This window comes from Longimicrobium sp., assembly GCA_036389795.1.
Classification (GTDB): Bacteria; Gemmatimonadota; Gemmatimonadetes; order Longimicrobiales; family Longimicrobiaceae; genus Longimicrobium.
This window is the reverse complement of record DASVWD010000053.1, coordinates 56342-110658: the sequence shown is the minus strand read 5'-3', so window position 1 is coordinate 110658 and position 54317 is coordinate 56342. Positions and strand designations below refer to the sequence as shown.

Annotated in this window: 58 protein-coding genes and 1 tRNA gene (2 of these 59 running past the window's edge); 33 read left to right on the top strand and 26 right to left on the bottom strand. The window is 72.0% G+C overall.

Annotation, left to right across the window (positions count from 1 at the left end; all coding sequences use genetic code 11):
* The 6 genes from VF746_06490 to VF746_06465 all read right to left on the bottom strand — a co-directional run.
* Positions 1 to 433, bottom strand: the 5' portion of a protein-coding gene (locus VF746_06490) for an isoprenylcysteine carboxylmethyltransferase family protein (GenBank protein HEX8692046.1). The gene continues 248 nt to the left of window position 1, outside the view; 433 of the gene's 681 nt are visible here — the first part of the coding sequence; its start codon is at positions 431 to 433; its stop codon lies off the left edge, out of view.
* A 91-nt stretch (positions 434 to 524) separates the two neighbouring features.
* Positions 525 to 1688 (bottom strand): N-acetyl-alpha-D-glucosaminyl L-malate synthase BshA, encoded by a 1164-nt coding sequence (gene bshA / locus VF746_06485; GenBank protein HEX8692045.1) that lies wholly within the window; start codon positions 1686 to 1688, stop codon positions 525 to 527.
* Between the two features lie 318 nt (positions 1689 to 2006).
* The gene (gene miaA / locus VF746_06480) at positions 2007 to 2960 is read right to left on the bottom strand and encodes a tRNA (adenosine(37)-N6)-dimethylallyltransferase MiaA (GenBank protein ID HEX8692044.1); all 954 of its coding nucleotides are present in this window, start codon (positions 2958 to 2960) and stop codon (positions 2007 to 2009) included.
* A gap of 321 nt (positions 2961 to 3281) precedes the next feature.
* Positions 3282 to 5132, bottom strand: a complete 1851-nt coding sequence (mutL, locus tag VF746_06475) for a DNA mismatch repair endonuclease MutL (GenBank protein ID HEX8692043.1) — start codon at positions 5130 to 5132, stop codon at positions 3282 to 3284.
* Between the two features lie 229 nt (positions 5133 to 5361).
* Positions 5362 to 6177, bottom strand: a complete 816-nt coding sequence (murI, locus tag VF746_06470) for a glutamate racemase (GenBank protein HEX8692042.1) — start codon at positions 6175 to 6177, stop codon at positions 5362 to 5364.
* Complete coding sequence (locus VF746_06465) at positions 6170 to 6733, bottom strand: DUF5683 domain-containing protein (GenBank protein ID HEX8692041.1); 564 nt, start codon at positions 6731 to 6733, stop codon at positions 6170 to 6172. Before VF746_06465 ends, murI begins: the two co-directional genes overlap by 8 nt.
* 484 nt (positions 6734 to 7217) lie before the next feature.
* Here VF746_06465 and VF746_06460 point away from each other — a divergent pair, with 484 nt between their 5' ends.
* The gene (locus VF746_06460) at positions 7218 to 8666 is read left to right on the top strand and encodes a hypothetical protein (protein HEX8692040.1); all 1449 of its coding nucleotides are present in this window, start codon (positions 7218 to 7220) and stop codon (positions 8664 to 8666) included.
* 126 nt (positions 8667 to 8792) lie between these two features.
* Here the strand turns inward: VF746_06460 and VF746_06455 are convergent, their stop codons facing one another.
* The 3 genes from VF746_06455 to VF746_06445 all read right to left on the bottom strand — a co-directional run bounded on the left by VF746_06455 (position 8793) and on the right by VF746_06445 (position 13403).
* On the bottom strand, positions 8793 to 10517 hold the full coding sequence (locus VF746_06455; GenBank protein ID HEX8692039.1) for a carboxypeptidase regulatory-like domain-containing protein: 1725 nt from the start codon (positions 10515 to 10517) through the stop codon (positions 8793 to 8795).
* Positions 10518 to 10689: 172 nt separating this feature from the next.
* Positions 10690 to 12417, bottom strand: a complete 1728-nt coding sequence (locus tag VF746_06450; GenBank protein HEX8692038.1) for a carboxypeptidase regulatory-like domain-containing protein — start codon at positions 12415 to 12417, stop codon at positions 10690 to 10692.
* A 329-nt stretch (positions 12418 to 12746) separates the two neighbouring features.
* A complete protein-coding gene (locus VF746_06445; GenBank protein ID HEX8692037.1) occupies positions 12747 to 13403 on the bottom strand; it encodes a TetR/AcrR family transcriptional regulator in 657 nt (218 codons plus the stop codon).
* Positions 13404 to 13538: 135 nt separating this feature from the next.
* Between VF746_06445 and VF746_06440 the strand changes: the two genes are divergently transcribed.
* The 10 genes from VF746_06440 to VF746_06395 all read left to right on the top strand — a co-directional run bounded on the left by VF746_06440 (position 13539) and on the right by VF746_06395 (position 22093).
* A complete protein-coding gene (locus tag VF746_06440) occupies positions 13539 to 14525 on the top strand; it encodes an ABC transporter ATP-binding protein (protein ID HEX8692036.1) in 987 nt (328 codons plus the stop codon).
* A complete protein-coding gene (locus VF746_06435; protein HEX8692035.1) occupies positions 14522 to 15343 on the top strand; it encodes a hypothetical protein in 822 nt (273 codons plus the stop codon). The genes VF746_06440 and VF746_06435 overlap by 4 nt, the downstream gene beginning before the upstream one ends.
* Before the next feature lie 137 nt (positions 15344 to 15480).
* Positions 15481 to 15969, top strand: a complete 489-nt coding sequence (locus tag VF746_06430; GenBank protein HEX8692034.1) for a tRNA (cytidine(34)-2'-O)-methyltransferase — start codon at positions 15481 to 15483, stop codon at positions 15967 to 15969.
* A 310-nt stretch (positions 15970 to 16279) separates the two neighbouring features.
* On the top strand, positions 16280 to 17203 hold the full coding sequence (mdh, locus tag VF746_06425) for a malate dehydrogenase (protein HEX8692033.1): 924 nt from the start codon (positions 16280 to 16282) through the stop codon (positions 17201 to 17203).
* Between the two features lie 95 nt (positions 17204 to 17298).
* The gene (gene sdhC / locus VF746_06420; GenBank protein ID HEX8692032.1) at positions 17299 to 17817 is read left to right on the top strand and encodes a succinate dehydrogenase, cytochrome b556 subunit; all 519 of its coding nucleotides are present in this window, start codon (positions 17299 to 17301) and stop codon (positions 17815 to 17817) included.
* Positions 17814 to 18260 carry a hypothetical protein gene (locus tag VF746_06415; GenBank protein HEX8692031.1) on the top strand — a complete coding sequence of 149 codons (447 nt, stop codon included), beginning with the start codon at positions 17814 to 17816 and terminating at the stop codon, positions 18258 to 18260. The genes sdhC and VF746_06415 overlap by 4 nt, the downstream gene beginning before the upstream one ends.
* Positions 18257 to 19996 carry a succinate dehydrogenase flavoprotein subunit gene (gene sdhA / locus VF746_06410; protein ID HEX8692030.1) on the top strand — a complete coding sequence of 580 codons (1740 nt, stop codon included), beginning with the start codon at positions 18257 to 18259 and terminating at the stop codon, positions 19994 to 19996. Before VF746_06415 ends, sdhA begins: the two co-directional genes overlap by 4 nt.
* Positions 19996 to 20703 carry a succinate dehydrogenase iron-sulfur subunit gene (locus tag VF746_06405; protein HEX8692029.1) on the top strand — a complete coding sequence of 236 codons (708 nt, stop codon included), beginning with the start codon at positions 19996 to 19998 and terminating at the stop codon, positions 20701 to 20703. Before sdhA ends, VF746_06405 begins: the two co-directional genes overlap by 1 nt.
* 134 nt (positions 20704 to 20837) lie before the next feature.
* Positions 20838 to 21728, top strand: a complete 891-nt coding sequence (locus tag VF746_06400; GenBank protein ID HEX8692028.1) for a hypothetical protein — start codon at positions 20838 to 20840, stop codon at positions 21726 to 21728.
* Between the two features lie 140 nt (positions 21729 to 21868).
* A complete protein-coding gene (locus VF746_06395) occupies positions 21869 to 22093 on the top strand; it encodes a hypothetical protein (protein HEX8692027.1) in 225 nt (74 codons plus the stop codon).
* Between the two features lie 35 nt (positions 22094 to 22128).
* Here VF746_06395 and VF746_06390 read toward each other — a convergent pair whose 3' ends face one another.
* Positions 22129 to 22734 (bottom strand): TMEM175 family protein, encoded by a 606-nt coding sequence (locus tag VF746_06390; protein ID HEX8692026.1) that lies wholly within the window; start codon positions 22732 to 22734, stop codon positions 22129 to 22131.
* 160 nt (positions 22735 to 22894) lie between these two features.
* A complete protein-coding gene (locus VF746_06385) occupies positions 22895 to 23047 on the bottom strand; it encodes a hypothetical protein (GenBank protein ID HEX8692025.1) in 153 nt (50 codons plus the stop codon).
* 119 nt (positions 23048 to 23166) lie between these two features.
* Here VF746_06385 and VF746_06380 point away from each other — a divergent pair, with 119 nt between their 5' ends.
* Positions 23167 to 23346 (top strand): hypothetical protein, encoded by a 180-nt coding sequence (locus VF746_06380; protein ID HEX8692024.1) that lies wholly within the window; start codon positions 23167 to 23169, stop codon positions 23344 to 23346.
* A 198-nt stretch (positions 23347 to 23544) separates the two neighbouring features.
* Here the strand turns inward: VF746_06380 and VF746_06375 are convergent, their stop codons facing one another.
* Positions 23545 to 26034 carry a TonB-dependent receptor gene (locus VF746_06375; protein ID HEX8692023.1) on the bottom strand — a complete coding sequence of 830 codons (2490 nt, stop codon included), beginning with the start codon at positions 26032 to 26034 and terminating at the stop codon, positions 23545 to 23547.
* Between the two features lie 281 nt (positions 26035 to 26315).
* Here VF746_06375 and VF746_06370 point away from each other — a divergent pair, with 281 nt between their 5' ends.
* The 3 genes from VF746_06370 (at position 26316) to VF746_06360 (ending at position 28451) form a co-directional block, all read left to right on the top strand.
* The gene (locus VF746_06370; protein ID HEX8692022.1) at positions 26316 to 27407 is read left to right on the top strand and encodes an alpha/beta fold hydrolase; all 1092 of its coding nucleotides are present in this window, start codon (positions 26316 to 26318) and stop codon (positions 27405 to 27407) included.
* 199 nt (positions 27408 to 27606) lie between these two features.
* Positions 27607 to 27747, top strand: a complete 141-nt coding sequence (locus VF746_06365; GenBank protein HEX8692021.1) for a hypothetical protein — start codon at positions 27607 to 27609, stop codon at positions 27745 to 27747.
* 2 nt (positions 27748 to 27749) lie between these two features.
* Positions 27750 to 28451, top strand: coding sequence for a GNAT family N-acetyltransferase (locus tag VF746_06360; GenBank protein HEX8692020.1), 702 nt, complete (start codon positions 27750 to 27752; stop codon positions 28449 to 28451).
* A 75-nt stretch (positions 28452 to 28526) separates the two neighbouring features.
* Here the strand turns inward: VF746_06360 and VF746_06355 are convergent.
* Positions 28527 to 28600: transfer RNA gene (locus tag VF746_06355), tRNA-Met, on the bottom strand.
* 324 nt (positions 28601 to 28924) lie between these two features.
* On the opposite strand from VF746_06355, the gene VF746_06350 reads away from it, so the two are divergent.
* Positions 28925 to 30043 carry a N(4)-(beta-N-acetylglucosaminyl)-L-asparaginase gene (locus VF746_06350; GenBank protein ID HEX8692019.1) on the top strand — a complete coding sequence of 373 codons (1119 nt, stop codon included), beginning with the start codon at positions 28925 to 28927 and terminating at the stop codon, positions 30041 to 30043.
* A 90-nt stretch (positions 30044 to 30133) separates the two neighbouring features.
* Here VF746_06350 and VF746_06345 read toward each other — a convergent pair whose 3' ends face one another.
* Positions 30134 to 30460 carry a hypothetical protein gene (locus tag VF746_06345; GenBank protein HEX8692018.1) on the bottom strand — a complete coding sequence of 109 codons (327 nt, stop codon included), beginning with the start codon at positions 30458 to 30460 and terminating at the stop codon, positions 30134 to 30136.
* Between the two features lie 210 nt (positions 30461 to 30670).
* On the opposite strand from VF746_06345, the gene VF746_06340 reads away from it, so the two are divergent.
* The 13 genes from VF746_06340 to VF746_06280 all read left to right on the top strand — a co-directional run bounded on the left by VF746_06340 (position 30671) and on the right by VF746_06280 (position 41246).
* Positions 30671 to 31345 carry a hypothetical protein gene (locus VF746_06340; protein ID HEX8692017.1) on the top strand — a complete coding sequence of 225 codons (675 nt, stop codon included), beginning with the start codon at positions 30671 to 30673 and terminating at the stop codon, positions 31343 to 31345.
* 435 nt (positions 31346 to 31780) lie between these two features.
* On the top strand, positions 31781 to 32911 hold the full coding sequence (locus VF746_06335; GenBank protein HEX8692016.1) for an endonuclease/exonuclease/phosphatase family protein: 1131 nt from the start codon (positions 31781 to 31783) through the stop codon (positions 32909 to 32911).
* Positions 32908 to 33660, top strand: coding sequence for a hypothetical protein (locus tag VF746_06330; GenBank protein ID HEX8692015.1), 753 nt, complete (start codon positions 32908 to 32910; stop codon positions 33658 to 33660). The genes VF746_06335 and VF746_06330 overlap by 4 nt, the downstream gene beginning before the upstream one ends.
* A gap of 229 nt (positions 33661 to 33889) precedes the next feature.
* Complete coding sequence (locus tag VF746_06325) at positions 33890 to 34531, top strand: hypothetical protein (protein HEX8692014.1); 642 nt, start codon at positions 33890 to 33892, stop codon at positions 34529 to 34531.
* Positions 34532 to 34539: 8 nt separating this feature from the next.
* Positions 34540 to 34992: a nuclear transport factor 2 family protein gene (locus VF746_06320; GenBank protein ID HEX8692013.1), complete on the top strand. Its 453-nt coding sequence runs from the start codon at positions 34540 to 34542 to the stop codon at positions 34990 to 34992.
* The gene (locus VF746_06315) at positions 34986 to 35786 is read left to right on the top strand and encodes a class I SAM-dependent methyltransferase (protein ID HEX8692012.1); all 801 of its coding nucleotides are present in this window, start codon (positions 34986 to 34988) and stop codon (positions 35784 to 35786) included. The genes VF746_06320 and VF746_06315 overlap by 7 nt, the downstream gene beginning before the upstream one ends.
* Before the next feature lie 22 nt (positions 35787 to 35808).
* On the top strand, positions 35809 to 36588 hold the full coding sequence (locus VF746_06310; protein HEX8692011.1) for a carbon-nitrogen hydrolase family protein: 780 nt from the start codon (positions 35809 to 35811) through the stop codon (positions 36586 to 36588).
* Between the two features lie 7 nt (positions 36589 to 36595).
* A complete protein-coding gene (locus VF746_06305; protein HEX8692010.1) occupies positions 36596 to 37150 on the top strand; it encodes a hypothetical protein in 555 nt (184 codons plus the stop codon).
* Between the two features lie 49 nt (positions 37151 to 37199).
* Positions 37200 to 37628: a VOC family protein gene (locus VF746_06300; GenBank protein ID HEX8692009.1), complete on the top strand. Its 429-nt coding sequence runs from the start codon at positions 37200 to 37202 to the stop codon at positions 37626 to 37628.
* 34 nt (positions 37629 to 37662) lie between these two features.
* Positions 37663 to 38808, top strand: coding sequence for an alpha-hydroxy acid oxidase (locus VF746_06295; GenBank protein HEX8692008.1), 1146 nt, complete (start codon positions 37663 to 37665; stop codon positions 38806 to 38808).
* 205 nt (positions 38809 to 39013) lie between these two features.
* The gene (locus VF746_06290; protein HEX8692007.1) at positions 39014 to 39814 is read left to right on the top strand and encodes a diguanylate cyclase; all 801 of its coding nucleotides are present in this window, start codon (positions 39014 to 39016) and stop codon (positions 39812 to 39814) included.
* A gap of 273 nt (positions 39815 to 40087) precedes the next feature.
* Positions 40088 to 40852, top strand: a complete 765-nt coding sequence (locus VF746_06285) for a hypothetical protein (protein HEX8692006.1) — start codon at positions 40088 to 40090, stop codon at positions 40850 to 40852.
* A 100-nt stretch (positions 40853 to 40952) separates the two neighbouring features.
* Positions 40953 to 41246 (top strand): DUF4242 domain-containing protein, encoded by a 294-nt coding sequence (locus VF746_06280; GenBank protein ID HEX8692005.1) that lies wholly within the window; start codon positions 40953 to 40955, stop codon positions 41244 to 41246.
* A gap of 201 nt (positions 41247 to 41447) precedes the next feature.
* On the opposite strand, the gene VF746_06275 is transcribed toward VF746_06280, so the two are convergent.
* The 4 genes from VF746_06275 to VF746_06260 all read right to left on the bottom strand — a co-directional run bounded on the left by VF746_06275 (position 41448) and on the right by VF746_06260 (position 46354).
* On the bottom strand, positions 41448 to 42824 hold the full coding sequence (locus tag VF746_06275) for an aldehyde dehydrogenase family protein (protein HEX8692004.1): 1377 nt from the start codon (positions 42822 to 42824) through the stop codon (positions 41448 to 41450).
* A 253-nt stretch (positions 42825 to 43077) separates the two neighbouring features.
* Entirely contained in the window at positions 43078 to 43878 is an 801-nt protein-coding gene (locus VF746_06270) for a gamma-glutamyl-gamma-aminobutyrate hydrolase family protein (protein ID HEX8692003.1), read from the bottom strand.
* A gap of 9 nt (positions 43879 to 43887) precedes the next feature.
* Complete coding sequence (locus tag VF746_06265) at positions 43888 to 44655, bottom strand: glucose 1-dehydrogenase (GenBank protein ID HEX8692002.1); 768 nt, start codon at positions 44653 to 44655, stop codon at positions 43888 to 43890.
* Positions 44656 to 44947: 292 nt separating this feature from the next.
* Positions 44948 to 46354, bottom strand: a complete 1407-nt coding sequence (locus VF746_06260) for a glutamine synthetase family protein (GenBank protein ID HEX8692001.1) — start codon at positions 46352 to 46354, stop codon at positions 44948 to 44950.
* A gap of 148 nt (positions 46355 to 46502) precedes the next feature.
* On the opposite strand from VF746_06260, the gene VF746_06255 reads away from it, so the two are divergent.
* The 3 genes from VF746_06255 (at position 46503) to VF746_06245 (ending at position 48614) form a co-directional block, all read left to right on the top strand.
* Complete coding sequence (locus VF746_06255; GenBank protein ID HEX8692000.1) at positions 46503 to 47096, top strand: nucleotidyltransferase domain-containing protein; 594 nt, start codon at positions 46503 to 46505, stop codon at positions 47094 to 47096.
* Positions 47093 to 47593: a hypothetical protein gene (locus VF746_06250; GenBank protein HEX8691999.1), complete on the top strand. Its 501-nt coding sequence runs from the start codon at positions 47093 to 47095 to the stop codon at positions 47591 to 47593. The genes VF746_06255 and VF746_06250 overlap by 4 nt, the downstream gene beginning before the upstream one ends.
* 82 nt (positions 47594 to 47675) lie before the next feature.
* Positions 47676 to 48614, top strand: coding sequence for an aminoglycoside phosphotransferase family protein (locus VF746_06245; GenBank protein ID HEX8691998.1), 939 nt, complete (start codon positions 47676 to 47678; stop codon positions 48612 to 48614).
* Positions 48615 to 49108: 494 nt separating this feature from the next.
* Here the strand turns inward: VF746_06245 and VF746_06240 are convergent, their stop codons facing one another.
* The 8 genes from VF746_06240 to carA all read right to left on the bottom strand — a co-directional run bounded on the left by VF746_06240 (position 49109) and on the right by carA (position 53959).
* Positions 49109 to 49351 (bottom strand): AbrB/MazE/SpoVT family DNA-binding domain-containing protein, encoded by a 243-nt coding sequence (locus VF746_06240; protein ID HEX8691997.1) that lies wholly within the window; start codon positions 49349 to 49351, stop codon positions 49109 to 49111.
* A gap of 56 nt (positions 49352 to 49407) precedes the next feature.
* Positions 49408 to 50460 carry a GTP 3',8-cyclase MoaA gene (gene moaA, locus VF746_06235; GenBank protein ID HEX8691996.1) on the bottom strand — a complete coding sequence of 351 codons (1053 nt, stop codon included), beginning with the start codon at positions 50458 to 50460 and terminating at the stop codon, positions 49408 to 49410.
* Positions 50457 to 50918 (bottom strand): molybdenum cofactor biosynthesis protein MoaE, encoded by a 462-nt coding sequence (locus VF746_06230; protein HEX8691995.1) that lies wholly within the window; start codon positions 50916 to 50918, stop codon positions 50457 to 50459. The genes moaA and VF746_06230 overlap by 4 nt, the downstream gene beginning before the upstream one ends.
* A 1-nt stretch (position 50919) precedes the next feature.
* A complete protein-coding gene (locus VF746_06225; protein ID HEX8691994.1) occupies positions 50920 to 51186 on the bottom strand; it encodes a MoaD/ThiS family protein in 267 nt (88 codons plus the stop codon).
* 236 nt (positions 51187 to 51422) lie between these two features.
* Positions 51423 to 51728, bottom strand: a complete 306-nt coding sequence (locus tag VF746_06220; GenBank protein ID HEX8691993.1) for a hypothetical protein — start codon at positions 51726 to 51728, stop codon at positions 51423 to 51425.
* 157 nt (positions 51729 to 51885) lie between these two features.
* A complete protein-coding gene (locus VF746_06215; protein ID HEX8691992.1) occupies positions 51886 to 52083 on the bottom strand; it encodes a hypothetical protein in 198 nt (65 codons plus the stop codon).
* A gap of 112 nt (positions 52084 to 52195) precedes the next feature.
* Complete coding sequence (locus VF746_06210) at positions 52196 to 52489, bottom strand: HU family DNA-binding protein (GenBank protein ID HEX8691991.1); 294 nt, start codon at positions 52487 to 52489, stop codon at positions 52196 to 52198.
* A 315-nt stretch (positions 52490 to 52804) separates the two neighbouring features.
* A complete protein-coding gene (carA, locus tag VF746_06205) occupies positions 52805 to 53959 on the bottom strand; it encodes a glutamine-hydrolyzing carbamoyl-phosphate synthase small subunit (GenBank protein ID HEX8691990.1) in 1155 nt (384 codons plus the stop codon).
* Positions 53960 to 54294: 335 nt separating this feature from the next.
* Between carA and VF746_06200 the strand changes: the two genes are divergently transcribed.
* Positions 54295 to 54317, top strand: the 5' end (the start) of a protein-coding gene (locus VF746_06200) for a ribonuclease H (protein ID HEX8691989.1). 580 nt of this gene lie beyond the right edge of the window; 23 of the gene's 603 nt are visible here — the first part of the coding sequence; the start codon lies at positions 54295 to 54297; its stop codon lies beyond the right edge, outside the window.

Sequence of the window (54317 nt, the reverse complement as noted above, 5' to 3'; positions counted from 1 at the left end):
TTCGCTCACGTTGCAAACGGACCACGGTGGTCGCGAAAGCATTCGCCCGAAGCGCGAGGGCCTTGATTCCCCACCCGAACGTAAACAGGACCAGGCCGAGGTCGGCGAGCAGCGGCGCCGGCCGGGGCAGCACATGCCAGCGGAACACGTCGAAGCCGGCGATGGCCGGCAGTCCCACGAATCCCGTGGTTATCACGGCAAGCAGGAGCAGTCTGTCGGTCCAGGGTTGATCACCGTGGACCGGCAGCCCGGCACGCTCTCGAAGCAGGGCGGGGTTCACACGGTATACGGCGACCGCGCCGACAGTCCTGACGAGCAGCAGCACCGCCAGCAGCACCCAGGCGCGCCACCACGCGAGCGTCCCGGCTGAAACGAAGAGGGGGATCGCGACCAGTGCCGCATCGGCTACGAGCCGGGCAAGGACCCTGAGCATCGGTACCCCCGGAGCATGGTGGAATACGCGGCCGGGTGACGCTCAGGTGCATGGCGGTCGCGATCGGGTCGAAGCGCCCGAAATCCTGCACTCAATCGGCAGGCACCAGCGCGGGCTCTTCCTTCGGCGCGCCGGCCAGGATGCGCTCGTAGTAGCGCTCGTACTGGGGGATGACCCTCTCCACGCCGTAGCGCTCGACGGCGCTCACGCGGGCGGCCTCGCTCATGGCGCGCCAGCGCGCGGGGTCGCGCAGGATCTCGATCGCCCCCTCCGCCATCTCCTCCACGCCGCCGACGGGGCCCAGGTAGCCGGTCTCGCCGCTGTCCACCACCTCGGGGAGGCCGCCGGCCGTGGTCGCCACCACGGGGACGCCGCTGGCCATCGCCTCCAGCGCCACCAGGCCGAACGACTCGTTCTGCGACGGCAGCAGCAGCAGGTCGGCGCACGCCATGATCTCGGCCACGGAGTCCTGCTTCCCCAGGAACACCACGCGGTCGGTGACGCCCTGCAGCCGCGCCTCGTCGGCGGCCTCCGGGCGCTCGGGGCCGTCGCCCACGAACACCAGGCGGCTGGGCACCTCGCGCGTGAGCCGGGCGAAGATCCGCACCACGTCGCGCACGCGCTTGACGGGGCGGAAGTTGGAGACGTGCAGCACCAGCTTCTCGCCGTCGCGCAGGAAGGCGGTCTTCCAGCAGGGGTAGCGCTGGCGGTTGTACGCCTCGGGGTCGACGAAGTTGGGGATCACCTCGATGTCGTCGGCGGAGACCTGGAAGGCGTCGACCGTCTCGCTCTTGAGGTAGTCGGAGACGGAGGTGATGCCGTCGGACTTCTGGATGGAGAAGCGGGTGATCTCCCAGAAGTTGCGCTCCTGGCCGATCAGGGTGATGTCGGTGCCGTGCAGGGTGGTGACGATCTTGAGCGGGTGCCCGGGCCCCAGCATCTCCTTGGCGATCCAGGCGCTGGTGGCGTGCGGGATGGCGTAGTGCACGTGCAGCAGGTCCAGCCCCTGGCGCGCCACGGTCTCGTGCATCACCGCCGCCAGGGTGAGCGAGTAGTTGTTGTGCTCGAAGAGCGGGTAGTGCACCATCTCCACTTCGTGGAAGAAGACGCGCTCCATGAAGTGGGGGAGGCGGAACGGCTGCGCGTACGAGATGAAGTGGATCTCGTGCCCGCGCTCGGCCAGCGCGATCCCCAGCTCGGTGGCGATGGCGCCCGAGCCGCCGTAGGTGGGGTAGCAGGTGATGCCGATCTTCATCGAACCAGTCCCCAGTGCCAAGGGCCCAGTGCCCCAGTCAGAAGTGCGAAGTGCGAGGTGCGAAGTGCGTTCTTCCCAGGCACTTCGCTCCAGGTCCTCGAGTCCGAGACACCCCGGCCGCCGGACACCCTGTGCCAGCGATGGCGCTTCAGTACCCGGACAGCGGAAGATCGGTGCCGTGATCCCGGCCCGGTGCGAACCGGCCGGCTTCGGGCCGGGCGGCTGAAGCCGCAGCAACAACTGCAGAAAGCCTCACGAACTGCGTGAGGCTTCAACTGCAAACTGCAACTTCGCGCGCGGCTGCGACAGGGTGCACCGTTACCGGGCACCGGGCACTGGGGACCGGGCACTTTCGTTCCAGCGCCGCACGATCTCTTCGACCAGCTCCTCGCGCGGGCGGGTGGCGTCGAGGCGGACGGAGCCGGGGGGGAGCTGCCTGCGGTTCCAGGTCTCCTGGCGCTTCGTGTAGGCGCGGGTGTTCCGGCGCACCAGCTCCAGCGCCTCTGCAAGCGTCCGCTCGCCGCGCAGGTAGGGGATCAGCTCGGCGTAGCCGTGGGCGTTGAGGCCGGGAGCCTCCTCGCCGTAGCGGGCCACCAGATCCCGCACCTCCTCCACCAGCCCCAGCCGCACCATCTCGTCCACCCGGCGGCCGATCCTCTCGAAGAGGAGCTCGCGCGGCACGTCCAGGATGAAGGCGAGCACCGGCACGCCCGGCGCCTCGGGCGGCGAGCTCCTGTGCCACCACGAGAGCGGGCGGCCGGTGAGCAGCGGCACCTCCAGCGCGCGGGTCAGGCGCTGGCGGCCGCCCCAGCGGCGCAGCCGCTCCGCCGCGTCGGGGTCGAGCGCCGCCAGCCAGCGGTGCAGCTCCTCGTCGGGCATCTCCTCCATCCGCTCCGCCAGGCGCGCGCGGCGCTCGGGGTCCAGCTCCGGCTCGTGGAAGATCGGGTCGGTGAGCGCGCGCAGGAAGAAGCCGCTCCCGCCCACCAGCATCGGGACGCGGCCGCGGGCGCGGATCTCGGCGATCTTCTCCCGCGCGTAGCGCGCCCAGCGGCCGGCGTTGAAGCGCTCCGACGGCTCGGCGATGTCGATGCCGTGGTGCGGGACGCCGCCGCGCTCCTCGGGCGTCGGCTTGGCGGTGCCGACGTCCATCCCCCGGTAGACGGAGCGCGAGTCCATCGAGACCACCTCGCCGTCCAGCCGCCGCGCGACCTCGATGGAGAGCGCGGTCTTCCCCGACGAGGTGGGGCCGACGATGGCGAGGGCGTCGAACATCCAGTGCGAAGTGCGGGGTGCGAAGTGCGACAAGGCGGCGCAGGCGGCCGGGCCGGCCAAAGGATGTCGTCCCGAGGGAGCGTCCGACGTAAGCTGCGTCCGGCACCATGGGTTGGATGCTCCGAGGGATCTACTCGATGCGGCTGGGCGCCGGCTGTCTGTCACGGAGGCCAACCATCAGGAAGGCTGAGTAGATCCCGAAGGCGCCGCCGCCCCGAAACCGCGTCCGCACCGGAGTCCGGCGGCGCCTTCGGGATGACAATCAATGTTCCGAATCCCTAGCACTTCGCACTTCGCACCTCGCACTTCGCACTTTCCTCATCACGCACTCCGCCCGAACCGCCGGTGCAGCTCGGTCAGCGAGAGCTGGATCACCGTGGGGCGGCCGTGGATGTCGTGGTAGGGGAGCTCGGTGGCGAAGAGGCGGTCGAAGAGCTCGCTCATCTCCCGCTGGGTCAGCTTCTGGCCGGCCTTGATGGCGCCCTTGCACGCCATCGACAGCGCGATCCGCTGGTGCTGCGTCCGCGCCGAGTCCACCAGCGGCGAGCCCTCGGCCAGCTCGGCGATCACCTCGCGCAGGCAGCGCTCGGCGTCGAAGTACGGGTGCGGGTTGGGGACGGAGTGCACGATGATCGCCCGCCCCCCGAACGGCTCCACCTCGAAGCCCGCGCGCTCCAGCACCCCGCGCACCTGCTCCACGATGTCGTACTCGGCCGGGGAGAGCCGCAGCGTGATCGGGAAGAGAAGGCGCTGGCTGGCCACGTCGCCCGAGTCGAAGCCGCGCACGATCTCCTCGTACAGCACCCGCTCGTGGGCCGAGTGCTGGTCCACCAGGATCAGCCCGCTCCTCGTCTCGGCCAGGATGTAGGTGTTGTGCACCTGCCACATCATCGGCTGCCCGCCGAACAGCCCGTCCTCGCGCAGCACCGTCGGCGCCGCCGCGGGAGCGCCCGCCTCCGCCGGAGCCGCGCCGCCGCCGGCGACGAAGAGCGTCATCTGCGACTCGGGCGATCCGGGCGCGGCGACCGCCTGGGCGGACGCGGTGGTGGAGAAGCCGGCCGCGCGCGGCTCGCGCACCACGCCGGCGCCGTAGCCGGGCTCCAGCCCGTAGCGCACGGGCTCGCCGGTGGCGGAGGAGACGGAGACGGCCGCGGCGGCGCGCGCGCCGATGGCCGGGGTGCTCTCCAGCCCGGCCAGGGCGGCGCGGATCCCCGCCTCCACGGCGCGCTCCACGCCGATGCGGTCGCGGAAGCGCACCTCGGCCTTGGCGGGGTGCACGTTCACGTCCACCTCGCCGTCGGGGACCTCCAGGAAGAGGAAGAGCGAGGGGTAGACGCCCTGCGGGATGGTGGTGCGGTACGCTCGGTCGGCGGCGCGCACCAGCGCCCGGTCGCCGAAGGCGCGGCCGTTGACGAAGAGGTACGTGCGCCGGGCGCCGGGGCGCGAGGCGTGGGGGCGCTGCACCAGCCCGGTGACGGCCACGGAGCCCTCGCGGTGCGCCACGGAGATCAGCTCGTCGGCCGCGTCGCCGCCCCAGATGGCGGCCACGCGCTCGGCCGTGGTGGCGGCCGCGGGGAGGGTGAGCACGTCGCGCCCGCCGCCGTCCAGCGTGAACGCCACCTGCGGCGAGGCGAGCGCCAGCGTGGTCACCACCTCGCTCACGGCGCGGTTCTCGGCCGCGGTGGAGCGCAGGAACTTGGCCCGGGCGGGGACGTTGAAGAAGAGGCTCCGCACGGTGACGGTGGTGCCCCGCCGCCGCGCGCAGTCTTCCACGCCCGCCATCTGCCCGGCGACGACCAGCACGCGGGTGCCGTCGCCGTCGCGCTCGGCGGTCTCCAGCGCCAGCCGCGACACCGAGGCGATGGAGGGGAGCGCCTCGCCGCGGAAGCCCAGCGTGCGGATGGCGGCCAGGTCGGCCTCGCTCCGGATCTTGCTGGTGGCGTGGCGGTCGACGGAGAGGAGGGCGTCCTCGCGACCCATCCCGTGCCCGTCGTCGGCCACGCGGATCTCCGTCTTCCCGCCGTTCCGGATCGTGATCTCCACCCGCGCGGCGCCCGCGTCGAGCGCGTTCTCCACCAGTTCCTTGACCACCGACGCGGGACGCTCGACCACCTCCCCGGCGGCGATCTGGTTGGCGAGCTTGTCGGGGAGGACGTGGATCCGGCGCGGCATCGTCGGCGGTCGTCTCTTCGGGTGAAGTTCGGGTGCGGGGGAAGGTAGCCCGGGGAGGGGGGGCGGGTCAACGGGCAAGGCGAGGGGGCAGGGCGAAGGGCGGCTGAAGCCGCAGCAACAAAAGCAGGAAGCCTCGCGAACCGCGCGAGGCTGTGAAGGCCAACCCCCTGGTGGAGGCGAAGTTCGGCGGAAGAATGACGGGCGAGGCTGGTCTCGCCGCGACAGATGCCTATCGCGCCGGGGCGGGCTCCGTGACGTCCACGTGCGCGACGGGGAGGGGGGAGCCCCAGACGCGGGCGACCACGGGGGCGACCTCGGCGGGGTCGCCCGTGGTGAGGAGGCGGAGCGACCCCTCGCCGCCCGCCGCCAGGGCGCCGGCCTCGGCGAGCACCTGGCGGACGCGGCGGGCGATGGCCGGGGCGCTGTCGATGATGCGCACGTCGGGCCCCAGCGCGGCGGCGATGGCGTCGCGCACGAACGGGTAGTGCGTGCAGCCGAGCACCACCACGTCCACCCCCTCGCGCCGGAGCGGCTCGGTGAGCGGGACCAGGGCGGCCTTCAGCTCGTCGCCGTCCAGGTGGCCGTCCTCGATCAGGTCGGCCAGGCCGGGGCAGGGCTGCGGGACCACCCGCGCGCCGTCGCCGTAGTTTTCGACGAGCCGGGCGTAGCGCTCGGAGGCCAGCGTCCCCACCGTCGCCATCACCCCCACGCGGCCCGCCTTCGACAGGGCGACGGCGGGCTTCACGGCCGGCTCCAGGCCCACGACGGGGATCCCCAGGTGCTCGCGCAGGTGCTCCAGCGCGGCGCCCGAGGCGGTGTTGCAGGCGACGACCAGGACCTTGGCGCCCTGCGCCTCCAGCCAGCGCCCGGCGGCCAGCGTGCGCGCGCGCACCTCCTCGGTCGTGCGGCCGCCGTAGGGGACGTAGGCGTGGTCGGCCACGTAGAGGAGGTGCTCGGACGGCAGGGCGCCCCGGATCTCCCGGGCGACGCTCAGGCCACCGATCCCGGAGTCGAAGATGGCGACGGGCGCGGCGAGCTCACTCATTGCCCACGGGGATGCTGGCCTCGAGCTGCAGGCCGCCGGTGGGGGCGGGCTCCACGTTCACGTGCTCGTCGAAGTCGCGCAGGTGGGCGGCCACGAAGGCGTCGGCGCCCGAGAAGAAGAGCCAGAACACCGACAGGGTGATCCAGTCCTCGCGCTGGGCGCGGCGGTCGCGCGTGAGGCCGCTCACCTGCCCCTCCTCCAGCAGCCCCTGCTCGCGCAGCGCGCCGTCGCGGCGGCGCGACTCCTGGAGCTTGCGGTCGGACTTGTAGACCATCCACAGGCTCCCCGCCTCCAGCCCGAAGTAGACCGCCCCCCGCCCCGGCGCGCCGATGGCCGACTGCCCCCACCCCGGCAGCACCAGCGAGCGCAGGAACGCCCCGCGCGGCGAGATGCGGTAGCGCCGCTGCGCCGTGTCGCGCCGCGCGGCCGGCGTGGTGTCGCGCACCTGCAGCGGGCGCGCGGTGTCGGGCGTCACCTGCGCGCGCGCGGGCGCCGCCAGGGCCAGCACGGCCAGCGGAAGCAGGATCGCCAGGCGGCGCCACGGAGGCTGGGTCATCGTCGTCGGCGGAGCGGGGTGGAGCGTCCGGCTGCAAGGCGCGGTCCCGGGCGCGGTGGAACGGTAGCGGGAAGGGCGGGCGGGCGAAAGTGCGGGATGGTGAGGAGTGCGTGAGTGCGAAAGTGCGAGAGGACCCGCGGCCGGTCTCCGCTCGCCTGGCGGAGATCGGCGCGGCGGCGAGGGGTCCCCTCCCTGGCGCCTGGCGCGCCGGTCCCTCCCCCGCTGCGCGGTGGAGGGAGCTTTCCCGGCTCGTCGGCGCAGGTTCGAGGCTGTTGAAGCCTCGCGGGGTTTGCGAGGCTTTCCGCAGTTGTTGCCGCGGCTTCAGCCGCCTTTCAACCTCCCGCCCCCGCGCTGCACGCTTCGTCCCGCGGGGGTGACAGGCGTCAGACTCCGGCGCTAGGATTCGTTCTAGCGCGGTTGCGGGGGCGCCGTCCTCCCCACCGCGAGCTTCGATCTTCCACGCGGGCTCTTCCCCGTTTCGACGATGACGATCCGCCGACTCTCCGTCCCCGCCGCCCCGGCGCTCGCCGCGCTCCTGCTGACAGGCGGGCTCGCGGCGCAGCAGCCCGCGGCCGACTCGGTCACGCCCGGCCGCGTGGTGGCGAAGATCGCCACGCGCGCGGACGCGGGGCGCAGCTACGCGCTCTACCTGCCTTCCGCCTACACGCGCGAGAAGACCTGGCCGCTGCTGATCCTGATGGACCCGCGCGGACGGGCGATGGTGCCCATGGAGCTGTTCCGCGAGGCCGCCGAACGCAACGGCTGGGTGCTGATGAGCTCGTACAACACGCTGAGCGACGCCGACTCGGCCGCCACCGTGAACGACGCCTCGCTCGACGCCATGCTGCTGGACGCGCAGCAGAACCTCTCGATCGACACGCGGCGGCTCTACCTGGCGGGCTTCTCGGGCACGGCGCGGCACGCGTGGGGCACGGCGGTGCAGCTCGACGGCAACCTGGCGGGGATCGTGGCGGTGGGCGCCGGCTTCCCCTCGCAGACGGGGGTCTGGCGCGCGATGCTGCCCAGGCTCAAGCCGTTCGCCGTCTACAACACCGTGGGCGACCTGGACTTCAACCACGACGAGATGTTCGCCGTGGACACGCTGCTCGCGGCCACGCACCACCCGCACCGCCTGGTCACCTTCGCCGGCCCGCACTCGTGGCCGCCGAAGGAGGTGGCGGCCGAGGCGCTGGAGTGGCTGCAGCTCCAGGCCATGAAGTCGGGGCTCGCCCCGCGCGACGAGCCGTGGATCGACTCCGTGCTCGCCGCCCGGCTGGCCAGGGCGCGCGCGCTGGAGGCGGCCGGCGCGGGCGTGGACGCGCTCCGGGAGTACCGCTCGCTGGTGGCGGACTTCGGGGGCCTGCGCGACGTGGCCGAGGCCGAGGCGCGGCGGATCGCCCTGGAGCGCGACCGCGGCGTGCAGCGCGCGGCCGCCCGCCGCGACGCGCTGGCCGCGCGCTGGCGCCCCTACAGCGAGCGGCTGCTCGCCTGGCTCGCCGAGGTGCGGAGCGAGCCGCGCCTGCCGCCGCAGGGCCGCTCGCTGGCCACGCTGGAGGTGGAGCGGCTCAAGCGCGAGGCCGCCGACAGCACGGACCGGGACGCGGCGATGTCCGCGAGGCGGCTCCTGGCGCTGGCGTTCGCCTGGACAGGGGGGCTCGAGCAGGGGCGCTACATGAGCCAGCGCGACTATGCCCGCGCCGTCTACCTGCTGCGCATCGCCGAGGCGATCCGGCCGCGCGACCCCGGCGTCTGCTACTCGCTGGCGCGCGCCCTGGCCCAGTCGGGCGAGACGGACCCCGCGCTCGACGCCCTGGCCTGCGCGGTCGACTCCGGCCGCCTCCCCGCGGCCACCCTGGCCAACGACCGCCTCCTCGATCCCCTGCGCCAGCAGCCCCGCTTCGCCGAGATCGCCGGCCGCATGCCGCGGACGTAGGAGCTTCCGCCAAATCCGCAGATACGTTTCTCACGCAGAGTCAGCAGAGCCGAGCGAGGGGCTCCTCTGCCGACTCTGCTGACTCTGCGTGAGCCCTGAAGTTTTCCGGATTCGACTGCGAGAGGCTCACGGCCCGTTCCGCGAGGCGTCCAGGCGGATGTCGTGGCGGGCGAAGGGCTGGCCCCGGAGGCTCAGGCGGTCGCGGAAGGTGGCGCCGGCGCTCGCCACCTCCACGTGGAGCTCCAGGTCGGTGGGGAGGCCGCAGACGGCGTAGAAGCCGTTGTCGTCCGTCTCCGCCTCCATCCCCGTGGACCGGGTGAACACGGAGCCGGACACGACGTTGTACCCGCGCCAGGTGAGCGCCACCTTCACCCGGGCCTGGGGGCGCCCCTCGCGCGTGACGACGCCCATCACCACGCCCGGGAAGCGCTCCGGCTCCCCGGCCGGGCAGGCGCGCGCGACCCGCGTCGCCCGCGACGGGGTGCCGAGCGCCACCCGGCCCTCCTCTCCCGCGCGCACTTCCACGGGCGACGACCCCGGCACGGCGCCCCACGCGGCGAGCGCGGGGTGCGCGAAGGAGGCGGTGTAGCGCCCCTCGGGGACCCCGTCCAGCACGAAGCGGCCCGCCGAGTCGGCCACGGCGGACCACTGCGTGCCGGAGAGGAAGACGCGCGCGCCGGCCGCCGGGCCCCCGCCCAGGCTGTCCCACACCACCCCGGAGATCCGCCCCGCGCCCGCCGCGGCGCGCTGCGCCCCCGCCGCGCCGCCCGTCCTCCCCGCCTCGCGGACGGAGGTGGAGACCACCTCGCCGCCCCCCTCGCGGATCCACCGCAGCTCGCTCCCGAAGCGCGCCAGGATCGGCTCGCGCCCGCCGCTGATCCGCCCGATCTCGGCCGTGCGCCCGAAGATCGGCATACGGATCCACCAGCGGCTCACGATCCACTTCCCCGTGGGGAGCCGTTCGAACTCCACCCGCCCGCCGGCGCCCGCGCTCATCAGCGGGGCCGGGAGGTTCACGTAGCGGTACTCCAGCCGCCGCAGCTCCGCCGTCCTGCGGTCCAGCCACAGCACCCCCGCCACCTCGGGCGTGCGGTGCCGCGCTGGCACCGGCTCGAAGGCGAGCCCCACCATCCCCGCGTGCTCCTCGTCTTCCTCCACGCGGAAGCAGTGGTCGTCCAGGAAGAGGTCCGAGAGGAGCACGTGCGCGTCGGGCGCGTCGAAGACGGTGGAGTCGCCCTCCTCGCGCACGAAACCGTGGCGCGAGAGGTACTCCACCGGCTGGCTGGCGAAGGGGGTGCGCGCCTGCCCCGAGCGCCGCTCGCGCTCGTCGCTCTCCACGGAGAGCGAGGCGGGGTGCAGGTCGCGCCGGTAGAGGACCAGGTCGAAGTCCAGCAGCTCCGCGTCGTACACGTGCGCCGCGGCCGAGAGCGCCTTGCGGGCCTCTTCCCAGAGCACCGCGGTGGCCTGGGCGGCGCCGGGGCGCGGGCGGCAGCGGCGGGTGCCCCGCGCCGTGATCCCCTCCAGCGTCACCGCCTCGGCGCCGCTCTCCAGCCGGTACTCGAGCGTCTGCCCGGCGGCGAGCGCGAGCGGGGGCGAGGCGATGCTGCGGTAGCCGACGCGCTCGGCGCGCAGGGTGTAGGTGCCGGCGGAGGGCGCGCGCAGCTCGAAGCGGCCGTCCTGCCCGGTGAGGGCGGCCCCCCGCCGCGCGCCGCCCGCGTCCAGCAGCACCACCAGCGCCGCGGCCACCGGACGGCCGCTCCCGCGCTCCACCACCTCGCCGCGGACCACCTGGGCGGCGGCCGCGCGGGGGAGGAGGAGCGCGAGGGCGGCGAGGAGGAGGGCGCAGCGCATCGGCGGTTTCGGGTGGATCGGGATCTTCCGAACAGTGCTTCCGGCGATGTCGCGCGGCAAGTCCGCCGTTCGAAAAAGCCTCACACGGAGGGAACGGAGTCAACGGAGTACGACGAGAGAATCTCCGTTGACTCCGTTGACTCCGTGTGAGACTCCGGTTCCGGATCTCGATTCAGCGCCGTGATTCGCCGGGAGCGCGCTCGACGACGTTGGCGGGGACGCGGATGTCGTAGCGCGCGATGAGGCGGTGGAAGATCACCTGCTCGCGCCAGATCCCGTCGCCGTGCCGCACCTGCAGCCGGAGCCGCATCCCGGTGGGGAGGCGGCACGCCGCGTAGAAGCCGTTCTCGTCCGTATCCACCTCGACGTACGGGTAGCTCACCGCGGTCCAGCCGGGCTCCTTCCAGGCGTAGGTGTAGCGCACCCGCACGCCGCGCCGGGGGACGCCGTCCACGGTCACCACGCCCATCACCACGCCGCGCGAGCACTCCATCCAGCGCAGGTCCTCGGGCGTGCAGTGCGTGGCCGCCAGCGTCGTGAGCGAGGGGAGGCCCAGCTCGGCGCGGGCGGCGGTGTCGGGCCGCACCTCCACCAGCGCCGGGGCGGCCGTCGCGCCCCAGTGGGCGAGCGCCGGGTGCCCGTAGGAGAGGGTGTAGCGCCCCTCGGCCACGCCGGGGAGCTCGAACCTTCCCTCGGCGTCGGTGGTGTCGGCCCACCCGGTGCCGGAGAGGTAGACGCGCGCGCCCGCCAGCGGCCGCCCGGCGACGCTGTCCCAGACCACTCCCGTCACCCGCCCCACCCGCGGCCCCTGCCCCGCGGCCGCCGCCTCGCGGATCGAGGCGGAGGCCACCTCGCCGCCCGCCTCGCGCACGGAGAGGAGCCGCGTGGTCACGGCCCCCTCGGCGGGGCCGCGGGCGCCGCGCAGCTCGGGAAACGCGGCGGCGAGGGCGTACTGCGGCATGCGGATCGCCCAGCGGCGCACGATCCACTGGCCCGTGGGGAGGCGCTCGAACTCCACCCGGCCGCGGGCGGCGTCGTCCGGCATGCGGCCGGGGAGGCGCACGTAGCGGTACTGCAGCAGCTTGAGCTCCGCCGTGGCGCGCTCCAGCCAGAGCACGCCCGCCACCTCGGCCACCCGCCGCGCGCGCACGGGCTCGAAGGCCAGCCCGATCCACCCCGGGTGCTCGGCGCTCTCCTCCACCCGGAAGCAATGGTGCTCCAGGAACTCGTCGGAGAGGAGCACCTGCGCGTCGGGCGCGTCGTACACCAGCGAGTCGCCGTCCACGCGCACGAAGCCGTGGCGCGCCAGGGTGTCGACGCCGGTGGCGTGGAACGGGGTGCGGGCCTGGCCGGAGACCTGCCGGCGCTCGTCCGCCACCACCAGGCCGGCGGGCGACGTCTCGCGCTCGAAGAGCTGCAGGTCGTAGCGCAGGAGCCGCTCCTCGGCCGCGTGCGCCGTCGCCGCGATCGCCTTGCGCGCCTCCTCCCAGAGCACGGCGGTGGCCTGCCCGGAGCCGGGGCGGGCGCGGCAGCGGCGGCCGCTGCGCGCGGTGATCCCCCGCAGCGACACGGTCTCCTCGTCGCCCTGCAGCCGGTAGGCGACCGTCTGGTCGACGCCCAGCGCGAGCGGCGCCGAAGTGACGCTGCGGAAGCCCACCCGCTCCGCGCGCAGGGTGTAGGTGCCCGCGCGCGGCGCCCGCAGCGTGAAGCGCCCGTCCGCGCGGGTGAGCGCGGTGTTCGCGCGCGCGCCGCGAGCGTCCAGCAGGAGCACCAGCGCGCCCGGGATCGGCCGCCCGCTCCCCCGCTCCACCAGCTCGCCACGGACGGTCTGCGCGAGCGCCGGGCGCGCGAGGGCGAGGAGGGCGAGGGCGGCGGCGAGGAGGAGAGCGCGCGCGGTCATGCGGGTCGGGGGCGGGAGGATGGGGCGCTGGGGACGCTGTGAAACAATGCGCGGGGAGGGAGAAAACTGACGAGGGAACGGGGGATTGGACGAAGGCGGCTGAATCTCCTTGCGAATCCGAGCCGATGATTGCGCCTGATCCTCTCAACGCGATGAGTTTCGTAGGGGCGAGCATGCGAGTCCGAGCACAGCGGCATCGGCGCAAGGGGCCGCCTTCCGCGCATGAGCCGGCATCGTCGGTCGAGGCATGCCTCGCCCCTACGGATTCCCGATCAGAATCGCAAAGAGCACGAGCGACGGCGGAAGGCCTCCCCAGCGGCGTGGGGGCCTCAACCGCCCTCCTCGCTCTCCAGGCCCAGGTAGCCGAGCACCATGCGGGTCAGCTCGTCTTCCAGCGAGAGGCTTTCGTCGAGGAAGATGCGCGGCGGGGGCGGGTCGGCCAGGAGGACGCCCTTGAGCACCAGCCCCACGGTCAGCAGCGCGAAGCGGACCGCCGGCCCGGGCGCGGGGTGGCCGACGCGCTCGCGGCGCTCGAGCACCAGGCGGGCCACCTGCTCCAGCGTGCTCGCGTTCATCTCGTCGGCGCGGCGGCGGAACCCGGCGTCGGGGTGGCCCTCGGCGTAGCGCAGGAGCGCGCCCAGCAGCCGCCGGTTCTGCCGGTAGCCGGCCACGATGCCGCGGATCAGCAGCTCCACCGCGCGCTCCGGCGGCACCCCCGCCCACAGCTCCGGCGCCAGCTTCGCCGCGTTCTCCTCGCGCCGGCGCTCGAAGAAGCGGGCGAAGACGGCCCGCATCAGCGCGTCCTTGTCGGGGAAGCGCCGGTAGACCACCCCCACCGAGAGCCCCGCGCGGCCGGCGATCGCCGGCACCGTCGCGCCCTCAAGCCCCTCCTCGGCCAGCACCGCCTCGGCCGCGTCCAGCAGCTTCGCCAGCGTCTGGCGGCTGCGCGCCTGCCGGGGCGCGTGGATCGGATCGCCGTCGCTCACGGGCCTTGACTCCCCGGAAACGTGAATCTAGATTCGCGTACAGATGCGAATCTGTGTTCGCAATTTGACCTCCCGCGGCCCGGTACGCAAGCTGTCGCGATTCGGCCGCCCCATCCCCGATCCACCGAGGAAGAGATGACGCCCGCGATCGAGACCGTCGGCCTGCGCAAGCTGTATCCCCCGCCCCGCATGCCGGGCCGCCCCCCGCGCGGGGCGCCGCCGCCGGCGGAGGTGCTGGCGCTGGACGGGCTGGACCTGTGCGTGGAGCGGGGAGAGCTGTTCGGCGTGCTGGGGCCGAACGGGGCGGGCAAGAGCACCACGCTGGGGATCCTCACCACCCGGGTGCGCCCGAGCGGCGGGAGCGCACGGGTGGAGGGGGTGGACGTGGCGGAGCGGCCGGTGGAGGTGCGGCGGCGGATCGGGGTGGTGCCGCAGCGGCCGAACCCCGACCGCGCGCTGAGCGTGGTGGAGAACCTGGTCTTCCACGCCGCCTACTTCGGCATCCCCAAGGCCGTCGCGCTCGCGCGGGCCGCGGCGCTCCTGGACCGGCTGGGGATCGCCGACCGGCAGGGCGCCAGGACCGACGCGCTCTCCGGCGGCCAGCAGCAGCGGCTGATGATCGCCCGCGCGCTGATGCACGAGCCGCGGGTGCTGTTCCTGGACGAGCCCACCGCGGGGCTGGACCCGGCCGCCCGCCTGGCGCTCTGGGACGTGCTGGGCGAGCTGCACGCCGAGGGGCGCACCGTCGTGCTCGCCACGCACTACATGGAGGAGGCCGACCGCCTCTGCGGGCGCGTGGCGGTGATCGACCGCGGCCGGGTGCTGGCGGCCGACACCCCGGAGCGGCTCAAGGCGCGGGCCCCCGGCGGCACCCTGGTGGAGCTGGCGCTGGACGGCGACGCCGGTCCCGCGGCCGAGGCGGCGGCCGCCGTGCCCGGGGTGGACCGCGCCGAGGCCCGGGGGCCGCTGCTGCGCGCGTACAGCGGGCGCGGCGGCGAGGTGATCCCGGCGCTGATCGCGGCCGCCGAGGGACGGGGGCGCACCGTGCGCGACATCCACCTGGCCCGCCCCAGCCTGGAAACGCTCTTCATCTCCCTCACCGGAAGGAACCTGGCCGCATGAGCACCGCCGCCCTCCCCTACGACCCCGCGGCCGAGCCGCCGCGCGTGAGCCCGCTGGCGGTGTTCGCGGCGCTGCTGCGGCGCGACGCGCGCGTGGCGCGCCGCGAGCTGGCGATGTTCCTGCTGCGCGTCACCATGCAGCCGCTCCTCTTCGTGGTGGTGTTCGGCTGGCTGCTGCCGAAGATCGGGTTCATGGAGCGCGGCTACACGGCGGCGCTCCTCCCGGGGGTGCTGGGCATGTCGCTGGCGATGGCGGCGGTGCAGTCGGTGTCGATCCCGATGATCACCGACTTCGCGGTCACGCGCGAGATCGAGGACCGGCTGCTGGCGCCCATCCCCATCGGAGTGGTGGCGGGGGAGAAGGTGGCGGCCGGCGTGCTGCAGGCGCTCGCCGCCGCGCTCTTCGTGCTCCCCGCCGCCCGCCTGGTGATGGGGCCGGTGCCGGGTCTCACGCTGGCGCACGCGGGCGCGGCGCTGGCGGTGCTGGTGCTGGGGGCGGCGGCGTTCGCGGCGCTGGGGCTCTGGCTGGGGACGGCGGTCGCGCCGCAGCACGTGGGCACCATGTTCAGCGTGATCCTGGTGCCGATGATCTTCTTCGGCTGCGCGTACTACCCCTGGCGCGGGCTGGACCCGGTGCCCGCCGTCAAGTACGCGGTGCTGGCGAACCCGCTGGTGTACGTGGCCGAGGGGCTGCGCGGCACGCTCACCCCCGCGGTGCCGCACATGCCTCTGTGGGTGGTGCTGGCGGCGCTGGTGGCGCTCACCGCGCTCTTCGGCGTCCTGGGGATGCGCGCCTTCGAGCGCCGGGCGCTGGGGTGACACCAGAGCCGGGAAACAAAACCCCAGGCCTCACGCAGAGCAGCAGAGTCAGCAGAGAAAACCACGGCATGCGGTGTGTTCTCTGCTGACTCTGCTGACTCTGCGTGAGAAAAATCTTTTGCCTGATCCCCGGACCGATGACCCCGCTCCCGCTCGCCGACCCGCTGCACGTGGCGCTGTACGAGCCCGAGATCCCGCCGAACGCGGGGAACGTGGCGCGGCTGTGCGCGGCCACGGGCTCGCCGCTGCACCTGATCGGGCGGCTGGGCTTCTCGTTCCGCCACCCCCAGGCCAGGCGCGCGGTGATGGACTACTGGGAAGACGTGGACTACACCCGCCACGTGGCCTGGGACGACTTCGCGGCCGCCGTGGCGGGGCGGCGCGTCTGGAAGCTGACCACGAAGGCGGAGCGGACGATCTGGGACGCCGGCTTCGCGCCGGGCGACGTGCTCCTCTTCGGCCCCGAGTCGCGCGGGCTGCCGGACGACCTCCTCGCCGCCGAGCCCGGGCGCAGCCTGCGCATCCCCATGCGCGAGGGCGCGCGCAGCCTCAACCTGGCGACAGCCGTCGGCGTGGCGCTCTACGAGGCGATCCGGCAGGCGTCCGGACGCGACGCCGGAGGTTGATGCGTCACGCCGACCCGTAGCCGGCCTCGGCGCGAGGAAGGCGGCCATGCTCGTCGCGCGAAGCGCCGGAGTCCCTCCCCCAGGTTGTTTTGGGGGAGGGACAGGCGCCTCGGGCGCCAGGGAGAGGGCCCCCGCCGCCGCGTCGACACCGGCCGTCCCGGACGGCCGTTCGTTCGGGATTCCGCGCCGAAACACCGCCGCCGCAACGCGCTTTTGCTCCGTTGACACCGCAGGGGGCGCGGTCTACGTTGTCCGCCGCCCGCGGGGGGCACCCGCGGCGGCGGACAACTTCAATCATCTGGCCGAGACGATGGACAAGATCACGGTAGTCGGGGCGGGGAACGTGGGCGCCACGGCGGCCCAGCGCGTGGCGGAGAAGGAGCTCGCCCGCGAGGTGGTGCTCATCGACGTGGTGGAGGGGATCCCGCAGGGGAAGGGGCTCGACCAGTGGCAGTCCGCTCCCATCGAGGGCTTCGACTCCCGCGTCGTCGGCTCCAACGGCTACGAGGAGTCCGCCGGCTCGGGGATCTACATCGTCACCGCCGGCATCGCGCGCAAGCCCGGGATGAGCCGCGACGACCTGCTCAACACCAACGCCGGCATCGTCCGCCAGGTGAGCGAGAACATCGCCCGCGTGTCGCCCGACTCCATCATCATCATGGTCAGCAACCCGCTGGACGTGATGTGCTACGTGGCCATGAAGGCCAGCGGCTTCCCCCGCGAGCGGGTGGTGGGGATGGCCGGCGTGCTCGACACCGCGCGCTACCGCGCCTTCCTGGCCATGGAGCTGGACGTGTCGGTGGAAGACATCCAGGCCATGGTGCTGGGCGGCCACGGCGACACCATGGTGCCGCTCATCTCCTACACCACGGTCTCCGGCATCCCCGTCACCCAGCTGATCGACCGCGCGAAGCTCGACGCCATCGTCGACCGCACGCGCAAGGGCGGCGCCGAGATCGTGGGCTACCTGAAGACCGGCTCGGCCTACTACGCGCCCTCCGCCGGCGCCGTGCAGATGGCCGAGGCGATCGTGAAGGACAAGAAGCGCATCCTCCCCTGCGCCGCCTGGCTGCAGGGCGAGTACGGGATGCGGGACCTCTTCCTGGGAGTCCCCGTCAAGCTGGGGCGCGGCGGGATGGAGAAGATCGTCGAGGTGGAGCTGACCGCCGAGGAGCGCGCCGCGCTCGAGCAGAGCGCCGAGGCCGTCCGCGAGCCGATGCGGCTGGTCCAGTAACGGAGTGGCGAAAGACGCCGCGCCGCGCCCCCGCTTTCGGGAGCGCGGCGCGGCTCGCGTAACCGGCTTCTGCGAAGCCGACGAAAGAGGACGCAATGGCTACACGCAACGTCCGCGGCCTGTGGACGGCGCTGCGCTACCGGGGGCGGGAGGGGATGTGGTCCTGGCTCCTGCACCGGGTCACGGGGCTCGGCATCCTGGCCTTCCTGGTCATCCACGTGATCGACACCGCGGTGGTGATCTACTGGCCGGACTTCTACGACCACACGCTCGACCTCTACCGCAGCCCGTTCTTCCGGGTGGCCGAGCTGCTCATCTTCTTCTCCGTCCTCTACCACGCCCTGAACGGCCTCCGGATCATCGTCCAGGACTTCTGGCCGATGGTGATGGTGCACCAGCGCCGGCTCACCTGGGCGGTGGGCGGGGCGGCGGCGCTCGCCATCCTCCCGGTCGCCTGGATCATGCTGGCGCCGATGCTGGGCCTGGCCGAGGAGCCGGGCGCCGAGCGGCACCGGCGGCGCCTGGAGGCCGCGCAGCCGGCGATCGAGAGCTACCAGGGGCCCGCGGCGCGGCAGCCGGCGGCCGTCCCGCCGCTGCCGGAGGGGCCGCGATGAGCACGGCGATGCCGGAGGCGCGCGGCGAGGCCAGGCGGGGCGGCGGCTACCAGCTTCCCGCCCGCAAGGGCCGGCGCGGCAACTTCGAGCTGTACTCCTGGTTCTTCATGCGCATCAGCGGGCTGCTGCTGATCTTCATGGCGCTCTACCACCTCACCTGGTGGAACCTGGTCGTCGGGGTGGAGCACCTCTCGGCCGACCTGGTGCGCGAGCGCTGGACCAACCCCTTCTGGCGCCTCTTCAACGTGGGGCTCGCCGTCTTCGCCATGCTGCACGGGCTGAACGGCCTGCGCTACAGCATCGAGGACTACGTGCGCCGGCCGGGCCTGCGCGTGGCGGTGAAGGCCGTCGCCTACACGATCGTGCTGGCCGCGCTCGCCTGGGCGGTGTTCGCGCTGCTGACCTTCGATCCCGCGATCCCGCGGGGGGCGGCGGCGGCATGATCCACACGCACACCTACGACGCGCTGGTGGTGGGCGGCGGCGGGGCCGGGCTGATGACGGCCATCTACCTCTCCCGCGAGCCGGAGCTGCGCACGGCCGTCATCTCCAAGCTGTATCCCACGCGCAGCCACACCGGCGCGGCGCAGGGCGGGATCTGCGCGGCGCTGGCCAACCTGGAGGAAGACCACCCCGAGTGGCACGCGTTCGACACCGTGAAGGGGTCGGACTACCTGGGCGACCAGGACGCCATCGAGATCATGTGCGAGGAGGCGGTCCCCGTCATCATCGAGCTGGAGCACATGGGGCTGCCCTTTTCCCGCACGGCCGACGGGAAGATCGCCCAGCGCCCCTTCGGCGGGCACACGCACCACTTCGGGCAGGGTCCCGTGCGCCGGAGCTGCTACGCGGCCGACCGCACCGGGCACATGATCCTGCAGACGCTCTACCAGAACTGCATCAAGAACGGCGTCGACTTCTATGACGAGTTCCAGGTGGTCGACGTCCTGCTCTCCGGCGACGGCCGCTGCTGCGGGGTGGTCGCCTGGCACGTGCAGTCGGGCGACCTGCACGTCTTCCACGCGAAGGCGGTGGAGTTCGCCACCGGCGGCTTCGGGCGGGTGTGGTCGATCACCTCCAACGCGCACGCCAACACGGGCGACGGGGTGGCGGTGGCGCTCCGGGCCGGGATCCCGCTGGAGGACATGGAGTTCTTCCAGTTCCACCCCACCGGCATCTACCGCCTGGGGATCCTGATCACCGAGGGGGTGCGCGGCGAGGGCGGGGTGCTGCGCAACGACCACGGCGAGCGTTTCATGGAGCGCTACGCGCCGACCATGAAGGACCTGGCGAGCCGCGACGTGGTCTCCCGCGCCATCCACAAGGAGATCCGCGAGGGTCGCGGGATCGGCGGGAAGAAGTACGTCTACCTCGACGCCACGCACCTGGGCAGCGAGGTGATCGAGCACAAGCTCCCCGACATCGCCGACTTCTGCCGCACCTACCTCGGCATCGACCCGGTGAAGGAGCCGATGCCGATCCAGCCCACGGCGCACTACGCCATGGGCGGCATCCCCACCGACGTCTGGTGCCGGGCGGTGGACGCGAACAACCAGGTGATCCCGGGGCTCTACGCGGCCGGGGAGTGCGCGTGCGTCTCGGTGCACGGGGCCAACCGGCTGGGGACCAACTCGCTGCTCGACCTGGTCGTCTTCGGCCGGCGCGGGGGGATTGACATGGCGCGCTTCTGCGCCGAGGCCGACCTGCCGCCGCTCCCGGCCGACCCCACGGCGCGGGTGGAGGAGCGCTTCGGGGCGCTGCTGGCGACCGAGAACGGCGAGCCGGCCGCGAAGCTGCGCGAGGAGATGCAGGACGTGATGCAGGACGACGTCGGCATCTACCGCACCGGAGAGGGGATGACCGAGGCGCTGGGCAGGATCCGCGAGCTGCAGGAGCGCTACCGGCGGGTGCAGGTGATGGACCGCGGCCGGCAGTTCAACACCGACCTGCTGGAGGCGTGGGAGCTGGGCAACCTGCTGGACCTGGCCGAGGTGACCACGCTGGCGGCGCTCAACCGCACCGAGAGCCGCGGCGCCCACATGCGCGAGGACTACGAGAAGCGCGACGACGCCGGCTGGCTCAAGCACTCGCTGGTGACGCGCGCGGAGGGCGGGGGGCTGTCGATCTCGTACAAGCCGGTGACGATCACCAAGTTCCAGCCGAAGGAGAGGGTGTACTGATGCCGCAGGTGAGCTTACGCATCCTCCGCTTCAACCCCGAGACCGACGACCGTCCCTACTGGGCCGAGTACCAGGTGGAGGCCGACCCGACGGACCGCGTGCTCGACGCGCTGAACACGGTGAAGTGGTACCAGGACGGCACGCTCACCTACCGCCGCAGCTGCGCCCACGGGATCTGCGGCTCCGACGCCATGCGCATCAACGGGGTGAACCGCCTGGCCTGCAAGGTGTTGATCCGCGACGTGGGAGACACGTGCACCGTGGAGCCGCTGATGGGCTTCCGGGTGATCAAGGACATGGTGGTGGACATGGAGCCGTTCTTCGCGCAGTACCGCTCGGTGCTGCCGTTCTTCGTCAACGACTCCCGCCCGCCCGAGCGCGAGCGGCTGCAGACGGTGGAAGACCGCGAGCGCTTCGACGACACCACCAAGTGCATCCTGTGCGCGGCCTGCACCACCAGCTGCCCCAGCTTCTGGGCCGACGAGGAGTTCGTGGGCCCGGCGGCCATCGTGAACGCGCACCGCTTCATCTTCGACAGCCGCGACGACGCTGCGGCCGAGCGGCTGGAGATCCTGAACGACCGCGAGGGCGTGTGGCGCTGCCGCACCATCTTCAACTGCACCGAGGCCTGCCCCCGCGAGATCCGCATCACCAAGGCCATCGGCGAGGTGAAGAAGGCGATCCTGTACGGCACGGCGCGGGCGTGATGCGCTCCATAGTTGTAAAAGAGCCAGCCCCATACGCGTGATTGCGATCGGGCCGGCTCTTTTCTCGCTCTTGGTCAGCAACGCTTCAAGGCAGGGCTCCCATGGTATGGCTTTGGTCCTCATCTGACGAGTTCATGGAAGCAGTAGAACCCGTGCTGATCCGTGGAGTGACCCAGGTACGGACATCGCATCGAGCGGTCTGGTTTGAGAACGAGAGGAACCTCCACAAAGCCGCAGACGATCTCAGGAAGGCTCTCGAAGGCTTGGCTGAACTCGGATTCAAGGGACGTGAGAGAGAGCCTCCCCCGTGTAGCAAGAAGCTCCTGGATGCTGCTTGGGATCTAGTGCGCGACGGTATATACGCCGGTGAGACATTGCTCGTATACCACAAGCGGCTTGTAGATAGTAGCGCGGCATATGGTTTTCTCCATCAAAATTCAGTGGTGCAGTACTGGGACGGTTACGAGATGAAGCGCCGCTGTTATGAGATCAATCAATTTGTTACGGACGCAGAGGAACTTCTCACCGGGTATGCTGCATTGGGATCTGACGATGAACGTTTCATCCTCGACAACATTGACCTTCCGAGTGAGCTGGAAGCTGACTTCCTGCTGGCTCGCAATCTCTTCTCCGTTGGTTTCGATGACGTGGCGCTACTGATCGCCGGCCGCGGACTCGAAGGCGTGCTGCGGAAAATAGCAGAAGTCCGTAAACTCTCAATCAGTGTCAAAGGCAAATCGTCACCCGCCCATGAAGCTGACTTCTACGATCTAATCGAACTCGTGTATCGCGTACAATGGAAAAAGAAGAAGCAACGTCTGATCGGCACAGATACCAAATCGCTGCTCCATTACCTTCGGACACTTCGCAATAGCGGAGCACATGCTTCAGCTAGCGGACGAAATCCATCGATCCGTCCTCGGGAGACCGCTCTACTCGTAGCAGAGACTGCGAACCAGCTCTGGCACGAAGTTACCGGTACGCGTGCACGGCTTGAGCCGACTACCGTTGATCGGACGTGGTGAGGCCTTCCCCGCGAGGTCCGCATCACCAGAGCCATCAGCGAGGTGAAGAAAGCGATTCTGTATCGCACGGCGCGGACGTAGAGCGCGCGCCAGGTGAGTGGACCCCTTATCGTACGCGGGCGTATGCGCCCGATCCGGCCATGGTGCCGATCCGTTTCGAGTTCGCCTGCTGTTTCTGCTACAAACCGGGAAGAGTAGAAGGTGACGAACCGGTCGCAGTGACCATAAGCGGCGCGAAGGAAAACGGCGCCCAGACGTTCTACGCACATCTCGAATGCGTGCGGCGCGCATTTCATCCGCAAGTCCGGTTGGAGATTCCGTTCCCCTGGGACGCGGACGATTCTGATTCTGATCTGACGCTCTAAACCGAATAGAACTCGGGATCGACCGCGGAACCGGTCTACTCCGCTGCCCTGTGCCCGGGGGCAGCCGCCGAGCGCAGCCGCGCCTCGATGCGCGGATCCGGGGCGAGCCACAGGAGCGCCACCAGGACGTAGAGCGCCAGCGAGATCCAGGTGGCGACCCAGGCCAGCGCGATCGCCGCGGCGTACAGCACCGGCGAGACGTTCTCCTTCCACCTGCTGCCGACCGCCTGGGCCAGCGGCGACTCCGGGCCCTGCTCCGCGATGATCGCGCGTTCCAGCACCCAGTACGCCAGGGCGGCCGCGAGCAGCACCATGCCGTAGACCGCGACCGGTAGCGGGGCGAAGTGGTTCTCGCCCATCCACCCCGTGACGAACGGAACCAGCGACAGCCAGAACAGCAGGTGCAGGTTCGCCCACAGGATGCGGCCGTTGATCCGGCCGGCCAGGTGGAGCATGTGGTGGTGGTTGTTCCAGTAGATGCCGAGGAAGACGAAGCTCAGCACGTAGGTCAGGAACTTTGGCAGCAGCGGACGCAACGCGTTCAGATCCGCGTCGTGGGGCACTTCCAGCTCCAGCACCATGATGGTGATCAGGATCGCGACCACCGCGTCGCTGAACGCTTCGAGACGGCCCTTGGTCATCGGCTGAGTTACGGGAGGTGAGAGAGGGCGGGACGCGGACCTGTCAACCTACAGCGCGCCCCCGCCGGCCTCAAGGAGCACGGGTTGTGCGGACGGGCGCGGAAGTGTAGGATTGACGCACACTTGCACATCCGTTTTCCCCCGCGCCCGGACGCATGTCCTACCTCCTGCTCTGCCTCACGTCGTTCGCCGTCTGCGGCGTGGGGGCGCTGCTGCCGTTCGTCAACACGGAGCTGTACCTGATCGGCGCGTCGGCGCTGGCGCCGCGCGGGCTGTGGGTGCCGCTGGTGGTGGCCGGGACGGTGGGCGCCATGGCGGGGAAGGCGCTGCTCTACTTCGCCGGGCGCGGCGTGGTGAGGCTGCCGCGCGGGCGGGTGCAGCGCGGGCTCACGTCGGTGCAGGCGCGGCTGGAGGAGCGGCCGCTCGCGGGAAATGCTCTTCCTGGCCAGCGCCACGGCCGGCGTGCCGCCCTTCTACGTGGTCACGGTGGCCGCCGGCGCCGTGAAGATGAACTTCGCCTTCTTCCTGGTGGCGGGGTTCCTGGGCCGGCTCCTCCGCTTCACCGCCATCGTGCTGCTGCCGCAGCTCGCGAAGGGTGCGCTGGGCGGCTGATCCTCCGAAAACCTCCCGCCGGAAACGACCGCACGAAGCAACCGGCCTCCCACATGGGTCGGGTAGATTCCTCGTCGTTCCTCCTCGGAATGACAGCGTGTGGGACGGCGGGTACGGCGAGCCCTGGAATACTCCCGGAACGCCGAAGGGCCCCTCGACGCGAGGGGCCCTTCGGCGTTCGTGGTGCCTGCCGGGTGATCAGCTCCCGAAGGGCGTCCCCGACGGCGGGGGCGGCTCCTGCTGGGGGCGCTGCCGCACTCGCGGCGCCTGGCCGAAGTTGTACTGGAAGCTCACGTGCAGCGCCCGCGAGGTGAACGTGCGCTCGGTGAGCTGGATGAGGTTGTCGTCGCCGGCGCGCACCCGGAAGCGCTGCGTGTTGAACGGGTCCGACACGCGCAGCGTGAGGCTCGCCTTCTCGCCGTACAGCTTCTGCCGCAGCGACACGTTGGCGAAGCCCATCGCGTCGAACTGGCCGCCCTCGATCTTCATCGGCGCGCGGTAGAAGTACATCGCCGTGAGCGAGGTGCGCGGGGTGAGGTTGTAGGTGCCGTTCACCCGCGCCGACCACGTCACCGCGTTCGAGGAGAGCGTCGACTCGCCGCCGCCCTCGGTGACCATCTTGAACACGTTGAAGGCGGCGAACCCGTTGAACGCCTGCCCCAGCCGGAGCTGGCCGTTCAGGTCCGCGCCCCAGGAGTTGCCGGTGTCCAGGTTCTGGAAGCTGATCGAGGTGACCTCGCGCCCCGCCACCGTGTCGTCCGTGTTGATGATGAAGCGGATGACGTCGGTGGTGTGGCGGTAGAAGGGCGAGAGCTGCACCGAGCCCAGCCGGCCCGAGTGCTGGAAGCCCAGCTCGATGGCGTCGGTGTACTCGGGGTCGAGCTCGGGGTTGCCCAGGAAGACGTTCTGCAGGTCGAAGAACACCGGGAACGGGTTCAGCTCCTGGGTCCCCGGCCGGCGGATGCGGCGCGAGTAGCTCAGCTTCACCTGGTCGTTGTCGCTCAGCTTGTACGAGACCAGCCCGCTCGGGAAGAGGCTCACGTAGTCGTACGGGAAGCTCTCGTCGGCGTCGGCCAGCGAGAACTCGCGGCTGGCGTACTCGGCCCGGAGGCCCGCCTGCAGGTCGAAGCGGCCCGTGCCGTGGCTCAGCACCCCGTACACGGCGTTCACCGTCTCGTCGAACTGCAGCGCGTTGCTCCGGTCGCTGGTCGTCCAGGTCCCGGTCCCGAGCGGGTCCTCGAGCACGGCGAAGTCGCGGTCCAGCCAGCGGCCGGTGCCCTTGTAGCCCGTCTCCAGCTTGGTGCGCTCGGCCAGCGTGCGCGTGTAGTCGAGCTGGGCCGTGAGCTGCGTGGTGAGCGCGTCGGTCTCGTCGATCTCGCGGTCCAGCAGGCTCCCGCTCCCGCCCGAGCCGAGCCCCTGCCGCCAGAGCGCGGTGCGGTCCTCGTCCTGCATCCGGTTCAGGCGCACCTCGGCCGAGAGCTCGTGCTTCTGGGGCTGCAGCGTGCGCCGGAAGGCCAGGGTGTAGTCCACCATCCAGTTGTCGTTCTCGGCGTCGCGGATCCGCTCGTACGCGTCCAGCAGGGTGCGGGTGGCGTCGAGCTCCTCGTAGGCGGAGAGCGACTCGTCGGTGGCCCCGCGCAGGTTCACCAGCAGCGCGTTGGTGAGCACGTCGCGCCGGCCCAGCCGGTAGTCGAGGTTGGCGCTGAAGTTGTGGCCGAAGTTGCCGTTCGAGCCCAGGATGTCCTGCTCGGTGAAGGACATCGGCGACTGCAGCGGGCCCAGGCGGGTGCGGTCGTTGATCCCCTCGATGTCGCGCGTGTCGCTGTTGAAGCCGTAGCTCATGAAGAGCGTGGCGGGGCCGCGCTGATACCCCAGGTTCCCCGACGCCACGTAGCGGCCGCTGGTGGCGTAGGCCAGCGTGAGCCCGCCGGAGAGCCCCAGGTCGACGTTCTGCTTGAGGACGATGTTGATGATCCCCGCCATCCCCTCCGGGTCCTGCTTGGCCGAGGGGTTGGGGATCACCTCCACCCGCTCGATGGTGCCGGCGGGGAGCTGCTTCAGGTACCCGGCCAGCTGCGCGCCGCGGATCGGCGAGGGGCGGCCGTTGATCTGCACCACCACGTTCTCGTTGCCGCGCAGGCTGACGCGCCCGTCCTGGTCCACCTGCACCGACGGCACCGCCTCGAGCACCTCGCTGGCGTTGGCGGCCGCGGGGGCCACCTGCCGGGCCTGGTAGGTGTTGCGGTCGGGGGCGATGGAGACGGCGCTCCTCTCGCCGGTGGCGGTGATCCCCTCCAGCGCCACGGCGCTGCGGGTGAGCTGGATGCTGCCGGCGCTGGCGCGGGGCGACTCCGCGGTGACGGTGAACTCGCTCCCCCGGTAGATGCCGTACCCCAGCATGCTCACCCGGAGGTAGTAGGTCCCCGGGCGCAGCCCCTGGATGGCGAACGACCCGTCCGGGCGGGCGATGGCGCCGGCGACCAGCGCGGAGTCGGCCCGGCTCCACACGGCCACCGAGGCCGAGGAGATCGGGGTGTTGCCCTGCGCGTCGACCACGGTGCCGCGGACCTCGCCGGGGCCCGCCGCGGGCGGCTGGGGAGCGGGCCGCGCGCCCCCGGGGTTCTGGGCGTGGAGCGCTCCGCCTCCCAGCAGCGAGAGGGCCAGCGCGCCGACGACGATTCGTCTCATGAGGAAAATCCGGGTTGGACGGGAAGAGCTGGAGTGGTCGAGAGGGTCCATGGTGAACCTCCAGCGAAAGACATCGGGGGAGAGCCCCTGCATCGGGGACGGCGGCCCGTACGGCCCGCCTGCCCGCGAGGTTTCACCAGGGACAAACTGCGACGAAGGAGCCTCGCGCCCGGCCCCGGGACGCGCGGTTGCGCGGCGGCGCCCCGCGCTCGACTTTACCCCGTCCCGCCCTCGCTCCGGGGCCGCGACCATCTCTTCGTCCGGGGGTTCGGAAGATGCCGATGCCGCGTGCGCGCGCCGCGCTCCTGCTCCTCCTGGCCTGCGGCGCGTCCCCGCTGGCCGCGCAGGGGGAGCCGGCCTACCCCGCGCCGGTGGAGGGCGACTTCGTCGTCCGCGACTTCGTCTTCGAGAGCGGGGAGCGCCTGCCGGAACTGAGGCTCCACTACACGACGATCGGGACGCCGCGGCGGGACGCGGCGGGCACGGTGCGCAACGCCGTGCTGATCCTGCACGGCACCACGGGGTCGGGGCGCGGCTTCCTCTCGGACAACTTCGCCGGGCGGCTCTTCGGGCCGGGGCAGCTGCTGGACGCGCGGCGGTACTTCATCGTCCTCCCGGACGGGATCGGGCACGGGCGCTCCAGCCGCCCCAGCGAGGGGCTGCGCGCACGCTTCCCGCGCTACACCTACGACGACATGGTGCGGGCCCAGCACCGGCTGCTCACCGAGCACCTGGGGGTGAACCACCTGCGGCTGGTGATGGGGACGTCGATGGGCGGGATGCACACCTGGGTGTGGGGCTACACCTACCCGGACTTCATGGACGCCCTGATGCCGCTGGCCAGCGCGCCGGTGGAGATCGCCGGGCGCAACCGGATGATGCGGCGGATGATCATGGACGCCATCCGCAAGGACCCGGAGTGGAAGGGTGGCGACTACCAGGCGCAGCCCCGCGGGCTGGAGGACGCCGTCCACGCGCTGATGCTGATGGTGAGCGCGCCGCTGCAGCAGCACCGCGCCGCCCCCACGCGCCAGGCGGCGGACTCGCTCTTCGACGCGTCGGTCAGGCGGTATCTGTCGACGCTGGACGCCAACGACGTGCTCTACGCCTTCGACGCGTCGCGCGACTACGACCCCTCGCCGCACCTGGGGCGGATCGCGGCCCCGCTCTTCGCCGTCAACTCCGCCGACGACGAGGTGAACCCGCCCGAGCTGGGGATCCTGGAGCGCGAGATCCGCAGGGTGCGGCGTGGGCGGTACATCCTGATCCCCACCGGCGAGGCCACGCGCGGCCACGGCACCCACTCGCTCCCGGCGGTCTGGGGCCCGTACCTGGCCGAGCTGCTGGCCGCGTCGGAGCCCCGGCCGGATTGATCTCGGGCCGGGGGAAGGGCGGGTGAACCCGCGGCAACAACGGCGAGAAGCCTGCCTGCGCAGGCTGGTTCGGCGCGGGGGCCGGCTCCGGCGCGGGCAGGCCGGCTCCGGGGCGCGAAGCGCACGGGCGCAGCCCGGTCCGCGCAGCGGGCTTCGTAGAATCCGGGTAAGCCTTTCCCTTCCACAACGGAGCCGCGCGATGGACTGCGGAACCGACGCGGGCGAGAAGCACGACCGCGAGGCGGACCAGCCGGCCGTCCTCGCGCGGCTGCGGGCGAAGTACGCCGCGTGGGAGCGCGAGGTGCTCCCGCCGGTCCCGCTCGACCCGGCCAGGGCGTAGACGTGCCCACCGATCGAGAGCTGATGGGCGCGCACGCCCGGGCCCTGTTCACCCACGACGCCCGCTCCAGGCTGCTGCGCGTCAACGAGCCCGGAGGCGGGGCTCCCGCTCCCCGCCTGTTCCTCGGCCGGACGCGCGCGGGGAACCTCTGGCGGTTCCGGGCCGACCTTCCGGAGACCCTCGTCGCGGAGCTGGAAGCGCTGTGCGCCGACGAGCCGGTGGGCGTGGAGCTCCGCGACCCACCCCGCCACGCCGGGGCGTACGCGCGGCTGCTCGGGAGGCACGCGCCCGTGCGCGGGGTGTGGGCGGGGCCGGACTATCGCTTCACCGAAATCGCCGAGCCGTCGGCGCCCCTGGCCGCCGTCACGGAGGCGAGTGCCGGGGTGCTGCGGGGCGGCTTCGAGGAGCTGGTCGCGGAGCTGCCCGACTGGCAGCCCTTCCTCGCCGCCGTGGTGGAGGGCCGGGCGGTGTCCGTCTGCCGCAGCGTCCGTATCACCCCAGTGGCCCACGAGGCCGGCGTGGAGACGCTGCCCGATTTCCGCGGCAGGGGGTATGCGGCGGACGTGGTGGCCGGGTGGGCGCGCGTGGTCCGGTCCCTGGGCGCCACCCCCCTGTACAGCACGTCGTGGGAGAACACCGCCTCGCAGGCGGTGGCGAAGAAGCTGCGGCTGGCACCCTACGGCGCCGATTTCCACGTCACCTGACCGCTGCCCCGCCCCGCAGGCGGCCGCACGCGAGAACGCCCCGCCTCTGCACGGCAGAGACGGGGCGTTTTCGCATAGCGGGGGCGGGATTCGAACCCGCGACCTTCGGGTTATGAGCCCGACGAGCTACCAGGCTGCTCCACCCCGCGACGTGTGGCCGAACATTGCCGGAGAGGCGGTTTGAAGCCCGATACGAGATCGGTGGGTGGCATCCCCGCAGGTTCAGCGGCATCCGGTCAGGACGCTACATCCTCCGCGAGATCAGCCCCCGGCTTCAAAGGAGTCGGCTCAAACGCTGATCTCCCCGGCCATGTTCAACGCGATAAATATATGCGTCGCAACCACTTGAGTCAACCCCAGCCGCCCGCGCCGCGCCTCGCGTCGCCCCGCCCGGGTTGCCGCGCGCCCGCGCCCGCCCCAAGATGCAGGCCTCCCTGCCCCGTCACCCCCGTCCACCCGCCGAACCGGACGCCATGAGCACTTCCATCACCCGCCGGGAGTTCGTCGCCGCCGGCGCCGCCGCGGGGCTCGCGGCCGCGCTCCCGCAGCCCCTGGCCGGCGCGCCGGCCGTCGTCGTCCGCGGGGCGGCCCGGCCGGTCGTCATCGCCTCGGGGAACGGGAACCGCTTCAAGAACGGCGGCGACGCGACCGCCGTGCAGAAGGCGTTCGCGCTGATGATGCAGGGCTCCGACGTGCTGGACGCGGTGGTGGCGGGCGTCAACATCGTGGAGCTGGACCCGGAGGACAACAGCGTGGGCTACGGCGGGCTCCCCAACGCGGAAGGCGTGGTGCAGCTCGACTCCTCGGTGATGCACGGGCCGAAGCGGCGCGCCGGCGCGGTGGCGGCGCTGGAGGGCGTCCGCACGCCGTCGCTGGTGGCAAAGGCGGTGATGGAGAACACCGACCACCACCTGCTGGTGGGCCGCGACGCGCAGCGCTTCGCCCGGCAGATGGGGTTCACCGTCGAGGACGACCTCAACACGCCGGGCTCGCGCCGGCTCTGGCTGGAGTGGAAGCGGCGCACCGACCCCGCGCACTTTCTCGACCCCGCCACGCGGGCCGAGGCCGGGCACGCCGCGGGGCTGCAGATGGTGGCCGAGGGGCTGATCGACGCCGACCACTACTACGGCACCATCAACTGCAACGCCGTGAACGCGCGCGGCGAGATCTGCGGCGTCACCACCACCAGCGGGCTGGCGTGGAAGATCCCCGGCCGCGTGGGCGACTCGCCGATCCTGGGCGCCGGGCTCTACGTGGACGGGGCCGTCGGCGCGGCGGGCTCCACGGGCCGGGGCGAGGCGAACCTCTACAACCTCACCTCGTTCCTGATCGTCGAGGCGCTGCGGCGGGGGATGAGCCCGAAGGACGCGGGGATGGAGGGGCTCCGGCGCATCGTGTCGAACACGGTGGAGAAGCGGCTCCTCAACAGCCGGGGGACGCCCAGCTTCGGCATCCAGTTCTACGTGCTGAACGCCCGCGGCGAGCACGCGGGCGTCACCCTCTACCCCGGCGGCAGCTACGCCGTCTGCGACGAGAACGGCCCGCGCGACGTGCCGCTGGAGCCGCTCCTGCAGGGCTCGCCGCGGGACTGACGCGAGAGGGGGCGGGGCCGCCGCCCGCGGCCCCGCCCCCGTGTTCGCCGCGCGCCTCCGGTCACGGCCGGGGCGCCGGGATGCCCCGCGTCAGCACGGCCAGCGGTCGGAGCACCCCCCGCTGCCGCTGGGGGAGCACCCCTGGCTGCACGACCCCTCGGGCCCGCAGCTCACGCCGAAGCAGGTGTCGCCGTAGCAGCTCGCGTCCGGGGTCGACTGTTCGATGCACGAGACGTTCGTGTAGTCGCACTCGACCCAGTCCGTCCCCCCGCAGGTGGTGTAGCACCCGCTGTCCTGAGTATCCTGCGGCTGGACGGAGTCGAACGCGCGCACCGTTCCCCGCGCCCGGCGGCGCAGCGCCGTGGTGTCGAACGACTCGACGGTGAGGTCTTCCAGGTCCAGCGTCAGCTTTCTCATCGCGTCCTCCGCCGGTGGGAAGGTGGGGGAATGCGGCGGTCCCCGCGGGCAGGGGCGGACTGCGCTCCCCGGGCCGCCGAACGTGCCGAGATTCACCGTCAGGCCGTGAGGGGGACGGCCTGCACTCGCCGTGCCCGCGACGCTTCTTGTCGCTTTCGCCGCGAAAAGAGCTCGGCACCCCCGGGGACGCGCTCTTCCAGTCCGGAGATCATGATCCGCAGCCACGCTCGACGGACGGTCTACGATGGACGGCAGCTCGCGCTGGAGCTGGTGGGGTACGCGGCCTCCGGGCTGGTGGCCGTGTCGCTGACGATGAGCTCGATCCTGAAGCTGCGGGTGATCAACCTCGTCGGATCGCTGGCCTTCGCCGTCTACGGCGCGCTGATCCACTCCTACCCCGTGGCGGCGATGAACCTGTTCATCGTCGGCATCAACCTGTACTACCTGCGCCAGATGCTCGCGGCCCGGGAGTACTTCCAGCTCCTGGAGGTGCGGCCCGAGATCGACTACCTGCGCTACTTCCTGCGCTTCCACGACCGCGAGATCCGGCGCTTCCAGCCCGCCTTCGCGCACGCGCCCGCCCCGCACCACCTCACCTTCTTCGTGCTGCGCGACGCCGTGCCCGCCAGGGTCTTCATCGGCGAGGTGCGGGACGGGCGGACGCTCCGCGTGCTGCTGGACTACGTGACCCCGCCGTACCGCGACTTCAAGACGGGGCGCTACGTCTTCCGCGAGCAGGCGGAGTTCTTCCGCGCCCGGGGGATCGAGGAGATCGTCAGCGCGCCCGGGAACCGCGAGCACGCCGCCTACCTGCGGCGGATGGGCTTCGCCTGCGTGGACGACGCGGACGAGATGGCCGCGTACCGGCTGAGGATCGCGGCGTAGCGGCGCGGCGCTTCGGAGGGTGTTTACATTTGCTCCATAGACACGCTGTCATCCTGAGGGCGCAAACACCGAAGTCGCGTCTGCACAAGAGCTTGTGCGCCCGAAGGATCTGCGGGTGGGGACTCGCGCGTCTGCCGGGCTCACGCTCGGACCCGACCCGCAGATCCTTCGTCGCCGCCAGGCATCCGCTCATTCCGATGATCCCGCGCGGCGGCTCCTCAGGATGACAATCCCGGGGTTCGAGTTCGTGACAACCTCTTGAGCGGGTGAAAGTCCCTCCCGCGCGGCGCACCTCTTGCTTTCCTCCCGCTCCGCTGCACCGACGACACTCCAGTTCCCCGCGCGGGGTGGGAGCGCTTCTCCCACCCGGTGCCGGCGTGCGTCCGGTAGGCAGCGCCGCTGTACGGGCGATTCACCTCGTTCCCGGACCGACGCATGCTGCTGGAGGTGCTCCACGGGGTCAGCGTCGCGCTCTGCCTCGTCTGCGTGGCGGGTACGCTGCTCAGCTTCAGCAAGAGCCCGCGCTGGTGGGTGCGCGCGTGGGACTTCCCGCGCCCGCAGCTCGCCATCGCGGGCGCGGCCGCGGCGGCCGTCTACGCCGCGCTCTTCTTCGAGCGCGAGGCCTGGGAGTGGGCGCTGCTGGGCGCCGTGGCGCTCTGCATCCTCTGGCAGCTGCGCAAGATCTTCCCGTACACGCCGCTCGCGCGCGTGCAGGTGGAGAGGAGCCGCCGCGTGCGCCCGGGCGCGGACGGCGCGGGGGAGAAGCGCTCCAGCTTCCGGCTGCTCATCTCCAACGTGCTGATGGAGAACCGCCGGCACGACCGGTTCCTGGAGATGGTGCGCGAGAGCGACCCCGACCTGGTGCTGGCGGTGGAGACCGACGAGGCGTGGGCGCGGGCGCTGGAGCCGCTCGCGGCCGACTACCCGCACGTGGTCCGCCACCCCCGGGACAACTACTACGGGCTGATGCTCTTCTCGCGCCTGCCGCTGGTGGAGCCGCGCGTGGAGTTCCTGGTGCAGGACGACATCCCCTCGGTGCACACCGCCTTCGAGCTCCCCGGCGGCGAGCGCGTGCTCCTGCACGGCATCCACCCCCGCCCGCCCGAGCCGATCCGCGACCAGGACTCCACCCCGCGCGACGCCGAGCTGGTGATCGTCGGGCGCGCCGTCGGCGAGAACGGCGAAACACCGACGGTGGTGGCGGGGGACCTGAACGACGTGGCCTGGTCGCCCACCAGCGAGCTCTTCCTGCGCCTCAGCGGGCTGCTGGACCCGCGCGTGGGCCGCGGCCTCTACAGCAGCTACAACGCGAAGAACCCGCTCTTCCGCTACCCGCTGGACCACGTCTTCCACTCCAACCACTTCCGGCTGGTGGAGCTCAGGCGCTGCCCGCGCATCGGGTCGGACCACTTCCCCATGCTGGTGGAGCTGAGCTACGAGCCCGACGCGCCGCCGGAGCAGCCCCCGCCGCGCGAGGAGCCGGGCGACCAGCGGGAAGCCAAGGAGAAGCTGGAGGAGCAGGCCGAGGCCGCGCGCACGGGCGACGACCGCCCGGGGCGGGAATGACGGGCTCGACGGATCGCGCGGCGGGGCCCGCCCCGCTCGGGCGGCGGGTGCGCGCCTACGCGGTGCACGTCTATACGGCGTCGGGGGTGGCGCTGGCGTTCCTGGCGGCGGCGGAGACCGCCTCGGCGTCGCCGGACCCGCGGCTGGTGCTGGCGCTCCTGCTGGGCGCGGTGGTGATCGACGCCAGCGACGGGCCGCTCGCGCGGGCGTGGGAGGTCAAGCGCTGGGCGGCGGCGATCGACGGGCGCACCATCGACGACATCGTCGACTACCTCACCTTCACCTTCCTCCCGCTCCTGCTGGTGTGGCGGATGGGGTGGGTGCCGGCCCCGGGGGCGCTCTGGATCGTCCCGGCGCTCATCGCCTCGCTCTTCGGCTTCGCGAACACGGGGGCCAAGGACGAGGAGGCCGGCTTCTTCCTGGGCTTCCCGTCGTACTGGAACGCCGTGGCCTTCTACGCCGGGATCTGGCACTGGCTCTACGGCCCGTGGGTGAACGCGGTGGTGATCCTCGCCTTCGCCCTGCTGACGGTGCTGCCGGTGCGCTTCCTCTACCCGAACCTGGCGCCGCGGCCGTGGAAGCTCCCGCTCTTCGCGGGCGGGGTGGCCTGGCTCGTCCTCTTCTTCGTCATGCTGCTCGACTACCCGCGCGCGCCGGCCTGGCTGATGTGGCTCTCGCTCCTCTACCCCGCCTTCTACACCGTCCTCTCCCTGCGCCTGGACCCGCGCCGGCGCCAGCGGCATCCGTAACGTCCCAACCCAAAAAGAAAGGCCTCACGCAGAGGAAGCAGAGGTAGCAGAGGAAAAACCGCGAGGGCGATTTGTTCTCTACTGACTCCGCTGACTCTGCGTGAGACCAGCAGTCGTGGTTCATGCCGAGCATGATCGTGCGCCCCTCGCGGGAGGGGCGTATGCACGTGTACAATGTCGGGGCGCACCGAAGTCCGCGGCATCCGGCCTTCCCTCGCTGGAGGTCTCCATGTCCGACCAGAACCCGGGCTCCCCGAAGGCCAACCCCGACCGCGCCGCCGTCTACCAGCAACTCTGCAGCAGCTACCACCAGATCGACGACTTCCGCGCGAAGCTGCTGGCGCTGCTGCCCTTCGCCTCCGCGGCGGGGCTGTTCCTGCTCCTGAACGACAAGCTTCCCCACCGATCGGCCGTCGAGGCCGCCGGGCCGTTCTTCGTCCCCATCGGCATCTTCGGGGCGGTGGTCACGCTGGGCCTGTTCTCCTACGAGATCTACGGGATCCGGAAGTGCGGCGCGCTCATCGACACCGGCATCAGGCTCGAAAGGAAGATGAAGGTCCGCGGCCAGTTCATGAGCCGTCCGAACTGCCTGGTCAACGAGCCGCTCGCCGCCGGCGTCATCTACCCGGCGGTGCTCGCGGGGTGGCTGTTCCTCGCCCTGGTCGCGTGGAGCGCAACGGCCGCCCTGGCCGTCGCGGGCCTCGTCTTTCTCGTGGGCTTCGCGTTCATGCTCGCCTGGGACGTCGGCATGGTGCGGAAGGCTCGCGAGCGGGAAAACCAGGCGCTCGCGGCCGATCGGCTTCGAGACGCCGGGCTCCGGGAGTCGAGGGGCCGATCGGGTGACTCGCCGCCCGCAACCGCGCTGCGCTGACGGACGCCATGAGCTTCGACACGGCTGCGTTCCGCGACTGGCTCGCCCGCTACGGGCTCGCGTGGGAGGGGCGCGACCCCGAAACGGCCGCGCTCCTCTTCGCCCCCGACGCGCTGTACCACTGGACCCCGTTCGAGGCGCCGAAGCGCGGCCGCGAGGAGATCGCCGGGGCGTGGCGGAGCGCCACGTCGCGGCAGGAGGGCGTCCGCTTCGCCTGGGAAGTGATCTGCGCGACGGGGAACCGCGGCTTCGCCCACTGGCGGGCCTCGTTCCGGCGCGCCGGCGCCGGCCACACGGTGCGCATCGACGGCATTCTCTCCGCCGCGTTCGGCGAGGACGGCCTCTGCACCGAGTTCCACGAGTGGTGGCACTCCGACGAGCCGCCCGCCCCGCGGCCTTCCCCGGAAAGCGCCGCGGCGGACGTCGGCCACGGCCGTCTCGACCGGGAGACCCCGTGCTGAGCGCTGCGGCGGACGTGTGGGCGAGCGGCGACGCGTACGAGCCGTACATCGGGCGCTGGAGCCGGCCGGTCGCGCGCGAGTTCGTGGCCTGGCTCGCGGCGGCCCCGGGCGCCGGCTGGCTCGACGTCGGGTGCGGGACGGGGGCGCTGACGGAGGCGATCCTCGGCGCCGCCGCGCCCGCGCGCGTCCAGGCGGTCGACCCGTCGCCCGGCTACGTCCTGTACGCGCGCGGCCGCGTGGCCGACCGGCGGGCCGCCTTCCTGGTGGCGGACGCGCGCTCGCTGCCGCAGCGCGGGCGGAGCGTCGACGTCGCCGTCTCCGCCCTCGCGCTCAACTTCATCCCGCGGCCGGACGCCGCCCTCGCGGAGATGGCGCGGGCCGTCCGCGCGGGCGGCACCGTGGCGGCGTACGTGTGGGATTACGCGGACGGGATGCAGCTCATCCGCCGCTTCTGGGACGCGGCCGCCGCGCTCGACCCCGGCGCGGCGGAGCTCGACGAGGCGCGCCGCTTCCCCCTCTGCCACCCCGCCGCGCTGGAGGCGCTCTTCCGCGGCGCCGGGCTGCGGGCGGTCGAGAGCCGGGCGATCGACGTGCCGACGCGGTTCCGGGACTTCGACGACTACTGGAGGCCGTTCCTGGGCGGCCAGGGGCCGGCCCCGGGATACGCGATGGGTCTCGGCGAGGAGCGCCGCGCGGAGCTGCGCGAGCGGCTCCGCGCGACGCTCCCGGCCGCCGCCGACGGCTCGATCGAGCTGGTGGCGCGCGCCTGGGCCGTGCGCGGCACGCGCGCCTGACCAGGCGTTCCGGGGAGATCCCGTGAAGGTCGCCGCGTACCAGGCTCCCCTCCTCGCCCCCGGCTCGATGGAGGCCCTGGACCTGGTCCGCGAGCAGGTCGCCCGGTGCGAGGCCGCGGGGGTGGAGATCCTCTGCTGTCCCGAGGGGGTGCTGGGCGGCCTGGCGGACTACGCGCCCCGGCCCGCCGAGATCGCCATCGACGTGGAAGGGGGCGAGCTGGACAGGGTCCTCGCGCCCCTCGCGAGCGCCACCGTCACCACCATCGTGGGGTTCACGGAGGTCGACCGGCGGGGGCGGCTCTACAACGCCGCGGCGGTCTTCCACCGGGGCTCGGTCGCCGGCGTGTACCGCAAGCTCCACCCGGCGATCCGCCGCTCGGTCTACGCGGCCGGCGACGCCATGCCGGTGTTCACGGCCGGCGGGCTGACGTTCGGGATCCTCGTCTGCCGGGACTCGAACTTCGCCGAGCCGGCGAGGCGCATGGCCGCGCAGGGAGCGGCGGCCCTGTTCGTGCCCACGAACAACGGCCTCCCGCCGGCGAAGGGCGGTCCCGAGATCGTCGCCGAGGCCAGGCGCGCCGACGTCGCCCGGGCGACGGAAAACGGCGTCTGGGTGATCCGCGCCGACGTCGCGGGGCGGGCCGCGGACCTCGTCTCCCACGGGTCGTCCGGGATCGTCGCCCCGGACGGGAGGGTGCTGGCGACGGCGCGGCGGCTCCGGCCGGACCTGGTGGTCGCGGACATCGAGACCGCGCCCCGCGAGCGGCGCCGGGCTGCGTCATCATCCTTCCGCCAGGGGTGACCGGCCGATGGATCCCGGCGTTGAGGACGCGAACGGCCGCGCGCTGCTGCGGCACTTCCTGGCCGCGCTCGCCTATCGCACGCAGAAGGCGCTGCGCGGCGCCCCGGCCGGCTTCGCCGACTTCCGTGCGGGGCGGGACGTCCGCACCCCCCGCGAGCTGGTGCGCCACATGGCGAGCGTGCTCGGCTACGCGCGCACCTACTTCGTCGGCGGCGTCTACCGGGCCGAGCCGCTCGAATCGCTCGAGGCCGAGGTGGAGCGCTTCCACGCCGTCCTGGCCGACCTCGCGGCGCACCTGGGCGCGGGCACGCCGCTGCGGGAGATCACCCCGGAGCAGCTGCTGCAGGGCCCGCTCGCGGACGCCATGACGCACGCGGGGCAGCTCGCCATGCTGCGGCGCCTGGCGGGATCGCCCGTCGCGTCGGAGAACTTCATCTTCGCGGACGTCTCGCCCGACCGGCTGGGATCGGCCCAGCCGCTCCCCGCCGCGCCCGACTCACCGTGGATGGGGAAGCTCGTGCACCTCGCGTGGCGCGTGTCCCGATGGCTGCACCGGCGGTGAAGGCGGCAAAGAAGCACCAGGTGTCCGAACCCACAGCACGGAGGCCAGGATGAGCGATTCCACCGCTACCGCCACGTCCGCCAACGTCCGGCAGGCCGTCCCGTTCTTCGGCGTGACGAGCATGGACGCCTCGCTGCGCTACTACGTCGACGGGCTTGGCTTCACGATGACGCTCAACTGGATCGTCGAGGGGAAGGTGCGCTGGTGCTGGCTGGAGCGCGGCGGCGCCGCGCTGATGCTGCAGGAGTTCAGGCCGGAATGGGTGCCCGAAGGCAAGCTCGGCAACGGTATGTCGATCTGCTTCATCTGCGAAGACGCGATCGCGCTCTACCGCGAGTTCACCGCCCGCGGCATCGAGGCGCAGCGCCCGTTCGTCGGCAACCGGATGTGGGTGACGTCGCTCAAGGACCCGGACGGCTACGAGCTCTACTTCGAGAGCATGACCGACGCACCGGAGGAGTCGGAGTACACGGAGTGAGCCGCCGGATGCCGCCCTCCACCCGTCGCGAAGCATGACCGAGCCATCCCCCGCCATCGAGCGCGCGCCCGAACCGTCCGCGCCGCCGCGGAACCTGGAGGAGTACGAGGCCGCCGCGCGCGCCGTGCTCCCGCGCGACGTCTACGACTACTACGCGGGCGGCGCCGAAGACGAGCGGACGCTGCGCGCCAACCGCGACGCGTACGGCTGGTTCTACCTGCGCCCGCGCGTGCTGGTGGACGTGGGCGCCGTGGACCTCTCGGTGGAGCTGCTGGGCGAGCGGCTGTCGCTGCCGGTGCTGCTGGCGCCCACCGCCTTCCAGCGCCTGGCGCACCCCGACGGCGAGCTGGCCAGCGCCCGCGCCGCGCGCGCCGCCGGCACGCTGCTGGTGGCCAGCACCCTCGCCACCACCGCGGTGGAAGACGTCGCCCGCGCCGCGCCGGGGCCGCTCTGGTTCCAGCTCTACGTCTACCGCCGGCGCGAGATCACCCGCGAGCTGATCCGGCGCGCCGAGGCCGCGGGGTGCGGCGCCATCGTGGTCACCACCACGGTGCCCGTGCAGGGCAACCGCGAGCGCGACAGCCGCAACGCCTTCCGCCTCCCGCCGGGGGTGGAGATGGCGAACTTCCACGGGATGGCGCAGGCGCGCTTCCCCGACGCGGAGGGCTCCGGGCTCGACGCCTTCATCGGGCGCGAGTTCGACCCCACGCTCACCTGGGACGTGGTCGAGTGGGTGCGGGGCGCCACCCGGCTGCCGGTGGTGCTCAAGGGGGTCGTCACCCCGGAGGACGCGCGGCTGGCCGTGGAGCACGGCGCGGACGCGGTGATCGTCTCCAACCACGGCGGCCGCCAGCTCGACGGCGCCGAGCCCACCCTCTTCGCGCTCCCCCGCGTGGCCGAGGCGGTGGCGGGCCGCATTCCCGTGCTCCTGGACGGCGGCGTCCGGCGCGGCACCGACGTGGCCAAGGCGCTCGCGCTCGGCGCCCGCGCCGTGCTCATCGGCCGCCCCGCGCTGTGGGGGCTGGCGGTGGGCGGCCAGGCCGGCGTCGAGCGCGTGCTGGCGATCCTGCGCGTCGAGCTGGAGCGCACCCTGGCCCTCCTCGGCCGCCCGACCCCCGCCGCCCTGGACCGCGCCGCCGTCTGCCACGTCTCGGAAACCTATCGGGCGGCCACGGGTTGAAGAGCTGAGCCCGCGCGTATCGCTCGCCTCCGCACACCCCGCGACGAATCGGCCGTCGTCGCGGCGGTCCCACGGGTTACGGCGCGCCGGGCGCGCCCGCGTAAGTCAAACCCACGCGAGAGCTTGCGAAGTCGCGACGGACCCGCGACATTCGCTCTCCCCGCCCCTGACTTCACCACCGTCCATCGCGCTTCGCCGCCGCAGGATGCTCACCCGCTGGTTCCCGCTCGCCCGCAGCCTCGACCGCTTCGGCCTCGCCGGCACGGCCGCGATCCTGATCGCGGCGTCCGTGGCGCTGTCGGTGCTGGTGACGTGCGCGGTGATGGAGCTCTGGCTGGGCGGCGTGAGCGTGGCCGGCGCCGTGCTGGGCGCGCTGGTGCCGGCGGTGTGCGCGCCGCCCTTCATCGTGGCGCTGCTGAGGGTGGTGGTGCAGCTGCGCGGCACCCGCGAGGAGCTGCGCCGGCTCACGCTCACCGACGAGCTGACGGGCGCCTTCAACCGCCGGCACTTCGTGGCCCTGGCCGAGAAGGAGTTCGCCCGCGCCCGGCGCTACGGGCAGCCGTTCTCGGTGGTGATGATGGACCTGGACGACTTCAAGGACGTCAACGACCGCCACGGCCACGGCGGCGGCGACCACGTGATCCGCGTCGTCAGCGAACTGTGCCGCTCCGGGATCCGCGAGAGCGACCTGTTCGCGCGCCTGGGCGGCGACGAGTTCGTGCTCCTCCTTCCCAACACCGGCCGCAGGCGCGCCTTCGAGAGCGCGAAGCGCCTGCAGCGGCTGATCGCCGTCACCCCGGTGCGCTGGCGGGGCGAGCGGATCGCCGTGAACGCCAGCCTGGGCGTGGCCACCTGGTCCCCCTCCATCCGCGAGCTCGACGAGCTCCTCCTGGCCGCCGACCACGCCCTCTTCGCCGCCAAGCGCGCCGGGAAGGACGAAGTCGCCGTCGCCCCCGCGCCCGCCGAGGAAGACGACGTGCTGGCCGGCGACGCCGCGGGTGCCTGAAGACACCCGCTGGCACCACGGAAAGCCTCGCAAACCCCGCGAGGCTTCAACCGCGCACCCCCTTCTCTGCGTATCCGGTTTCGTCGCGCGAAGCGCCGAGGTGTTTCCCCTCTCCCGCAGTCTGGGAGAGGGGAGCGCGGCCCCTGGTCGTGAGGAACGAACGACCGGGGTCGCGCGGGGGAGAGGGCCCCCGGTCCGGAGTGTGCAGCGTCGCCCGGTCCGTGACGGACGGCACACTCGCTCGCGGCGGCCCCGGCCTCAACCGCTCAGACCATGACGTTTTCGCTCTCCACGTTCGACTTGGCCGCCATGCTCCGCTGCGGCCTCGACCTGCGGCGCGTCACGCAGGGCGCCGCCAGCATGGAGGAGGCCGCGCAAGCCGTGGTGCGCTACTTCCACCACTCGTGCGTGGACCCGGAGACGGGCGAGCGGCAGTGCGCGCTGGTGCGCTTCTACAAGACGCACTCGTACGGGGAGCTGGAGCCCCGGCTGCAGGCCTTCGTGCGCGAGGTGCTGGGCGCGCGCCACCCGTGGGACGAGATGAAGTGCCTGGTGCTCCTGGCCACCGCCGGCGACGAGCCCGCGTGGAACGACCGCCGCCGCTCGCGCGGCCACCAGGCGATCCCGCTCCCCAGCGCACAGATCGTCGAGCAGGCGCCGATGATCTCGCAGCTCATCCGCGAGCTGGGGCTGGACCTGGACGACGTCGTCTCGCCGCGCACCGACCTGATCCGCGGGCTGGAGGGGAAGACCTACAACGTCTTCCACGTCCCCGAGGCGCTGGGCAGCCCCTACATCCCCGCGCAGGACGGATTCGTGCGCACGCACGGCATCCGCTCCGTCGTCGGCTGCGGCGGCATCCTGCTCTCGGGCGACTTCTACTCGCTCATCCTCTTCTCGCGCGTCCGCGTCCCCGCAGCCGCCGCCGACCGCTTCCGCAACATCGCGCTCGACCTCAAGCTGGTGGTCTCGCCCTTCGACGCCGTCTTCGCCCCCGCCCCCGAGCCGCTTCCCGGCGCCGAGCCCGAGCCGGTGTGACCCGGGAGGGGCGGAAACAAACGGCGGCGTTGATCCGGAGCCGCCCCCGGGCTACGTTGGCCTCCCCGGAGCTGCCCGTCTTCCCATCTCAGGAGGCCCCATGCCGAAGTACCTCATCGAGCGCGAGATCCCCGGAGCCGGCGACCTGTCGCCCGAGCAGCTGCGGGCGATCTCGCAGAAGTCGTGCGGCGTCCTCCAGGGGCTCGGCCCGCAGATCCAGTGGGTGCAGAGCTACGTGACCGGCGACAAGATCACCTGCATCTACGTGGCCCCCAACGAGGAGATGGTGCGCGAGCACGCGCGCCAGGGCGGCTTCCCGGCCGACCGCGTGCTGGAGGTCAGGGCGATGATCGACCCCACCACCGCCGAGGAGCCGGCCGCCGTCCCGGCCTGACGTCCGCGCCCGTCACCGCGACGCGAGCAGCCCCGGGGGCTTCGGCTTCCGGGGCTGCTTCGGCTTCCAGCGTATCGTTCGGGGCACGTCCTGAAAAATCTCACGCAGAGACGCAGAGACGCGGAGAAGAAACTGCAAAGGCTCTCTGCGCCTCTGCGTCTCCGCGTGATTCCAATCCGTTTCTGATCTGGATGGAACGGCCTATCCCCCGCAGCTCGGGTTCAGGTGCCAGGCCTTGGGCTGCACGAAGGCGCGGATGCCGAGCACCGAGAGCGTGGAGCCGATCCCCGAGTGGCGGCGGCCCGTCCACGGCAGGCGCGGGCTCACGCGGTCGCAGCAGTTCCAGTAGACGGTCCCCGCGTCCACGCGCGCCAGCACCCGCTCCGCCCGCGCGCGGTCGGGGGTGTAGACGCCCGCCGTGAGCCCGTACTCGGTGTCGTTCATCCGCTCCACCGCCTCGTCGTCGCCGGCAACTTCCTGGATGCCGATCACGGGCCCGAAGCTCTCCTCGCGCATGACGCGCATGGAGTGGTCGACCCCGGCGAGCACCGTCGGCTCGAAGTACCAGCCGCGCCCCTCGCGCCGCTTCCCCCCGCAGAGGAGCCGCGCCCCCTTCTCCACCGCGTCCCGCACCTGCTCCTCCAGCACCGCCAGCTGCTCCCGGCGGGCCAGCGGGCCCACGTACGTCGCCTCGTCGGTGGGATCGCCCGCCCGGTAGCCGCGCACCGTCTCCACGAACGCGTCGGTGAACCCGGCGGCGATGGAGCGGTGGACGTAGAGGCGCTCGATGGCGCAGCAGCTCTGCCCGGCGTTGTAGAAGGCGCCCTCGGCGGTGGCCGCGGCGGCCGCGGGGACGTCGACGTCGTCGCAGACGTAGACGGGGTCCTTGCCGCCCAGCTCGAGCTGCACCTTCACCAGCCGCCCCGCCACCGCCTCGGCGATCTTCCGCCCCGTGGCGTAGCTGCCGGTGAAGAACACGCCGTCGATCTCGTGCTCCAGGAGCGCCGCGCCCACCGGCCCCCCGCCGACCACGGTGGCGAACACGTCCTCGGGGACGCCGGACTCGTACAGCAGCTCGGCCATCGCCAGCCCGGTGAGCGTGGCGTGCTCGGAGGGCTTGTAGAGCACGGCGTTGCCGGTGAGCAGCGCGGGGAGGAAGACGTTGGAGCCCACGAAGTACGGGTAGTTCCACGCCGACACGTTGGCCACCACGCCCAGCGGCTCCCAGCGGATGCGCTCCTCCACGGCGCCGTCGCCCGGCACCACCTCGTCGCGGATCGCCTCCGCCGTCTTCTCGACGAAGAAGCCGATGCGCGCCTGCATCCCCGCCAGCTCGTTGCGCGCCTGGGCGAGCGGTTTCCCCATCTCCGAGGTGAGCAGCGCCGCCAGCCGGCCGGTGCGCTCCTCCAGCAGCCGCCCGAAGCGCCGCGCCGTCTCCACGCGCTCCTCGACGGGGACGCACGCCCACGCGCGCTGCGCCTCGCGGGCGGCGCGCGCCTTCCGGGCGAGCGTGTCGAGCGTGTCCTCCTCCAGCTCGCGGACGACCTCTTCGGTCGCGGGGTTCGTCACCTGCAGCATCGTCTTTCCCCGATCTCCTCAATCCTGCGGCGCATTCCCGAAGGCTGTCATTCCGAGTGGAGCGTCGGCACCGGGGCCGCCTCCGCACCACGGGTCGGACGCTCCCGAGGAGGCTACCCGCAGCCGCCGCGAGGCAGGATCGGCGCCCGGAACCGGCGAGCCGGCGGGGTGAGTAGATTCCTCGGACGCCGCCCGGCTCCCGTGCATCAGCGGCACCGGCGCAGCGGCGCCGCTCGGAACGACGGAGTCGTGCTCAATCGCCCGGCAAGGCGGCGTGGTGAACCCCGGTGCCCGCGCCCCGGCGGGCCTCCACCGCGCCCAGGAACATCTCCAGGATCGGGCGGCCGTCCAGCAGCTCGGGGTCGGCCGGGTCGTGGAACTCCGGGTGCCACTGCACGCCGTAGACGAACCCCGCGCCCTCGTAGCGCACCGCCTCCACGATCCCGTCGTCCGCGCGCGCCTCCACCGCGAGCCCCTCGCCCAGCTCCCTGATCCCCTGGTGGTGCACGGTGTTGATGGTCGCCTCCGCCTGCCCCGGGTACAGGCGCGAGAGCCGGGAGCCCGGCTCGAAGCGGACGCGGTGGCGCAGGTCGCAGTAGACCTCCCAGTCGCGGTGGACGGAGCACTCGGGGCGCTGCGTCTGGAGATCCTGGTACAGCGTGCCGCCCAGCGCCACGTTCAGCACCTGCATCCCCCGGCAGACGCCCAGCACCGGCTTCTCCATCTCCAGGCAGGCGCGCACCAGCTCGATCTCGTAGCGGTCGCGCACGGCGTCGCCGGCCCACTCGGGGCGCAGCGGCGCCTCGCCGTAGCTGCCGGGGGCCACGTCCGAGCCGCCCTGCAGCACCAGGCCGTCCACCTCCGCCAGCAGGTCGCGCGCGCCGATCTCACCGCCCGGCGTGGGCAGCAGGAAGGGGAGCGCCCCCGCGCGCTGCAGCCAGTGCGCGAGCGACTCCTCCAGGTACAGGAGCGTCTTCCCCTTGAAGATCGCCCTCGTGGGATCGGCGTGGAAGAAGCAGGGGGCGAGGCCGATCCGCGGCCGGGCGGAAGACATGCTGCGCCTTCAGAAGTAGTTGCTGGTGATCCCGCCGTCGACCACGAGCACCGCCCCGTTGGTCCACGCGGACTCGTCCGAGGCCAGGTAGATCCCGAGGTTCACCACGTCCTCCGGCCGGCCGAAGCGCCCGGTGGGGTTGCGGGCCAGGCGGATGCGCTTGGCCTCGGGGTCGGTCAGCAGCCACTCGGTCATCAGCGGCGTCTCGATCGGCCCCGGGCAGACGGCGTTGCTGCGCACCCCCCGGGGCCCGAACTGCACCGCGAGCGACTTCGTCAGCGCGATGACGGCGCCCTTGGAGGCGGTGTAGGCGTCCTGCGGCACGCTGCACCCCAGCAGCGCCACGAACGAGGCGATGTTGATCACCGACCCGCCGCCGCCCTTCACCATCTCGGGGATGCCGTGCCTGCAGCAGAAGTAGATCCCCTTGACGTTGACGGCGAGCGTCCTGTCCCACACCCACTCCTCGGTGTCGGTGACGGAGTGGTCCTCCTCCATCATGATCCCGGCGTTGTTGTAGAGCACGTCCAGCCGCCCGAAGCGCTCCACCGTGGCCCGGATCGCCTGCCGGACGTCGGCCTCGCGGGTGACGTCGCAGCGCACGAAGAAGGCGTCGCCGCCGGCCGCGCGGGCGGCGGCCGCCGCCTCCTCGCCCTGCTCCTCGCTCAGGTCGGCGACGGCCACGCGCGCCCCCTCGCGGCAGAAGCTCTCCGCCGCCACGCGCCCCATCCCGCTGGCGCCCCCCGTCACGAAGCAGACCTTGTCCTGGAGCCGCATCGGCGATGTTTCCTTCTGGTGTTTTCCCTCATGGTGTCATCCTGAGGGAGCGTCCGCGCGATCCTCGCCCCGGCGCCGGTGGCCGGACGCGACCGAAGGATCTACTCACCCGCACGCGAGGCCAGTCGCGCGCGGACGATCCACCAGGCAGGGTGAGTAGATTCTTCGGTCGCCGCCCGGGTTCCGCGCATTCCGGGAGTTCGGCGCGGCGGCTCCCTCAGAATGACACCGTTTGCTGGTGATGATCATCGTGCTCGCCCGCACTTCGCACTTCGCACTTCGCACTGCCGTTTCACCCCCGCTCCAGGTACCGCTCGCGCTCCCAGCTCGTGACCACCGCGTCGTACGTCTCCTGCTCCACGCGGGCGGCGTTCACGTAATGCTCCACCACCTCGTCGCCGAAGACGCGGCGCGCGAGCCGGCTCTGCTCCAGCAGGTCGGCGGCCTCGTAGAGCGCGCGGGGGATGCGCGGGACGCCGGTGGCCGTGTAGCCGTTGCCGCGGAACTCGGGCGGCGGCTCGATTCCCTCCTCGATGCCGTGCAGCCCCGCGCCCAGCACCGCCGCGTACGCCAGGTACGGGTTCGCGTCGCCGCCGGGGAGCCGGTTCTCGATCCGCAGCGCCTCCCCGCGGCCCACCACACGGAAGGAGCACGTCCGGTTGTCGCGCCCCCACACCAGGTTCACCGGCGCCCAGCTCGCCACCGCGTAGCGCTTGTACGAGTTCACGAACGGGGCGATGAAGAACGCCAGCTCGCGCGCCGCGTGCAGCATCCCGCCCAGGAAGTGCCGCATCGCCGCCGACATCCCGTACGGCTCGGCGCCCTCCTCGTGGAACGCGCTCCGCTCGCCGGCGGCGTCCTGGAGGCTCACGTGGATGTGCGCGCTGCTGCCGGTCCAGCGGTGGTCGGGCTTGGCCATGAAGGTGACCGCGCGGCCGTCCTGCCACGCCATCTCCTTGATGCCGTGCTTGAAGAGCGTGTGCCGGTCCGCCGCCTCCAGCGCCGGCGCGTAGTGGATGTTGACCTCGTGCTGCCCCGGCGCCGCCTCGCCCTTGCTGAACTCGATGGGGATGCCGGCCGCCGTCATCTCGTTGCGGAAGCGGCGGTAGAGGGGCTCGGCCTTGGTGGCCTGGAGGAGGTGGTAGTCCTCGTTGTACCAGCCGAAGGGTTTGAGGTCGTGGAAGCCCTTCTCGGCGGCCGCCTCGTAGCTCTCGCGCAGGAGGTAGAACTCCAGCTCGCTCGCCATCAGCGGGGTGAAGCCCAGCTCCCGCGCCCGCTCCACCTGCCGCCGCAGGATGCCGCGCGGGGCGACGGGGATCAGCTCGCCCGACTCCTCGTCGCGCGCGTCGGCCAGCACGACGGCCGTCTTCTCCAGCCAGGGGACCACGCGCAGCGTCTCCCAGTCGGGGTCCGCCAGCCAGTCGCCGTAGCCGGTCTCCCAGTTCATGCGCCGGTAGCCGCCCGGGGTGGCCATCTCCATGTCGGTCCCGAGCAGGTACGTGCAGAAGTGCGTGCCGTGGTGCGCGTGCTCCAGGAAGAACTCGCCCTGGATGCGCTTGCCCATCAGCCGCCCCTGCATGTCGGTGATCGCGGAGACCACGGTGTCGATCTCTCCGGCCGCGATCCGCTCGCGCAGCTCGTCGAAGCTGATCCGGCCCGGCCGTCTCCCCTCCCCGGCCGCCCCGCCGCGGTGGTCCATGCTCGTGCGCTGGAAAGGTGGTCGGTGCTCCCGCCGCGCGCCCCGCGTTGCAAGAAGACGGCCCTGTTTACGTCGCCCGTTTGCCCGCGGGTCCGAAATGCGCTACAATTGGGAGCAGTTTGGATCGTGATTCCTGGGAGCGTGCGCGATGAGCGCAAAGGCGATGCTGCTCGGCTCCGAGACGCTGTACCGGGTGATCCTGTACTTCCTCCTGCATCCACGCGCGAGGCCGCACTTCCGCGCGCTCCAGCGGCACGTCGGGGCAGGCGTGCGGCCACTCAAAGCCGCGCTCGACCGTCTGGAAGAACTGGATCTGCTGCGCAGCGAAGGCGAGGGGAACCGGCGGGTCTACCACGCGAACCACGAGCACCGGGGCTGGCTGGCGCTCATGCACATGGTGCGCGAGTTCACTGACCCCACCGAGGTCCTGCGCGAGGCGCTCTCCGACGTCCCCAATGTCGAAGCGGCGTTCATCTTCGGCTCCGTGGCCTCCGGTGACGCGCGGCTGGAAAGCGACCTGGACCTCTTCGTCATCGGCGAGGAGATCCCGGATTACGAGATGGGACGCTGTACTTCGGAATCGTCCGCTGTCCTGGGACGCGTGGTGAACGTGGTCGAGTACAGTCGGCGCGACCTGGCCCGGCGCATCGAAGAGAACCACTACTTCGTTCGTAACGTGCTGTCGAAGCCGAAGCGATGGATCGTGGGTGACGAGAAACTCCTGGCCCGGATGGCCGCATGACTTCACCCGAAATCGAGCGCCTGCTCACGGCGCACACTCTCGTGGCGCTGGAGGCTTCCGACGATGAGGTCGCCGTGATCTGGAGGAAGGCGCTCCGGGCGTACCAGGACTCCCACCTCCCCGGCCTCTCGTCGCCGGGAGCGTTCAACGCGGCGTACGAGGCCGCACTCGCCGCGGCGGCCACCCTGGTTCGTGACGCCGGATACACGGTGAAGTCGCCCGGAGGACACCACTGGGCGACTTTCTACGCGATCCAGGGCCTTGAATCAGAAGAGCTGGCACGCTTCGGGACCGAGCTCGATGGACTTCGCCGCAAGCGGCACGACAACGTGTACGGGACGGTGGAAGACACAGCGCTGGCAGAGCGGTGGCGGAACCAGATGCACGCCGTGTTGGACAAATTCCTCCCCGCCGCGCACGCCCGCCTGATCGCGCGCCGCCCGCGACTGCGGAACGTCTTGCAGGACCCGCGCGAAATTCACCCGAAGTCGCAATGACGCGAGCGGCCGGACCAACGGGAGGTCCAGCCGCTCGTTTGGAGCTTTCCGCACCTTCACCGTCTGCAACAGCTCCCCGATCGTGACGCTTCACGAAGCGCTGACCCCGGAACACGCCTGCCAGGCGCTGGCGGAGCTCGGATTTCGGCTCTCGCCCGCGGACGTGCACCTGGTCCCACGAGACGGCAGGTGGCTCGTCCGGCTCCCCGGGGGCCGGCTGGCGTGGTTCGCGGCGACCGCCGCCGGGCTCGCGGCGATGCAGACCGAGCGCCGCGTGCTGCGCGTGCTGAAGGAGCGCTGCGGCTTCGCGGCTCCCCGCGTGCTCGCCGCGTCGGCGGACGGCGGCGTCGACGTGCGCGCGATGGTGCCGGGCGTCCACGACACCCGGGCCGTCTACGCCCGCGTCCGCCGGGAGCCGGAGGCCGCCAGGCGCGTGGGGGCGGCGCTCGGGGCGATCCTGGCCGACCTGCACACACGCGCCGGCGCGGCCGACGTCGCCGGCTGGCTCCCCCGGCGGCCGGGCTGGCCGGAGCCGCGCGGGTGGATCTGCGACCGCCTGCCGCGGGTGGTGGACCACCGCGGGCTCCGCGCCGAGGCCGACGCCGTCATCGCGGAGTACGAAGAGCTGCTGGATCGGACTCCTCCGGACGACCGCGTCCTCGTCCACGCCGACCTCGGCCTGCACAACGTGAGCGTCGACGCGGCCACGCTCCGCGTGCACGGCGTGTTCGACTGGGAGAGCGCCTGCTGGGCCGACCGGCACCTCGACTTCCGCTACCTGGTGTTCGACACCGCGCACGACGCGCTGCTCGAGGCCGCGCTGGCGGTCTACGAGCCGGCCGCAGGGCGCCCGGTCTCACGGGAGCGCGTGCTGCTGTACAACGCGGCGTGCGCGGTCTGCTACCTCGCCTTCCGGGCGGGCGTCCCGCCGGAGCAGAGCTGGTGCGGGCGGACCCTCGCCGAGGACCTGCACTGGACGCGGCACGCGATCGCGCGCCTGCGCGCGGCTCGTCGAAGCTGATCCGACCCGGCCATCTCCCTCTCCCGCCGCCCCGCCGCGGTCGTCTGTGCTCGTGTGCCTACAACCTGCCGCAGATGACGAGATCGGCCGCTCGAACAGAGCGGCCGATTCATATCGAGTTCCCGTTCGGATCGTCCTGCCAGTCTACGCGGTGGGCTCAAGGAGAGGAAGTAGCCGCTCCAAGATCTCGGCGACTGATTCCGGAGAGAGCTTCTCGATGAAGACAGCCCGCCGCGCACGCCAATCCAGACTCTTCACCTGATCAGCCAGAACCACGCCCGTAACCCGACCTCCCGGTGGAATCGGCACCTCGAAAGGCTGCCCTTTCACCTTAGAGGTAACGGGGCAGAGCAGAGCGAGACTCAGCTTTCCATTGTAGGCAAAGGGCGAGATCACGACCGCCGGACGGCGACCTGCCTGCTCATGTCCTGCCTGAGGATCAAAGTCGATCCAGACGAGATCGCCGCGCCCGGGAATGTAACTCCCGGGAGCACTCACCAGGCCTCCTCCCCAACGCTGGGCCCGGTATCCACCTCGGGATGCAGATCGTTCTCGTCCACCTGAGCGAGAAGCTCATCCAGCGTGTACTTCCGCCTGCGAACGGGCGTGACGACCAGATGGTCCGCCTCGATCGTGAGCTCCACGTCCGAGCCTTCCTCGAGTGTCGACATGTCTGCCAGGGCTTTGGGGATCCGAAGGGCGAGGTCGTCGTCCCACTTCTGTACGCGTGCTCGCATCGCAGTTCATCTCCCATCCGCGGACAAGCTGAAACGTACGCTTCCGGACAAGCCCCTCATCCCCCCACCTGCGAGAGCGCCAGCAGGCCGCCGCTCCCCTCGTCGCTCCCCTGGACGAGCCAGTGGCGCTCGGGCTTGATGCGCAGCGTCCGGCGCACCAGCGGCTCGATCGGCTCGCCGCGGCGGAGCGCGTCGCGCAGGTCGGTCTGGATCGATCCGAACAGGCAGGGGCGGAGCTGGCCGTCGGCCGTGAGCCGCATGCGGTTGCAGCTCCCGCAGTAGTTGTGGCTCATCGGGGTGATGACGCCCACCGTCCCCGCGGCGCCGGGGAAGGCCCAGTAGCGCGCAGGCCCGTTCCCCGGCGGGCCCGCCACCGGCTCCAGCGCGCCGATCGTCCGCACCCGCGCCAGCACCTCGTCGCTGGAGACGTACTCGTCGCGCGAGACGCCCAGGTTGTCGCCCGTGGGCATCACCTCGATGAAGCGCACGTGCCAGGGGCGCTCGCGGGTGACGGCCGCGAAGTCCTCCACCTCGTCGTCGTTGCGGCCGCGCATCACCACGCAGTTGACCTTGATCGGCGCGAAGCCGACGCGCTCGGCGGCGTCCAGCCCGCGCAGGATCGCCGCCGCGCTCCCGGGGCGGCGGGCGATGGCGTCGATGCGGTCGGGGCGCAGCGAGTCGAGCGAGACGTTCAGCCGGTCCACCCCCGCCTTCCGCAGCTCGCCGGCCTGCTCCTCCAGCAGCACCGCGTTGGTGGAGACCGCGATGTCGGCGATGCCGTCCACCGCGCGCAGCATGCGCACGAGCGCCGCCAGGTCGCGGCGGACCAGCGGCTCACCACCGGTGATGCGCACCTTCCTGAGGCCCATCCCCGCCATCACCCGCACGACCTCGGCGATCTCCTCGTACGAGAGCAGCTCCTCGCGCTTCAGCCACGGCAGCCCCTCCACGGGCATGCAGTAGACGCAGCGCAGGTTGCACTTGTCGGTGACGGAGATGCGCAGGTACTCGATGCGCCGCCCGAAGCCGTCGTGCATCGGCCCCTGCTCGGGGACGGCCCTCTCGGCCACCGCCGGGTGGCGCCCGCCGAGCTGCACCAGCGCGCTCACAGCGGCCTCCCTTCGGCCACTTCCGCCGCGCTCGCGGTGAAGCCGGGCACCCACTCGCTGCCGCCCTCCGCGTACCCCTCGCGCTTCCAGACGGGGACGCGCTTCTTGAGCTCCTCGATCACGTAGCGCGACGCCTGGTACGCCTCGCCCCGGTGCGGCGAGGCCACGACGACGGCCACGCTCGCCTCGCCCACCCGCAGGTCGCCCACGCGGTGCACCACGCGGATGTCGCCGGTGCCGAAGCGCGCGATGGCCTCCTCGGCGATGCGGTGCATCTGCCGCTCGGCCATCCCGGCGTAGGCGTGGTATTCCAGGTGGGTCACGGCGCGGCCGTCGTTCTCGTTGCGGACCACGCCCCAGAAGAGCACGGCGGCGCCGTCCGCGGGCGAGAGCGTGTCGGCCAGCAGGCGCGCCGCGTCGAGCGGCTCGGGCGTCACGGCGGCGTACGCGGCGGCCACCTCACCCCCCGGCCACGGGCGGGATGAACGCCACCTCGTCGCCATGCTCGAGCCGCGTGGCGAGGGGCGCGTAGTCCATGTTGACGGCCACCAGCGGGGCGGCGGGGAGCGACGACAGCCCGTTCGCCCGCGCGCGCAGCTCGGCGACGAGATCGGCCACGCTCGCCCCCGGCGGCAGCTCCACGCGGAGCTCGTCGGCGCCGGCGAGCTCGCGGTACTGGGCGAAGAAGAGCGAGCGGACGATCATCGGCGGTTCCAGGTTGGGCATCGTTCGAACGATAACGCGCGGGAGGGTACCCCGCCACGGACGCGGGGTTCGGCGCGAGCCTCTATCGACGGAAGCTCGCGGAGGCAGCCCGGGTTCCCATCGGCCGGGATTCGCTCAGGATCGAGATCGACGATGGCTCACGCAAAGCAGCAGAGTCAGCAGAGGAAAACCGTCGTTCTCTGCTGACTCTGCTGCTCTGCGTGAATTCTTATTCCAGAGATGGCCAGGGCAAAGGCTCACCCCGCGCCGGACGCACCGGGGCCGGGGACGCTCTGGCGCACCTCCTCGGGCGGGGCGAGCGTGGAGAGGAACTGCGACAACTCGTGGTGCAGGCGCGAGGTGGAGCCGCGCACCAGGGTGCGGTCGCCCTGCTTCCCCGCCCCGATCGTCACCTCGCCCGCCTCGGTGGTGAGCTTGATGTGGGTGGGCCCCGCGTCTTCCGTGAACGCCGCGTACGGCGTCAGCCTGAGCGTGAACCAGTCCCGCGCGCGCTGGATCACCTCCTCGGCGGGGAGCTCCGTCAGCACTTCCTGGATCAGCATGGCGTGAACCCCGAGTGCGAAGTGCGAAGTCCTGAGTGCTAAGTGCGAGACAGCACGGGCCTGCCAGTCTCCCATGCTGTTGAAGCCTCGCCCTCACCGAACCAGTCTCCGGGGCGATGCCCGTCAGGCGAGGCTTTCCGTGGTTGTAGCCGCGGATTCATCCGCCCTTGCCACCCGCCCCCTCCTCCTCGCGCCCGCGGAAGAGCAGCACGTCCCCGGCGCCGCGGCGGCGCTCGCGCACGGGCAGGTCGTAGCCGCGGCGGATGTCGTAGACGGTCTCATAGGGTCCGAGGCGGCGCCGGTCTTCGGCGCGGCCGCGGTGCGGCGACTCGTCGCGGGGGATCGGGTGCGGCATGGGCGGGCTCCTCCAGGGGTGGCCCACCCGTCCAACGCAAGAACGGCGCCCGCCCCCGGTGCAGGGGACGGGCGCCGATCGGTGCGAGGCAGGGCCCGGGGGAGGGCCCGGCTCAGACGAGCGGGCGCTCCTCGACCAGGGCGCGCAGCTCCTTCGAGGGCTTGAACACCGGCACCGCGCGCGGCGGCACCTCGACGGGGTCGCCGGTGCGCGGGTTGCGCGCCAGCCGGCTCTTGCGCTCGCGGACCTTGAAGGTGCCGAAGCCCCGGATCTCGATGTTCTGGTGCTCGCCCATCGCGTCCTTGATGGCGTTCAGGAACGCGTCGACCACCACCGCGCAGTCGCGCTTGGTGACCCCCGGGCCGATGGTGTCGGCGACCCGCTGGACAAGATCCGCCTTGGTCATGGATGCTCCTCCTGGAGGTTCTGGAAGCTGGGGCCTGGCGCCCCGGTTCGGTGCGCGCCGCGGGCGTGCGGCTGGCTGGGGATTCCGCCCTGATCCCTCCAGGCGGAGCATAGGTCCCGTCACTTCGGCACGGCTCGGTCCGAATACACCGGGCGTTTCGCGCCCCTTCCCGCGCGGGACGGCGTCACTCGGGGTGCGGCAGGAAAGCGGTTCGGGCCGAGGCGGCCGGCGGGCTCCTGCGCGGGGCGAGAGAGCGTAAGGAAGTGGTAGACGGTGACTTATAAGGCGGAAGGATAATCCGCGCCGTCTGTTCCGTCAAGCATTCCGTGCGGCGGCCCGCGCGGAGCGCTTCGCCATCTCATCCACAAAGCGGTCAAAGAGATAGCGGGAGTCGTGCGGGCCGGGCGCGCTCTCGGGGTGGTACTGCACCGAGAACACCGGCTGGGCGGTGTGCTCGAGCCCCTCCACGGTGCCGTCGTTCAGGTTCACGTGCGTGACCCTGAGGTCGGGCGCGCCGGGGATCCCCTCCTCACCACCCTCCACCGCGAAGCCGTGGTTCTGCGCCGTGATCTCCACCGCGCCGTCGGCCAGGCGCCGCACCGGGTGGTTCCCGCCGCGGTGGCCGTACAGCAGCTTGTAGGTGTGCGCCCCGAAGGCGCGCGCGATCAGCTGGTGCCCCAGGCAGATGCCGAAGACGGGCGTGTCCCCGGCCGCCAGCGCGCGGATCGAGTCGAGGGCGTGGGGGACGGCCTCGGGGTCGCCGGGGCCGTTGGAGATGAAGAGCCCGTCGGCGCCCGCGGCCACCAGCTCGCCGGCCGGGGTGGACGAGGGGATCACCGTGACCTCGCACCCGCGCTGCGCCAGGAGCTGCAGCGAGTGCGACTTGACGCCGAAGTCGTACGCCAGCACGCGGAAGCGCGTTTCTCCCACCGCGGGGACCACGTAGCGCTCGGGCGTCGACACCTCGTCGGCCAGGTCGAGCCCGCACATCGGCGGCTGGGCGTGGATCCGCTCGAGCAGCTCGTCCGCGGGCGCCCGCGCGGGGGCGATGGCGCCGCGCATGGCGCCCAGCGAGCGGATGTGGCGGGTGAGCGCGCGCGTGTCGACGCCGCAGATGGCCACCACGCCGTGGCGCTTCAGGTAGTCGTCCAGCGACTCCCGCGCGCGCCAGTTGCTGTAGCGGGGCGGCGCCTCGTGGATCACGAAGCCCGCCACCTGGGGGCGCGCCGACTCCTGGTCTTCGGGGTTGGCGCCGTAGTTCCCGATGAGCGGGTACGTCATGGTGACCAGCTGGCCCGTGTACGAGGGGTCGGTGAGGACCTCCTGGTACCCGGTCATCGAGGTGTTGAAGACCACCTCGCCGAACGCGGTGCCGGGGGCGCCGTGCGCCTCCCCGCGGAAGGTGCGTCCATCCTCCAGCATCAGAACGGCGGGCTCGGCCACCCCGGCCTCCCTGTCGGTGCGCTCCAAGTGCAAGGGCGCCGCGCAGTTGCGGGCCGCGTGAATCTACCGGCGGCGGGCGGGGTGTCAAGGACGGGAGTGCGAAGTGCGAAGTGCGTGAGTGCGTGAGTGCGGAGCAAGTCCGTTGCTCCAAACGGTGTCATCCCGAGGGGAGCGGTAGCGACCCGAGGGATCTACTCGACCCTCCTGGTGGGTGGTGAATCGAGCGGATGCCTGACGCCACTTCTGATCACCCTCTATTCACCCGCATCGGGCATTACGATGACCGGGCCGGGTTTGGCAGGCGGTGAGGACCGGGGTAGATTTCCGCTCCGCCGTCCGCCGCCTTTCGCCCCGGGAGAGGGATGTCCGAGCCGCTGGTCTTCAT

Excerpts from the sequence above, each read along its gene's own strand:
- VF746_06370 (HEX8692022.1), top strand. The coding sequence starts at position 26,316 with ATGCCGCGTGCGCGCGCCGCGCTCCTGCTCCTCCTGGCCTGCGGCGCG.
- VF746_06400 (HEX8692028.1), top strand. The coding sequence starts at position 20,838 with ATGGAAGCAGTAGAACCCGTGCTGATCCGTGGAGTGACCCAGGTACGG.
- VF746_06255 (HEX8692000.1), top strand. The coding sequence starts at position 46,503 with ATGAGCGCAAAGGCGATGCTGCTCGGCTCCGAGACGCTGTACCGGGTG.
- VF746_06465 (HEX8692041.1), bottom strand. The coding sequence starts at position 6,733 with ATGACCCAGCCTCCGTGGCGCCGCCTGGCGATCCTGCTTCCGCTGGCC.
- mutL (HEX8692043.1), bottom strand. The coding sequence starts at position 5,132 with ATGCCGCGCCGGATCCACGTCCTCCCCGACAAGCTCGCCAACCAGATC.
- VF746_06290 (HEX8692007.1), top strand. The coding sequence starts at position 39,014 with ATGCTCACCCGCTGGTTCCCGCTCGCCCGCAGCCTCGACCGCTTCGGC.
- mdh (HEX8692033.1), top strand. The coding sequence starts at position 16,280 with ATGGACAAGATCACGGTAGTCGGGGCGGGGAACGTGGGCGCCACGGCG.
- VF746_06215 (HEX8691992.1), bottom strand. The coding sequence starts at position 52,083 with ATGCCGCACCCGATCCCCCGCGACGAGTCGCCGCACCGCGGCCGCGCC.
- miaA (HEX8692044.1), bottom strand. The coding sequence starts at position 2,960 with ATGTTCGACGCCCTCGCCATCGTCGGCCCCACCTCGTCGGGGAAGACC.
- VF746_06380 (HEX8692024.1), top strand. The coding sequence starts at position 23,167 with ATGCTCTTCCTGGCCAGCGCCACGGCCGGCGTGCCGCCCTTCTACGTG.
- VF746_06320 (HEX8692013.1), top strand. The coding sequence starts at position 34,540 with ATGAGCTTCGACACGGCTGCGTTCCGCGACTGGCTCGCCCGCTACGGG.
- VF746_06435 (HEX8692035.1), top strand. The coding sequence starts at position 14,522 with ATGAGCACCGCCGCCCTCCCCTACGACCCCGCGGCCGAGCCGCCGCGC.
- VF746_06295 (HEX8692008.1), top strand. The coding sequence starts at position 37,663 with ATGACCGAGCCATCCCCCGCCATCGAGCGCGCGCCCGAACCGTCCGCG.
- VF746_06210 (HEX8691991.1), bottom strand. The coding sequence starts at position 52,489 with ATGACCAAGGCGGATCTTGTCCAGCGGGTCGCCGACACCATCGGCCCG.
- bshA (HEX8692045.1), bottom strand. The coding sequence starts at position 1,688 with ATGAAGATCGGCATCACCTGCTACCCCACCTACGGCGGCTCGGGCGCC.
- VF746_06265 (HEX8692002.1), bottom strand. The coding sequence starts at position 44,655 with ATGCGGCTCCAGGACAAGGTCTGCTTCGTGACGGGGGGCGCCAGCGGG.
- VF746_06220 (HEX8691993.1), bottom strand. The coding sequence starts at position 51,728 with ATGCTGATCCAGGAAGTGCTGACGGAGCTCCCCGCCGAGGAGGTGATC.
- VF746_06275 (HEX8692004.1), bottom strand. The coding sequence starts at position 42,824 with ATGCTGCAGGTGACGAACCCCGCGACCGAAGAGGTCGTCCGCGAGCTG.
- VF746_06340 (HEX8692017.1), top strand. The coding sequence starts at position 30,671 with ATGATCCGCAGCCACGCTCGACGGACGGTCTACGATGGACGGCAGCTC.
- VF746_06280 (HEX8692005.1), top strand. The coding sequence starts at position 40,953 with ATGCCGAAGTACCTCATCGAGCGCGAGATCCCCGGAGCCGGCGACCTG.
- VF746_06325 (HEX8692014.1), top strand. The coding sequence starts at position 33,890 with ATGTCCGACCAGAACCCGGGCTCCCCGAAGGCCAACCCCGACCGCGCC.
- VF746_06365 (HEX8692021.1), top strand. The coding sequence starts at position 27,607 with ATGGACTGCGGAACCGACGCGGGCGAGAAGCACGACCGCGAGGCGGAC.
- VF746_06390 (HEX8692026.1), bottom strand. The coding sequence starts at position 22,734 with ATGACCAAGGGCCGTCTCGAAGCGTTCAGCGACGCGGTGGTCGCGATC.
- VF746_06285 (HEX8692006.1), top strand. The coding sequence starts at position 40,088 with ATGACGTTTTCGCTCTCCACGTTCGACTTGGCCGCCATGCTCCGCTGC.
- VF746_06240 (HEX8691997.1), bottom strand. The coding sequence starts at position 49,351 with ATGCGAGCACGCGTACAGAAGTGGGACGACGACCTCGCCCTTCGGATC.
- VF746_06270 (HEX8692003.1), bottom strand. The coding sequence starts at position 43,878 with ATGTCTTCCGCCCGGCCGCGGATCGGCCTCGCCCCCTGCTTCTTCCAC.
- VF746_06385 (HEX8692025.1), bottom strand. The coding sequence starts at position 23,047 with ATGGCGCCCACCGTCCCGGCCACCACCAGCGGCACCCACAGCCCGCGC.
- VF746_06305 (HEX8692010.1), top strand. The coding sequence starts at position 36,596 with ATGGATCCCGGCGTTGAGGACGCGAACGGCCGCGCGCTGCTGCGGCAC.
- VF746_06260 (HEX8692001.1), bottom strand. The coding sequence starts at position 46,354 with ATGGACCACCGCGGCGGGGCGGCCGGGGAGGGGAGACGGCCGGGCCGG.
- VF746_06335 (HEX8692016.1), top strand. The coding sequence starts at position 31,781 with ATGCTGCTGGAGGTGCTCCACGGGGTCAGCGTCGCGCTCTGCCTCGTC.
- VF746_06450 (HEX8692038.1), bottom strand. The coding sequence starts at position 12,417 with ATGACCGCGCGCGCTCTCCTCCTCGCCGCCGCCCTCGCCCTCCTCGCC.
- VF746_06330 (HEX8692015.1), top strand. The coding sequence starts at position 32,908 with ATGACGGGCTCGACGGATCGCGCGGCGGGGCCCGCCCCGCTCGGGCGG.
- murI (HEX8692042.1), bottom strand. The coding sequence starts at position 6,177 with ATGAGTGAGCTCGCCGCGCCCGTCGCCATCTTCGACTCCGGGATCGGT.
- VF746_06375 (HEX8692023.1), bottom strand. The coding sequence starts at position 26,034 with ATGAGACGAATCGTCGTCGGCGCGCTGGCCCTCTCGCTGCTGGGAGGC.
- VF746_06415 (HEX8692031.1), top strand. The coding sequence starts at position 17,814 with ATGAGCACGGCGATGCCGGAGGCGCGCGGCGAGGCCAGGCGGGGCGGC.
- VF746_06430 (HEX8692034.1), top strand. The coding sequence starts at position 15,481 with ATGACCCCGCTCCCGCTCGCCGACCCGCTGCACGTGGCGCTGTACGAG.
- VF746_06225 (HEX8691994.1), bottom strand. The coding sequence starts at position 51,186 with ATGCCCAACCTGGAACCGCCGATGATCGTCCGCTCGCTCTTCTTCGCC.
- sdhC (HEX8692032.1), top strand. The coding sequence starts at position 17,299 with ATGGCTACACGCAACGTCCGCGGCCTGTGGACGGCGCTGCGCTACCGG.
- VF746_06405 (HEX8692029.1), top strand. The coding sequence starts at position 19,996 with ATGCCGCAGGTGAGCTTACGCATCCTCCGCTTCAACCCCGAGACCGAC.
- VF746_06460 (HEX8692040.1), top strand. The coding sequence starts at position 7,218 with ATGACGATCCGCCGACTCTCCGTCCCCGCCGCCCCGGCGCTCGCCGCG.
- VF746_06250 (HEX8691999.1), top strand. The coding sequence starts at position 47,093 with ATGACTTCACCCGAAATCGAGCGCCTGCTCACGGCGCACACTCTCGTG.
- VF746_06440 (HEX8692036.1), top strand. The coding sequence starts at position 13,539 with ATGACGCCCGCGATCGAGACCGTCGGCCTGCGCAAGCTGTATCCCCCG.
- sdhA (HEX8692030.1), top strand. The coding sequence starts at position 18,257 with ATGATCCACACGCACACCTACGACGCGCTGGTGGTGGGCGGCGGCGGG.
- VF746_06455 (HEX8692039.1), bottom strand. The coding sequence starts at position 10,517 with ATGCGCTGCGCCCTCCTCCTCGCCGCCCTCGCGCTCCTCCTCCCCCGC.
- VF746_06395 (HEX8692027.1), top strand. The coding sequence starts at position 21,869 with ATGGTGCCGATCCGTTTCGAGTTCGCCTGCTGTTTCTGCTACAAACCG.
- VF746_06350 (HEX8692019.1), top strand. The coding sequence starts at position 28,925 with ATGAGCACTTCCATCACCCGCCGGGAGTTCGTCGCCGCCGGCGCCGCC.
- VF746_06300 (HEX8692009.1), top strand. The coding sequence starts at position 37,200 with ATGAGCGATTCCACCGCTACCGCCACGTCCGCCAACGTCCGGCAGGCC.
- VF746_06345 (HEX8692018.1), bottom strand. The coding sequence starts at position 30,460 with ATGAGAAAGCTGACGCTGGACCTGGAAGACCTCACCGTCGAGTCGTTC.